The following is a 57,671-nucleotide window of genomic DNA, read 5'->3' on the forward strand; positions in this document are numbered from 1 at the left end:
GGGGCCTATTTCGAACTAGGCAAGGAACGGATCAAGGTGCAGGCCGCCGAAGTGACGGACCAGTCCGGCCCGGTGGGTGAAATCCTTGATGATGCGCTTACCATCGGGTGTGGCAGCGGGGCCCTGCGCCCGACCCGTATTCAGCGCCCGGGCAAGGCGGCGATGGATACCGATGCGGTGCTGCGCGGTTATGACAAGCTGGCCAAGGGCGTGGTTCTGGGCTGATGGGGCGCGATGTCGCAAAGCCGCAAGGCGGACAATCAGCAGCCAGCGATTTGACGATTCGCCCAGCCTTTAACAGTGACGGTGACGCGATTGGCACCCTGATCGAGGGGGTGTTTGCGGAATATCCCGGCTGTGTCTATGACCGTGCGCGTGAATTCCCGGAACTTGATGCGATTGCCGATGATTTCAAATCCTCGGACGGGCGTATCTGGGTTGCGGTTGATCCCGACAACCGGGTTCTTGGCTGTTTCGGGATCAAATATGACGCGCAGGCAAAAGAAGCCGAACTTCACAAGGTCTATCTGCATCGTGACACCCGCGGTCGGGGCATGGCGCAAAAACTGATGGCCAAGGCGCTGGCGTGGCTGGGCCAGACCCATCCTGATTGCGCGACCGTGATGCTCTGGACCGATACACGGTTTGAAGCCGGGCATCGGTTCTATGAAAAATGCGGCTTTGCGCGCACAGGCGAAAGCCGCATTCTTGATGATCTGAGTGCGTCTTCGGAATATCAGTTCCGGTTCGACTTTGGCGCCTATCAGAAGGCGCTGTCGTTTTAGGGGGATATCCCCGACATGCGCATTGCGGTTACTGATCAGCGGATTCGGTCGGGCGGTTGTCGGCGGTGCTGTCTGAGGCATCCGGGCTGCGTCGCACCGAACGGGCATCGCGATAGCCAAGCTCCCACGGCGGGACAGGCGTGAATTTTTCAGCCAGGAAATCGACAAAGGCGCGGACCTTGGGCGACAGGTGGCGTTTGTGCGGATACACCGCGGAAATCCAGGCCTGATCATGCACATATTCGGTCAGAACCGGCGTCAGGCGACCGGCCCGGATATCTTCGTGAACCAGATATTCGGCCAGACGCGCCATGCCAAGACCGGCAAGGACTGCTTCATGGAGCACGTCACCGTCATTGGCCGAAAATGATCCCTGTGCGCGGAAGGCCACGTGACCATCAGGTGTTTCAAAGTGCCAGTCGTTGAAGCTTTCGCGCGATGACAGATGCAGACAGTTATGGTTTTCGAGATCCTGGGGTTTGCGCGGGATACCGTTCTTTTCGAGATATTCCGGGCTGGCAACAATCATGCGGCGGTTGACCGCATATTTGCGCGCGATCAGGGATGAATCTTCCAGCGCGGACAGGCGAATGGCCAGATCATAGCCATCGTTGACCAGATCGGTGAATTTGTCATCAAGGGTCAGCTCGATCCGCACATCGGGATAGCGGGCCAGAAATTCCGGGATCAGGGGCACCACCTGCATCTTGGTAAAGGCCACCGATGCGTTAATGCGAAGCGTCCCGCGCGGGGCAGCATAAAGCTGGGTAACGACTTCTTCGGCTTCTTCGATTTCATTAAGGATGGTGCGCGCCCGTTCATAAAAGGCCCGGCCTTCCTCGGTCAGGCTGAGCTGACGGGTGGTGCGCATCAACAGACGTGCGCCCAGCCGGTCTTCCAGACGGGAAATGTATTTCGACACGGCTGATGGTGACAGACGCATTGTCCTTGCTGCTGCTGAGAAGCTGCCTTCTTCAACTGCATGGACAAAAATTTCCATTTCCGCGGCACGATCCATATCTCGGACTTCCTATTTATGACGATCATTCACAAGTAATGTGCATATTGAGCTAATTCTCTTTCCCAGTAAAGAAAATTAGATTGAGTTCATCGAGAGCGACACGGCGTCGCAACGAACGAAATATTTAGGAGGTCAAGATGGCCACTTACGAAGAAATCACCACCCGTTACATCTCCACCACCGAAATCGAAGCAGGTGTACGTAAAGGTCAGCAGCTGCGCGCTGAGTTCGTAGGTTCCTTCTTCCGCAACCTGTTCAAAGGTTCGGACAAGGCATCCGACATCAAGCATCCGGCTGGTACCGTTGGCGGTGCTGCCTAATCTGACGAGATACAAACGGTCGAGCGCCGATTGAGTTTCCTCCCCAAGAGGTGCTCCCGTTTGTTGGACTACCGATTTCTATCTAGCGTCTTCCTCCCTATTTGACGCTGTTTTCCCGACTGGCCCGGTCACCTTTGTGATCCGGGCCATTTTTTTGGCCAAACGGCATCCGACCGATTTGTGCCCGGCCGTGCGAAATGGCGATGATCAAACGATCTTGTCCGTTTTTTTTGGGGCCGGTTTTGGTCTGGTTGGCGTGGTCCGGGCCGTCAGCATCGGTCGTTTTGTGGTTTCAGGTGTGCGGGATCAGGGGGTGCTGCAGCAGGATCTCGGTACCGGAGCCTCAGTATCAAAAGTCTTGGTATCAAAGGCTCGGGATCACAGGCTTGGGATCACGGGCCCGGTATGAGAAGTCGTGGGATCAAGATCGCGGCGCCGGTAAATGCGCGATCAGGCGTTGTGGTGCCAGAATCGTCGTACCGGCAAGCGCAGTACCGGTAAACAAGGTGCCAAAGCCGTGCTAGCAGCGCATGTGGCATCAGCAGCCGGATATCTGGTTACGGGCGATCCTTTTGATGTTGACGGATCCGGTAGCCCGCCACGTTCAACATGGCGTCAAATGCGGTGCCGAATGTGGCATCAAATACAATCCCGATTATGATGCCGATTACGATGCCAAACGCACCCACCGTCACATCGGATGTTTTTTATCAATGCGAGTCCTGTGGACTGATGCCCGGCGGCACGTAAAAGCCCGGACGTTCGGACAGCCATGACAGCACGCTGATCACGGCCATGACGATCAGGGTGGCTGTCAGCATCACTTCGATTGAAATATCGGCGGCAAACATCCAGCCATAGATCGCCGGTCCCATGGCCGAGGCCAGAACCATGACCGCGGTAAGGGTACTGCGTACCGCGCCGATTTCATCAAGCGGCACCAGTTCGGGAATGATGGCGGTGCGCAGGGTGGTGGCAAAGCCGACCGTAATGCCGACAAGCCCCATATAAATCAGAATGACAAAGGGCTGATGGCTGATTGCCAGAACAATGATGCCCGCCATCATCGGGATCAGATGCCATGGAAACAGACGGCGTGCGGAATGTTTGTCAATCAGCGGGCCACTGCCAAAAGCGCCCAGAACCGATGTCACGGCAAAAACGGTAAAGCCCGCGGCAAACCAGCCAAGTTCAATGCCCTTGTGGGTGGAAATAGCACCCTGATGGAAAAACAGGGCGGTCATGATCAATGGTGGTGCGGCGAGCATCGGCATACAGAACCAGACATAAAGCGATCTGAACAGCCGGGGATGTTCGGGGTCAGTTGGCGATGACTGGTCGGGTGTGCTGTCGGTGGTGGCATGGGTGGTGGTATCCGTCGGGCGGGCGGAGTCGGATGCCTGTTTTGCGGCAGTTTTGGAACTGCGGGTCGGAACCGCGCGGAATTTCTGATCGCGCCGGATCAGCAAAAAGGCGACGGGCACCAGAACAATGATGATAAATAGCGCCGACCCGGCATAGGTATAGCGCCAGCCAAAAGCCGCAATCAGGGCAAGCAGGGTGGCAGGCAGGATGGCCTCCGCCAGAGGAAAGCCGAAACTGGCAACCGCAAGCGCCCGGCCGCGATGTTTGGTGAAATAGCGCGCGATGCCGGTCATGCTGACATGGGTCATCAAGCCCTGACCGGCGAGACGCAGGACAAACAGGGCGGCAATCAGCATCCAGACATTGCCGGCAAGCGAGATCATCACACAGCCAAGTGCAAGCAGCGCCATGGTCGCAAGGCTGTAGGAAAGGATGTCGACCTTGTCGATCCAGCGCCCGACAACCGGCAAACAGAGCGCACTGCCAATCGTGATCCCGGCATAGATATTGGCAAATTCGGTTTCGTTCAGGCCAAGACTGCCCGAAATGAACGGAACGAAAAGGGCCACCAGAAAGGTCTGACCGAAAGATGAGCCGAAACTGTGCAATGCGCCAAAGGCAAGCTGCCTTGGGGCCTGGCGCAGCAGAAGGATGAACTGCATGGAAGGCGGGTGTCCGGAGTTACAGGGGCGTTCAGGAACCGATTTATTTGTATGAGTATTACTGTATCGATTCAATCTACCCGGGTCTACTGCCCGGTCGGGTAGGGTGGATATGCCAAAAGAAAAGCCCGCAACAAGATGTTGCGGGCTTTTCTGTAGTGTTTTGGATCAGGCCGGATCAGCTGGCCGCGACGCTTGGTGTCGGGCCGTTCTTTTTGCTTTTCCACCAGTTCAGGCCAAGGACGATCAGAAGCACGACGGTGCCGGCAATCTCGGCCTTGAGATCGGGATAGAAGACACCGACGGTGGCCGGAACGATCAGGATGCGTGAAATGACATCCATATGATCGAACAGGTATCCTTCAAGAGCCGCGGCAAAGGCCACCAGACACAGGATGGCGGTAAAGCCGGTCCACAGAACGATCTGGATCGAGCCCCCTTCGATGATTTCCGGATTGAAGACCATGAAGGCCGGGATCAGATAGAGACCCTTGGCGAATTTCCATGCCTGGATGCTGGTTTCCATGGGATTGGCGTTGGCAATCGCCGCCCCCGCAAACCCGGCCAGCGCAATGGGCGGTGTAACGTTACTGTCCTGCGAGTACCAGAAGACCACGAGATGGGCGATCAGCAGCGGAATGCCGAACTCGTTCGAAAGTGCCGGGCCAACCAGAACGATCAGAACGATATAGGACGCCGTTACCGGCAGGCCCATCCCGAGGATCAGGCTGGCAATCAGAACCAGAACCAGTGCCAGAACGATGTTGCCGCCCGAAAACGCGATCATCATCGAGGAGAATTTCAGGCCAAGGCCGGTCAGACCGACAACCCCGACAATGATGCCGGCAACCGCACAGGCCATCGAAACGGCAACGGCGTTTTTGGCACCGAGTTCAAGGGCGGCAATGGTGATTGCGATGCCTTTTTTGATTGCCTGTTTCAGGCCATCGTGACTTGGCTTCACCCCGTTTTGCGGAGCGACAAAGAGGTACCACAGCACATAGCGCAGGGCGGCAACCGCCATGACTGACAGAATGGCCCAGAAGCCCACCCGCATCGGCGAGATATTGAGCACGAGCAGATAAATCAGGATGCCCAGCGGCAGAATGAACTGCCAGCCTTCCTTAAGGACCTGACGCCAGTCGGGCAGTTCGGATGCCGGCATGCCGCGCATGCCGTTTTTCAGCGCAACGATGTGCACGAACAGATAGACGGTGCCAAGATACAGGATCGCCGGGAAGATCGAGATCATGACGATATCGAGATAGGGCACCTGGGTATATTCGGAAATCAGGAACGCACCGGCACCCATCAGCGGCGGGGTAATCTGACCGCCTGTGGATGCCGCGGCTTCGACGCCGCCGGCCTGTGCCGGGCGATAGCCAAGGCGCTTCATCAGCGGAATGGTAAAGGCACCGGTGGTGACCACGTTGGCAATTGCCGATCCGCTGATCGATCCCATGCCGGCCGATGCCAGAACAGCGGCCTTTGCCGGGCCACCGGCCTTTTTGCCAGTCGCGGCATAGGCCATATCGATAAAGAATTTGCCCGCACCGGTGACTTCAAGGAAGGCACCGAACAGAACGAACATGAAGATATAGGTCGCCGCAACCCCCATCGGCAGGCCATAGATGCCTTCCTGACCGAGATAGAGCTGACCGACAAGACGATCAATATCCGCACCGCGATGGGACAGGATGCCGGGTAGCCATTCGCCAAGCCACGGCAGCGCACCGCGCGGACCCGACAGGGCATAGACGATGGCGACAATCCCGATGATCGTCATGCCAAGACCAACAGCGCGGCGGCTTGCTTCGAGGACCGTGATGGTGGCGATCACGCCAATGATCAGGTCCGAGCTGCTCCAGAAACCGGCGCGGTTGATGATTTCGTCCAGATAGAAGGAAAGATAGAAGCCTGTGGTGAAGGCACCGGCCAGAAAGGCAAGATCAATCGCCCAACCAAGCACGCCGCGCTTCTTGTTGCTGCCGAAAACCGGGAACATCAGGAAGGCCAGGAACATGACGAAGGCAAGATGGATGCTGCGTTGGTAGAACAAACCAAGCGGCTCGATCCCTGCGCCATACATCTGGAACAAGGAGAGTGCGACTGCAACAATCGAAATTGCCAGCACAACCAGTTTGGGCTGTGGCAGTTTGTCCGTCATGGACGGAAGCGGTGCCGGTTCAGACATTAAACTTATTCCCCGGAATCAAGGCGGATGGTGACACGTGTATGTTCAGCCATCTTTGAAAGATAGATTTCGTCACCATCGGTTGTGACGATACGATGGTTAACCGCAAGCGACCCGACGCGCAGCACATAGGCATTGCCAGGCACGGGTTCGTCAATATCTTCGATCCAGTATCCCCCGCCTTCGGCGCTGGTCAGAATGCCGCGACCGGGAAAATGTCCCAGTCCCGCTGCGAAGTCGGGTTGATAGGCGCGATGAAGAACCATCTTGCCAAGATCGTCTACGTAACAGTCGATCACGCCATCACCGGTAACAGAATGGTTCCAGTAAAGGCACCATCCGGTTTGACGTGCAATATCGGTCCGCGCAAGAACCGATCCGTCGGCACCGATGACTTCAAGATGGTCGACGGTTGTGCCGGGTTTGACTTCCTGATGGCTGGCGGGACCAGCACAGGCCGTGATCGAGAGAAGAAGGGCGGCCAGTAAAGGCCGCCCGAACTTTTTGGAAATCATGGATAGAGCTGCGGCGGAATCGGGTTGCCGGTCTCTTCGTAGTAACGCAGTGCGCCCGGATGCATCGGAATCGGAGTCGAGTTCAGAGCAAAGTCAACGGTGGTGTCGTTGGCAGCCGGGTGAATGGCGATCAGTTCGTCGACCTTTTCAAACAGGGTCTTGGTGATCTGATAAGCCAGTTCTTCATCCATATCGGCATTCACGAACAGAACGTTCGGGGTCGAGATGGTGTTGACCGGTGCGGTGACGCCTTCGTAAACGCCGGTACGCAGGGCGTACGGTGCAAAGGTCGGTTCTGCGTCAAGAGCAGCGAGGATTTCCTCGTCGGTCAGAGCGATCAGCTTGATGTCGCGGGTGGTTGCGAGGTTCAGGATCGAACTGGTGGGCGGGCCGACGCTCCAGAAACCGGCATCGATGTCGCCATCACGAAGGGCGTCAGCGGTTTCGTTGAAGTTCAGGCGCTGTTCTTCGATGTCATCATAGGTGATGCCATTGGCTTCGAGCAGGGTTTTGGCCGAAACTTCGGTACCCGAACCCGGTGCGCCAACAGAAACGCGTTTGCCTTTAAGATCGGCAAGACCGTTGATGCCGCTGTCAGCCATGGTGACGATCTGAACCGCGTTCGGATAGATCGATGCCAGAGCACGAACGTTATCAAGGGTACGGCCTTCGAATTTGCCGGTGCCGGTGTAGCCCGCATAAACGGTGTCGGCCAGACCGATGGCGATATCACTGTCACCACGGGCGATCAGACCCATGTTTTCAACAGATGCGCCGGTAACTTCGGCAACAGCACTGGTGCCGTCGATGTATTTGGTGATCAGTTCTGCGAGACCACCGCCATACGGATAATAGGTGCCGCCGGTACCACCGGTTGCAATTGAAAGCTGCTGTGCTGAAGCAGGAATAGCGGTCAGCATCATGGCTGCGGCTGCTGCTGAAAGCAGAGTACGTAGCTTCATGGTAGTCCTCCCTAGGGTTAACACTCTTTACGTCCAATTAATCAAAGATCGCTTTAGAAATCGGTTCTTCACGTTCTTGACCGGCCAATTGTCATGGCCTGTTATTCTTGGATTTCGCGAACTGGCCGGACAAAAATCCGTCGGGCAGATTCCCGATCGGGTTCCGGTTTCCGTCAACGCCACCTGCGGGCAGGGCGTTTGATGCGGGCCGCTGAAATCGTCCAAGAGAGTTGATTTGAAAACAACCATTCCGTCACCCCGGACGGGGCTGGTTGTGTGGTCTCCTCCCTGTATTTCGATCATTTTATCATTTTGGTACTCGAATGTGCAATGAGTATGCCAAAACAGAAATAAAAAATACTATTTAAAATCAAATGCTTATTTTGCAGTTTTTTGACAAATCGGCATAATCTTGCCGATATGCCGGAATCAATCGGCGGATTCTTGCCGATGGACCGGAGGCTCAGATCGGCTTTTCGCGGCGGATATTGAGCTTTTTCATCTTCTCGTTCAGGGTCCGGCGCGGGATGTCGAGTTCTTCCATCACCGACTTGATATTGCCGTCATGGCGATCAAGGGCATCGCGGATAACGCGTTCTTCGAAATCACGCAGCTGATCGGCCAGGGCAAGGTCACCGGGCAATCGTGATGTTTTCTCAAATCCGGCCTTGAACAGGCGCTTGAACCTTTCCTCAGGGCTTCCGACCAGAAGGACATAGCGTTCGGCCATGTTTTTCAATTCGCGGACATTGCCCGACCAGTCATGGGATTTAAGTTGCCCGATCAGGACCGGCCCCAGACGTTCATAGGGGCGTTCAAACCGTTCGGCGGCGCGTTCGGCAAAGATATCAAACAGCAGGGCCACGTCATCCTTGCGATCGCGCAAGGGGGCGATGGCCAGTTCAAAAGTATTGATGCGAAACAGCAGATCTTCGCGGAATTTCCGTGCTGAGACGGCTTCGACCAGATCTTCGTTGGTGGCACAGATCAGCCGGAAATCGACCTTTACCGGGGCGTTTGAGCCGACGCGAACGACTTCGCGCTGTTCGATCACGCGCAGCAATTTGGCCTGAAGGGCAAGTGGCATGCTTGATATTTCATCAAGGAAAAGCGTGCCGCCGATTGCATGTTCGATCCAGCCGACCCGCTGACTGACCGCCCCGGTAAAGGCACCCTTTTCGTGGCCGAAAAGTTCGCTTTCAGCAGTGCTTTCGGGAATGGCGGCACAGTTTACTGCGACGAATTTTTCGTCGCGCCGGTCACTCAGATCATGGATGGCGCGCGCAACCAGTTCCTTGCCGGTGCCGGTTTCGCCGGAAATCAGGACCGGGACTTCGGTCGGTGCGATATTAGCAATTTCGTCCTTAAGGGCGCGCATCGGCAAAGAGTTGCCGATCAGGCGACTGTCCAGACTGCCGCGCTGGGCGATCTGTTGGCGCAGCTTGCGGTTTTCCAGAACCAGCCGACGCTTTTCGATGGCACGTTCGAGGCTTTCGACAATGTCTTTGGGTTCGAACGGTTTCTCGACAAAGTCATAGGCGCCGCTTTTCATGGCCTCGACCGCCATGGGGACATCGCCATGGCCTGTCATCAGGATGACGGGAATATCGGAATCGGCTGACAGCACCGATCGGGTAAAGGTGATGCCATCGAGTTTGGGCATCTTCACATCGGTCAGGATGACCCCGGCAAAATCCGGGCGGATATCGCGCAGGGCTTCGCGGGCGTCCTCATAGACGGTGACATCGAAATCAGACAGTTCCAGCCATTGCGACAGCGCCATGCGCATGGCGGCATCATCATCGACAATGATGATGTGCGGTTTTGCGAATTGATCCTGGGTCTGATCTGATGACGTCACGTTTTCTTGTCCCTGAGCAACGGCAATCGAACTTCAAAACAGGCACCGCCGGTGGTGGTGTTATAGGCTTTGATGGTGCCGCCAAAGTCCCGCACAATGCCATAAGTTACCGAAAGTCCCAATCCCACACCTTGGCCCGGGTCCTTGGTGGTGAAGAACGGATCAAAAAGCAGCGACAGCGTTTCGTCATTCATGCCCGGTCCGGTATCGGTAATGCGCATGACGACATCGCTGCGGTTGCTGGTCAGATCGATGCGGATGCGTTTGACCGAACTGTTTTCCATGGCATCGAGCGCATTGCGGATGATGTTGACGCAAATCTGTTCGATACGGACCAGATCGGCATGGACAAAAAGCGGTGTTTCGGGTTCGTGGCGTTCGAGCGTGCAGTTCTCAGAATCGAGTTGCGGGCTGAGAAGTTGCAAGGCGTTGTTCAGCGCGATCTTGAGATCGACGGCCTCCAGCACGCCGGTTGATTTGCGCGAGAATGTCTTGAGCTGTCCGGTGATCGCCCCCATGCGTTCGGTCAGTGATGAAATCTGGCCGATATTCTGATCAAGCTGATCGGTCTTGCCGCGTTCGATCATCAGTTTGGCACTGGCGCAGAATGTCCGGATGGCGGCAATCGGCTGATTGATTTCATGGGCGATGGCCGCCGACATCTGACCCAGGGCGGCCAGTTTTCCGGCCTGAACCAGTTCATTCTGGGTGCCGCGCAGTTCTTCTTCGGTCCTGCGGCGTTCGTTGATTTCTTCTTCCAGCCGGGTGTTGAGTGCCTGAATGCGTTCGAATTCGCGGGCTTCGCGCTGGGATGCCAGTTTCAGTTCGCGTTCGCGCAAGAACAGGATGACCAGCACAATCATCCCCCCGCCGATAATGGCAATCAGCATGACGGCGGCCTGACGGTCGGTGACCTGATCCATCGAGGTCAGATAATAGATGCGCCAGTCACTGCCGCGGATCGGTTTGCTGTCAAACAGGAAACGCTGGGAACTGATGGTGACAATGCCCGAACCCTTGGCAAGTTGCTGTCCGACATTAAGCGATGTCAGATCACGGCCGGAATATTGGCGGTTGCGCACGATGCGCGCGCGATCGGCATCCGAAAGGGGCGACAGGGTCCGGTATTTCCAGTCGCCACGACTGGTCAGGGTGATGACGCCATCGGCATCGGCAACGAAGACGGTTTCGCCGCCTTCCTGCCAGTTCATTTCAAGTTCATCGAGTTCGAGTTTGACGACAACAACCCCGATAACCGCGCCATTCTGGCGAATGGAATTGGAAATGAACAGGCCGGCCCGCCCGGTGGTGACCCCGATGCCAAAAAAGAATCCCTCGTTGCCGGCGATTGCCTGACTGAAATAGGGGCGGAATGAATAATCCTCGCCAACGAAGCTGTCGGGCGTGTTCCAGTTGCTTGAGGCAACGGTCATGCCGGTTTTGTCGAGAACATAAAGGGCCGCCGCCCCGGACCGGTCATTGACCCGTTCAAGATAGAAATTGGCAATCTGGGCTGATTGCGGATCGGAGATCGCATCGATCACCTGATGATGTCGGGCCACGACATAGGGCAGATAACGATACCGGTCGATTGCCGCGCGCAGGGAACTGTCATAAAGGGCAAGGCGCGCCTGTCCTGTGGTTTCAAGTTCGCGGATCGTCAGATTGCCGGTCGAACTGACGGCAAGCCACACCACCAGGGCCGAAATCACCGTGCCTGCGAAGGTCAGGCTTGCGCGGCTGAAATTGCGTAACCAGTAAAAAATTGCGGCCTCCGACAGCATCAGGGATCAAATTTCCGTGTCGCGCGTTTCCGATGGATTGGCGAATTGACCCCGGGATGGTGATTGTTATTGGGCGGGTTGGCGTAAAGTCAACAAATACAGGTAAATCGCGGTGATTGCTGTGCGTGTATTCGATAGGCCTTAATTATGCCGCAAGCGGTTATTTTTTCGCCACATTGGAATGTAAATTGTATAGTCGCAAAACTGAATTGGGTTTCGGCCCGCAAATTGTATCTGTCCAGATGACGAGGTCCAGGTGAGTAAGATCGCACTTGTTGATGACGACCGTAATATCCTGACGTCTGTTTCCATGGCCCTGGAAGAAGAGGGTTATGAGGTTCTGACATATTCGGATGGTTCGGAGGCGCTGCATGCCCTGACCAAGGAAGAACCGGATCTTGCCGTGCTTGATATCAAGATGCCGCGCATGGACGGATTGGAGCTTCTGACCCATCTGCGCAAGAAGACCGAAATGCCGGTCATTTTCCTGACATCGAAAGATGACGAGGTTGATGAACTGACCGGTCTTCGCATGGGGGCAGACGATTATATCAAGAAGCCGTTTTCCCAGCGTCTGCTGATTGAACGTATCCGCACATTGTTGCGCCGTTCGGAAATCATGCGCGCAGGCGGTGTACGCCCGAACGGGTCGGATGATGTGTTGCAGCGTGGGGATCTGGTTCTTGATCCGTCGCGTCACATGTGCAGCTGGAAAGGCCAGCATGTGAACCTGACCGTGACCGAGTTCCTGTTGATCCAGGCACTTGCGAAACATCCGGGCCATGTGAAAAACCGTGACCAGCTGATCGATGCGGCCTATGGCGAGCATATCTATGTTGATGACCGCACGATTGACAGCCACATCAAGCGCCTGCGCAAGAAGTTCCGCGAAACCGACAAGGAATTCAAGGAAATCGAAACGCTGTATGGCGTCGGGTACCGGTATCGCGACTCTGCCACTGTTGCAGGTTGATCAGACGAATTATGGTGCCGGGACAAATATGTTCCGGCATCTGTCATTTTTGCCGGCCCGACCATGACGGGCCAGTTACGCAGGTTTGAATGAGAGATCAAAGCGCTGGCGATCAGGACCAGACGACAAGCCAGTCCGAAACACGGACGGCACGCATAGAGGAACGCCACGGGCTGTTTTCCCCGTTGACCTGGCGCATTCTTGCCGTGAATGCGCTGGCGCTGTTTGTCTTGGTGGCGGGGATTTTGTATCTCGGCCGCTACAAGCAGGAACTCATTCATTCCGAGCTTGAAGCGATGGCCGTACAGGCCGAAATGTATGCTGCTGCGCTTTCGACATCGGCCGTCAGTTCCGAAGATGATGCAACCAACCGGGTGAAACTTGAAGTCGCACGCGAAATGGTGCGCCGTCTGGTCGGGATTACCGGCGCGCGGACGCGGCTTTTTGCCACCAACGGCAAATTGATGGCCGATAGCCGCAATATCCAGTCCTTTGGCGCGGGCACCATTCAGGCCGAAGAATTGCCCGCACCGGGCGATGAAGATGCCTTTGCCGAAATCATGCGCAAACTGACAGACGGTCTTTTGACCCTGTTTGAAGGCGAGCAACCCTTGCCGCTTTATGTTGATCCGCCGGTTGCCAGTGCGGCCGATTATCCGGAAGTGCGTGCTGCCCTTGCCGGCTATTCGCGCGGCGTGGTCCGGGTTGACAGCCAGGGGCGGCGCATTTTGTCCGTATCGGTGCCGGTGGCACGGTTCAAGCAGGTGCTGGCATCGGTGATGCTGACCAAAAGCGGCGAGCAGATCGAAAGTGCCCTGCATGCGGTGCGGCTTGATATCCTGAAAATCTTTGTGTTTGCCTTTGGCATCACGGTGTTGCTGTCGATTTATCTGGCCGGGGTGATTACCCGTCCGCTTAATCGTCTGGCGCGCGCCGCCGAACGGGTCCGGCGCAGCAAAAACCGCCAGTTCACCATCCCCGATCTTTCGGACCGGCGCGATGAAATCGGTGATCTTTCGACCACCCTTCGTGATATGACCGAAACGCTTTGGGATCGTATGGATGCGATTGAACGGTTTGCCGCCGATGTCGCGCATGAAATCAAAAACCCGCTGACGTCGCTGCGCAGTGCGGTGGAAACGGCCACCCGGCTTAAAGATCCGGAACGCCAACGCCGTCTGATGGAAATCATTGCCGAAGACGTGCAGCGTCTTGACCGACTTATCAGTGATATTTCCGACTATTCGCGCATGGATGCCGAATTGTCGCGTGCCGAAAGCGAAGAGGTTGATCTTCGGGTTCTGTTGCAGACGCTGGGTGAACTTTACAATGCCGATCCGAGCGGCCCGCGCATTCGGGTATCTGTGCCCGAAGATCTGAATGTTCCCGCCCTTGAAAGCCGGTTGACCCAGGTGTTCAGAAACCTGATTTCAAACGCCATCACCTTCAGCCCCGAAGGCGGCGAAGTCCGTGTGCGGGCATGGCGTGACAAGGATTGGGCGGTAATCACGATCGAAGATGACGGGCCGGGCATTCCGCCGGGCAAGGAAGAGGCGATCTTTGACCGCTTCTATACCGAGCGGCCATCGACCGAGAAATTCGGGCAGCATTCGGGGCTTGGTCTTTCGATTTCCAAGCGGATCATTTCCGCCCATAACGGCGAACTGAGCGCACAGAATCGGGTGGTTGATGATGCGGTCAAGGGCGCGATATTCACCATTCGCCTGCCGCTGGAATAAGATTTTTCCGGTCAGAAACCGCCAAACGCTTATGCGGAAGGTCAGGTTGCACCCGATCCGCTTGTTTGGTGTTTGACAACAAACGCCCGGCCCCGCATCGTTTTCCCATTATGTCCCAACTTCATGCAAACTGTGTCCAGATCGGTGCCCATGCGCTGTTATTGCGCGGGCCGTCCGGTTCGGGAAAATCCAGTATTTCCTTGCGCCTGATTGATGCGGGGGGCTGTCTGATTTCGGATGATCGGACGGACCTTGTTGCGCGTGACGGACGTTTGATCGCAACAGCGCCATCAACGATTGCCGGGTTGTGCGAAGTGCGCGGCATCGGCATTGTACGCGGATTGCCGATTGCCGCCGAAGGCGATGTCAGGGTTCTGATTGATCTGGTGGCGGACGCAACCCAGGTTGAAAGAATGCCGCACTGCACTGCCGAAGAGATTTGTGGCATAACTGTCCCGCGTTGGACATTATGTGCAACCGATCGGGCACTTGATGCCAAGATCAGGGTCGCGCTGGCAGTTGCGACCGGTGAAATGCGACTTGAAGCTTAAGGACTCTGTTTTGCAGAAAACGCCTGTCAAATCGTCTGATGACCTGCAAACCGCGCTTGGCAGTTTTGATGGCAAAAGCGGTCTTGTTCTGGTCACCGGTGTATCGGGGGCCGGTCGGACGACCACCCTTAAGATTCTTGAAGATTTCGGGTTTGATGCGGTCGATAACCTGCCGCTTCGGATGTTGTCGGCACTGGTGCCAAGCGATTGCCGCCCCGACCGCCCGATTGCCATCGGGCTGGATATCCGTACCCGTGATTTCGGCGTCGACCAGTTTGTCGACATTGTCGGACGTTTGCGCAAACAGACCAGCATGGAACCGTTGATGATCTATGTCGATGCCGAGACATCGGTATTGCAGCGCCGCTTCACCGAGACGCGGCGTCCCCATCCGTTAAGCCACGACCGGCCGCTGGTGGATGCGATCGAGCATGAAAAACGCCTGATGGCGCCGATTGCGGCGACGGCGGACATGCGGATCGACACATCCAGAATGAAATCGGCCGAACTTCGCAAGATCCTTCAGGACCAGTTCGACATTGGCGAAAACGAAGGCATGGCGATTTTTGTCAAAAGCTTTTCGTTCCGTCAGGGCGTGCCGGCAGAAGCCGATCTGGTTTTTGACGTTCGCTTTCTGCGCAACCCGCATTATGATCCCGAGCTTCGCCTTTTGACCGGGATGAATGACCGGGTGGGCAAATATATTGAAGAAGACCCGGACTTCGCAGGGTTCATCACCCGTTTGAAGGCAATGCTGGAGCCGATTTTGCCGCGCTATGCGCAAGAAGGGAAAAGCTATCTGACCATTGCGATCGGATGTACGGGTGGACAACATCGTTCGGTTTATATCGCGCGGATACTCAATGACTGGATTGCCGATCTGGGATATGACACACATCTCGGACATCGAGACAAGCCAGATGAACCGACATCGGGGGAGTGACTAAAATGGAGAAAACTGCATGATCGGGATGGTGCTGGTCACCCATGGCGATCTCGCGAAAGAGTTCGTATCTGCCTTGCAGCACGTCGTTGGCGAGCAGGAAAATGTCGAAGCGGTCTGTATCGGACCCGATGACGACATGGAACAACGCCGTTCGGACATTCTTGCCAGCGTCGAAAAGGTCGATAGCGGCAAGGGGGTTGTCCTTTTGACTGACATGTTTGGCGGGACTCCGTCCAATCTGGCGATTTCCATCATGGAACAGGCAAATGTCGAAGTTATCGCAGGGGTAAATTTACCTTTGTTGATCAAACTGGCATCTGTTCGCATCGACGGGACACTGGCCGAGACGGTAAATGCGGCCCAGGATGCCGGACGCAAATATATCAACGTCGCGTCGCGTCTGCTAAGCGGCGAGGAATAAGTCAGCAACAAAAATAAGAAGGTCGGATGTATCGCGATCAAGCATCCGGCTGGCGGGGACATAGATGGCGCAAAAGGAAAAACGAATCCTTACGATCAGCAACCAGCGCGGATTGCACGCGCGGGCGGCGGCGAAATTTGTTAAACTGGCTGGTGAATTTGAATCCAGCATCATGGTCCGCAATCGCGGCACCGAAGTTTCGGGCGTATCGATCATGGGGCTTATGATGCTTGCGGCATCGATCGGCACCGAGATCGAAGTCGAAGCCACCGGACCGGACGCCGCCAAGGCGATCGAGGCCCTGAACGAACTGGTCGATGCAAAGTTCGACGAAGAATAAGCCGACCGGCAATACCCAAGATTTCTGAAACCAAGACTTCTGACTTTCGGGAAAACAACAAGAACAGGTTCTGACCCCAGGTTTGCAAGTTCCGCCAAAAGACACAACCATCACCGACGATCACGCAACCGGCGCACGCCGCGTCATTACCGGGCTGGGCGCATCGGGCGGAATTGTGATTGGTCGGGCATTTGTTCTGGACCGGCAATATATCCAGATCAGCCGCAAACCGGTCGCCGAAGACGCCATTCAGGCCGAATGCAAACGTCTGCATGACGGTGTTGGCGAAAGTATCGATCAGCTGAAACGGCTGAAATCCCAATCATCGACCGCCGACAGTGCCGCCTCCGAGGAGCTCGGCTTCCTTCTGGATGCCTATATCCACATGCTGACCCAGTCGCGTCTGGTGCGCGGGGCAGAAGAACTGATTGTGTCGCGCCGCCTTAATGCGGTGCATGCGGTCAGCGAAGTGATCGACGCCATCGCGACCCAGTTTTCGGGCATGGATGATCGCTACATCGCCGCACGCGCCACCGATATCCGCGAGGTAGGCCTGCGTCTGATGCGCTGTCTGATGGGGGAAACCGACCGGGCGGTGGACAAGGCACCCAAGGGGGCGATCCTGATTGCAGAAGATGTCAGCCCGGCCGATATGGCACGGTTTGAACCCGGACAAATGACCGCCTTTGTCACGGCCCTTGGTGGGGCCGAGGGGCATACCGCGATCATGGCGCGATCCCTTGGTATTCCGGCGGTTCTCGGGGCGGCTGATATCATTCGTGGGGTATCTGGCGGGGATCAGATCATTGTCGATGGCGGGCGCGGCGAAGTCATTCTGTCGCCGACGGACGCCGATATCGAACATTACAGTCAGCGTCGTGCTGACTGGCTGGCGGCACGTGACAAGCTTGCTGCCCTTCGTGATGTGCCATCGGCGACCCGTGACGGGGTGGATATTGATCTTCATGCCAATATCGAATTGCCGATCGAACTTTCGGCCGCCCTTGAAAACGGGGCCACGGGCATCGGGCTTTTGCGCAGTGAATTCATGTTCATGAACAAGGATTATCTGCCCGACGAGGATGAGCAATACGAAGAACTGGCCGATATCGTAAAGCGGATGGACGGCAAGCCGGTGACGATCCGCACCCTTGATATCGGGGGGGAAAAGCTGGCCGTCGCCTTGCAGTCGGAAATCGCATCGGGGCCAAATCCGGCCCTTGGTTTGCGCGGTATCCGGTTGTCGCTTCGGAAATCGGAACTTCTTGAAGTGCAGTTTGCCGCCATCTTGCGGGCGTCGCTGCATGGACCGGTGCGGGTTCTGATCCCGATGGTGGTTGGGGTGCATGAAATGACCCGGGCGCGCCAGATATATGAATCCGTGGCCAAACGCCTGCGCAAGGAGGGGCATGCCATCCCCGAAGCCTTGCCACCGCTGGGCGCAATGATCGAAATTCCGGCCGCGGCGATCGCCATTGATACCCTGTCGCGGGAATGCGATTTCTTTGCGATCGGGACCAATGACTTGACGCAATATACCCTTGCGATCGATCGGACCGATGATCAGGTCGCGGGTCTTTACGATCCGCTTAATCCGGCTGTGCTGCGCCTGATCCGGGATGTGATCCGGGTGGCAGGCGAACGCGACATTCCGGTCAGTGTTTGTGGGGAAATGGCCGGTGATCCGCGCTATGTCCCGCTTTTCATCGGGTTCGGGTTGCGCAATCTTTCGATGTCGCCGGTCAATCTGTTGCCGGTCAAACAGCGGCTGCGCCGGCTTGATACCCGAAATTCCCACCATCAGGCCAATCGGGTCATGGAACAATGGGATTCGGCGCGGATCGCCATGATGCTTGACGATTTTAACGATCTGGCCTGATTGCACGGCCGGCCGGTCTTGCCCAAACAGACAATCATCCCGACATAGTGGACACCCAAGTCAATTTGCACGGCAATCCGGCGGATTTCGGCGGCGCGTTGCCGTTTGCGCGATGCATGTTGCGTGTTTGGGCAAAAAAAGACTTGAAAACGATATAAAGAAATCTTTATATGTGACCCATCGCGGTCAGGGAAGTGATCGCAACAGAATTTCTCGGCGTATCGGCAAGACCAGAAGTCTTTGGCGGATGCGCCATTCCTGTTTGATTGGAGACGACATGTCGAACTTTACCGATTACAAGGTCGCGGACATTTCGCTGGCCTCGTGGGGCCGCAAGGAAATCGCGATTGCCGAAACCGAAATGCCGGGCCTGATGGCGCTGCGCGAAGAGTATGGCAATGCAAAACCGCTTGCTGGCGCACGCATCGTCGGCTGCCTGCACATGACCATCCAGACCGCAGTTCTGATCGAGACGCTGACGGCACTTGGTGCTGAAGTTCGCTGGTCGTCGTGCAACATCTTCTCGACCCAGGATCAGGCTGCTGCGGCGATTGCGGCTGCTGAAATTCCGGTCTTCGCATGGAAAGGCGAAACCGAGGAAGAATTCTGGTGGTGCATCGAGCAGACCATTTCCGGTCCGAACGGCTGGAAGCCGAACCTTATTCTTGATGATGGTGGCGACGTTACCCAGCTGATCCATGACAAGTATCCGGAACTTCTCGAAGACATCAAAGGTCTGTCGGAAGAAACCACCACCGGTGTGCATCGCCTGTATGAAATGGCGAAAAAAGGCACGCTCAAGGTTCCGGCGATCAACGTCAATGACTCGGTCACCAAGTCGAAGTTCGACAACCTTTATGGCTGCCGTGAGTCGCTTGTTGATGGCATCAAGCGCGCAACCGACGTGATGGTTGCGGGCAAGATCGCGGTTGTTGCCGGCTTTGGCGATGTGGGCAAAGGTTCTGCTGCTTCTATGCGCAGCCAGGGTGCCCGCGTTCTGGTAACCGAAATCGATCCGATCTGCGCGCTTCAGGCCGCGATGGAAGGTTACGAAGTCACCACCATGGAAGACGCAGCCCCGGTTGGCGATATCTTTGTTACCACCACCGGTAACATCGACATCATCACCCTTGACCACATGCGTGCGATGAAAGACCGCGCAATTGTCTGCAACATCGGTCACTTCGATTCCGAAATCCAGATCGGTTCGCTGCGCAATTACAAGTGGGACAACGTCAAGCCGCAGGTCGACGAAGTCGAATTCCCGGATGGCAAACGTCTGATCGTTCTGGCCGAAGGTCGTCTGGTCAACCTTGGTTGCGCAACCGGTCACCCGAGCTTTGTGATGTCGGCATCCTTCACCAACCAGGTGCTGGCACAGATCGAGCTGTGGAAAAACCACGCGAACTACGAAAACAAGGTTTATGTCCTGCCCAAACACCTTGATGAGAAAGTTGCAGCCCTGCATCTTGACCGTCTTGGCGTGAAACTGACCAAACTGTCCCAGGAACAGGCTGATTATATCGGCGTTCCGCAGGCTGGTCCGTTCAAGCCGGATCATTACCGCTACTAATCGGTTATCACCGATCTGCATCAAAGCCGGTCTGTTCGTTCAGACCGGCTTTTTTGTGTTTGATGCCCATGGGATCGACGCCTGATCGGGCAGAAACAAAATCGATGCACAGCAAATTGAAAAGGTTCTAGGATCGGGTGTGACTTATATGATTGTATGGGAAGCTGAACTGATGTGAGCCGGTTCTTTCCGGCTTGTCAGCGCCATTCCGCCACCACAGAGAAATCGATCCATGCCCCAGCTTGAAATCGAATATTCCGCCAAACTGCCGATTGCCGACGAGTTGTCCAAGCTTGCGGTTGATCTTCATTATGTTGTCGCGCGCGAAGCCGATGCGGATCTTGGGTCTTTCAAAACCCGGATAACACCGCTTGAAAATGTGGTGATTGCCGATGGCAGTGACCGGCATGCCATGGTTCATCTTGATATCCGCTTATTGTCGGGGCGCAGTGAACGGGCGAAATTTGCCACCGGCGAAGCGGCCCTTGCGGCCTTGCGCGACCGGCTGGAATGGCTGGTTGGGGATTATGCGGTGCAATTTACCGTCGAGGTCCATGACCTTGACCGGGCCAATTACCACAAACATGTCACCGGTGTTGCACAGGTGCCCGGCTGATTACATCAGAAGGGCTTCGTGGATCGGGTGATCTGGCCCGTATCGGTCATTGAGAAGCTTGATCAGTTCGCGCGAGAATTCCTTGCCGGCATCAAGCAACGACCGTAATTCCGCATCATTGCGATCATGCGGGCCGACCCCGTCCAGACGCGCGCGCACATCGGGATCGGACAATTCGCGCAGGAACCGGTCATAAAGTTCAAGCGCAGGCAGGCTTTTTTCACCAAACACGGTTTGCAGGCGCGTAATAGGCGGAAGTTGTAAAAGTTCCGACAGTTTTTCACGTTTCCCCGCATAATCACGACCCGCAGTTTCAGCAGCCGCAATAATACCGCCGAAATAAAGCATTTTTCGTGAAAAGACGAGTTTCAGGCGCCGTGGTGCCCAGGCCTTGCTGGCGTCGCCTTCGCGGGTTTTGATTTCAAAATCGACACTGATGGTCCGGTAATAGCGGATCACATCATTGACCAGAAATCGCGCAATCGAGTCCCGGGTGACTGATGTGGTGACGTAATTGGCGATCAGATCGTCAAAGAATTTGCGTTTGCCGGCTTCGTTATAAAGCCATTCGCATTCCAGCAGGAACAGCAGCCGCCGGGTTGTGATCGAGTTGGTATCGCCATCCAGACCGATGCGATTTACCAGTTCCTCGGCGGTGACATAGGATGAAAACGGGCCGTTTACGGCCGGTTTTCGGGTCACCATTTTGCCAAGGATATCGGCGACATCCTGATGGGGGGCCTGATCACGTTCGGCTTCGCGGCCAATGATGAAGTAATCAAGATCGGATTGATCGGATGCCTCGTGCCGGCCATAGGAACCGGTTACCACAACACAAAAATTATCACCCGTCAGGCGGTTGCCCAACGCATCTCGCATCTCTGCCAGGCGACGGGCAGAGTAATCCTGATTGGTGGCGATGGTTGCGGGTAACAAGATCGGGACAGCCTCTTGGTGCGACTCGTTGATTACCAACTATCTGCGTAAAGGTTAAAGATTAATACCGCGTTTAACTTATATGGGGTGTGCGGGATTAAGATGATTGACGGGCCGGTTAAAAAGCCCAAACTTGGCGCCCGGGTTCCGGCACCGGGAACCGCGCCCCACAGATTTTTAGAAAAGATTCCCGCCATGGACATCGCCAATTTGCCATTCGGCACGACCGACTGGTCAAGTGTTGAAGCCACCAGACATCCCGGCGAGACCGGATTTGCCACCTGGCGCACCCGACAATTCGGTCCGATCCGGGTTCGAATGGTGCAATATTCACCGGGCTATCTTGCCGATCACTGGTGTTCGAAGGGGCATATCCTGCTGTGCCTTGAAGGCGAACTTGTGACCGAACTTGACGATGGCCGGACCTTCATTCTCAAACCCGGTATGAGCTACCAGGTGGCCGACAATGCCGAAGCCCACCGTTCATCAACCAAAAGCGGTGCGACCTTGTTTGTGGTCGACTAGGATTCCGGATTTAGTCAAACAGGCTTGCTGCTGCGGCCTGTTGGGCCGGGTCGGTCAGGCTGCCGACGCGTCTGAGGAAGGAATGTTTTTCCTCGTAATAGCGCTTTGACAGATCGGCAAAGCAGCGGACTTCGACATCCTTGTTGATGTGAAACTCGCGGCGCGGGACTTTGGCCTCGTTCAGGTCAAAGGTGCTGGCCGATGCGCTGATCTGGTGGTCAACCGCGTCGGCGACGCCATCAAGCTCGATCCGGTTTTTCAGGCTGTGCAGGAATTTCTTGAAGGCCGGGTGGCTGTTCAGGAACGCCTTTTCGGTCAGAAGGAAGTCATCGGCGGCAAAGTCCGGCGCATTTTTAACGACAAATTCGCGGCACAGATGGTCGGTGGCAAAGCACATCGGACCAAAAATGAAATTGCGATAGATGTCTTCCTTGAGCTGCCAGAATTTGTCCAGGCGTTTGAGCGAGTCCGCATCAAGTTTGACGGCAGCTTCGAGCAGCAGGCGCGGGTGACAATGGACGTGATTGGGATGCACATAGGTTTTCGTGCGGCTGATCCCTTCGAGCGTGTCGATATTGACCGGGCCGGAAAACAGGCTGGCATGCGGGTGGTTTGATTTCTTCGACAGAAGCGCGATCACTTCATCAGGATCAACATTGTGTTTGACCAGCAGATGATTGACCGACAGATCAAGTTCGACTTCGCCGGTGATGATTTTTTCGGTCAACTGATGGTGGTTCAGGTTGAACCGCCGGGCAAATTCCGGTTCCAGCGTATGGGAAAACGGGCCATGGCCGATATCATGCAAAAGTGCCGCAGCACCGAGCAAATCACAATCGGCATCCGATAACCCCATCAGGCGGCAATAGCGTTGCGACAGAAGGGCAACGCCGATGGTGTGGTCATAGCGCGAATGACGGATATTGGCCGGGCGTCCATTGGGATGGAACAGATAGTCGATCGCGCCCAAAAACGAGATTTCACGCAGCCGTTCAAAGGCGTGCGATGCGATCAGCTTTTTATGCAGCGGCCGGTCAAAGGCCGAGGCGATCTGGGCGCGTTTGAAATGGTAGTTATATTGCGGGACATCACGAAACAGCAGTTCCCATTCGGCAATGTCATCGGCGTTGAAATTGCTGTCAAATAGATCGCCGATTTCAGGGCCGGTATTTTGCGCGGCCTTCAGCGCGGCAGAGTCCTTTTGTGGTGCGGCCGGCTTGGCCGCCGCACGTGGAGCAAAAAGATCTAGCTGCGGTTTGGGACTCATCTGAGATTATAGATACACTTGATCTGTTACGAATGTCGGTCCCGCAGACATAAACGGATTCAGTGCCCATGTCATTGCGGTTTTTCCACAGGCGAACCCCGTGAAACACGGCTTTGCACAAGGCTGTTGCCGAGATGATGCGAAACGGTGGTAAAAGCACCCTGTTTTCACCATAATAATAGCTCATAAACACAAACGGTTAACAACACGTGACACGGAACGCATCCGAGCAAGCTTCCAAACTGAGCGGGGGAAGGAAACAGGTGAGGGCATTTTTGCGCAACTTGCCCAGATGTCGGCTGTCTGCCCTTCTTGCGGGCGGAACGGCGATCGCATCGATGCTGTTTCCTGCTGCAAGCCTTGTTGCCCAGGAAAAATTTCGCCTGAACGCGCCGGCGCAAACCGCCGCGCCCGAAGGAATCGGTGCGACAATTTTCGGAAGCCTTGCCGGACTAAGCGACCGTGACTGGCTGGTGGTTGCACTTGCCGCTGTTGGCGGGGCGGCGATTGCCGGCTGGATCGGCTGGCGGATGTCGCTTCGGATGCGCCGCCATCTTGAAGAAGTTGAAGATCACGAACATGAGCTGGCCGGTGAGAGCGAGCTTTTCACCCATCTTTTGTTTGCCGGGCCCGATCCGGTTTATTACTGGAGCCAGCAGGGCTTTGCCGAAGGCGCAAGCCCGTCTTTGCGCCGGGCGTTTCAACTGGGCACGGATGGCCGGTTCCCCGATTTGCTTGATCTGTTGCGCGACGAGGATGCCAAGGCCCTGAAGGAGCGTGTGCGCAACCTTAAGGCCGGGCATGACCGGTTTGAATTGTGGATCACGACCCTTGATGAGCGCAAATTCCACGTTACCGGCATGGCCGCACGCAAGGACCGGTCAAGCGAGGTTCTGGCCCATGGATTGTGGTTCCGCGATGAAACCCGCCATACGCGAGAACGTGAAAGCCAGTTTGGTGATTTTCAGGCCCTGAAGCACGAGGTATCGGGCCTTCGGGTGTTGCTGGACAGTTTGCCGTTCCCGGTATGGCGGCGCGATAGCGAATTGCGTCTGATTGATTGCAATGCGGCCTATGCCGATGCGGTCGAACAGCCAGGCATCGAGGATGCGCTGGCCAATCAGGCCGAAATCGGTGCGGGGATCATTCCCGATCACGGGCGGTCGCTTGCCGCATCGGTTCAGCGCAATGGCGAAAGCCTGACACGGGATTATCATGTGGTGATCCGGGGCGACCGCAAATTGCTGCGCATTACCGAATCCCCGTCCACCGATGCCAATGGATCCGACGGGCTGATCGGGTTTGCGATTGATTGCACCCCGGTCGAGGAATTGCAGTCCGATCTGTCGCGCCATATTCGCGCCCATGCCGAAGTTCTGGAAAATCTGGGAACGGCAATTGCAGTTTATGGCGGGGACAAGGGGCTTATTTTCTTTAATACCGCCTTTACCAAGCTTTGGGATCTGGATGACGAATGGCTGTGGTCGGAGCCGACCCATGACGATGTTTTGCGCCGCCTGCGCGATGAACGCAAATTGCCCGAAGTCACCGACTTTACTCAGTTCCGCAATGCCGAAAATCAGCGATTTACGGACCTTCTGAAGCCTGAAGAAGATTTGATGCATCTGCCAAATGGCATGACCTTGCGCCGGTTCATATCGCCCCACCCGTTTGGCGGTTTGATGTTTGTCTATGAGGATGTGACCGACAAGCTGGTGCTTGAAAGTTCCTATAACACCCTGATTGCGGTTCAGCGCGAGACGCTTGAAAGTCTGCATGAAGCGGTTGGCGTGATCAGTGGTGATGGGCGGTTGCGCCTGTATAACCATGGCTTTGCTGATCTGTGGGGACTTGATCCGGCCTTCCTTGATGCGGCGCCGCATCTGGCCGAGGTCGTTGAAAAATCCCGGGACTACTGGCGCGAACGCGAAGACTGGGAAAAGTTCAAAAGCCGGATGGTGGCACGTATCACCAATCACGAGCCGATGAATGGACGACTTGAACGAGCCGATAACACCATCATTGATTTCGCCATTGTGCCGCTGCCTGACGGGGCGGTGATGATGTCCTATATTGATGTGACCGATACCATCAGGGTCGAACGTGCGCTTCGTGAACGTAACGAGGCGCTGCGCACCGCCGATCAGATGAAGTCGGATTTCATTTCCACGGTATCGCGCGAACTGACCAAGCCGCTTGATCATATCAATGGCGAATCGGATCGTTTGATCCCGCATCTGACCGGCAATGTCGCACGATCGGTTGAAACCATCCGGGCCGAAGCACAAAGCATGCTGGCCCTTGTTGATGATATGCGTGATCTGGCGACATTGGGGTCGGGGCAGGTCGCACTTGAACTTGATACGGTGGATCCGCGTCGCCTGTTACGGTCGCTGGAGGCCCTGACGCGGGCCCGTCTGGCGGAACTTAATGTGTCGCTGCGTCTTTATTGTTCGCGCAATATCGGCTGGATGGTGGCCGATGAACGCCGCCTGAAACAGGCCTTGTTCATTCTGGTGACCAATGTGCTGCGCACCGCCCCCGAAGGCAGCGAGGTCTCCGTGGTGGCACGCCGCCGTGGCGAGGATATCGAAATTTCGATATCGCTTTCCGATGAAGCCCCGCAACCGATGCTGTTTGAAGGGTTGCGTGATGGCGAATCCCCGTCCGCCCGCCGTGCGCTTGGCATGGCGATGGTCCGTGCGGTGGTCGAAATCCATGGCGGTCGCGTCAAGATCAGCCGCGATGGCCGCGAGATCGCCTGTATCCTGCCTGCTGGCGAGGAAAGCGATCTGGGATAGGTGCGATAGGGCCGCCAGACAGCAAACAGGTTCGTGAAATGGAAAAGGCGCTGTTACCAGCGCCTTTTCCTGTTTCGGGTTCGGGGATACCGATCAGACCGAATAAGGGACTTCCTTGCCAGCGACAAAGGCGTCGATGTTATCAAGCGCACGGAAGCCCATGGCGTTGCGGGTTTCAACCGTGGCTGATCCCAGATGCGGCAAAAGGAACGTGTTTTTAAGATCGCGATAGGCCGGTTCGATGTTTGGTTCACCTGCAAAGACATCAAGGCCGGCCGCAGTGAGTTTGCCCGATTTCAGGGCCGCAATCAGGTCACCATCATTGACCACATCACCACGTGCGGTATTCACGATGATCGCGCCATCGGGCAGCTTGGCGATGAAGTCGGAATTGACCATGCCGCGGGTTTCCGGGGTTGACGGGCAATGCAGTGACAGAAAATCACAATGGGGCAGCAAGCCATCAATGCTGTCGTGATAGGTAGCACCGAGTTCCTGATCAGCGGGCAGGCGGCGGCGATTGTAATAATGGATTTCCATATCAAAGCCGCGCGCGCGTTTGGCAACGGCCTGACCGATGCGGCCCATACCAACAATGCCAAGACGTTTGCCGGTGACCTGGGTGCCCATCAGATGGGTCGGACGCCAGCTTGACCAGGTGGCGTTGCGGACTTCGGCCTCGCCTTCGCTGGCACGGCGGGCTGCACCAAGTATCAGAAGCCATGCGATATCCGCCGTCGCGTCGGTCAGAACGCCCGGTGTGTTGCCGATAATCACGCCCTTTTTCCGGGCTGCAGCCAGATCGATATGATCGGTCCCGACCGAGAAGGTGGCGACGATTTTGACACTGTCGGGCAGTTCTTCAAAAAAGGTCGCATCAATCGGATCGCCGACGGAAACAAGGGCCGCGTCTGCGCCGTGGCACAGGGCCAGGATTTCATTGCGCGACAGCGGGTCGTCCCCTTCCTGTGTGCGGATGTCATAGCTTTGGGCGGCGCGTTTGGCGACGGCTTCGGGCAATTGACGGGTGACGGCAAGGACGGGTTTCATTTTTGTGTTTCTCCCTGATGAAGGTGATTTTTCAAATCGTTATAAAGTCAGAATAACTGCCCGACGGCCAAACGGATACCGATTGATGTGATGACAATCGATAACAGGAACTCGGCAATGACAATCGCACTGGCAGTGGGAATTGGTACAGACAGGGTCAGGCGGGTGATAAAGATGCTGTAAACCAGTGTCGCGATCACCGCAATCATGACAAATCCGCCGGTGCCAACCATCGGAAACAGTACACCGAGTGCCAAAGCCAGCAGATAGACACCCATCTGAAGGACACTTGCCCAGTTATAGACGGTCATAAAGGCGACATAGCGTTCGGCGCGGCCCAGCATCGGGGTGATGTGAAACATCAAAAGCGGAAAGGCGACCCATTTGATGACATAGGCGATGACTTCGGTCGTCATATAGCGCAGGACCGGAAAGTCATCCGGGGCGGAAACAAGATCATGCCAGCGCAGAAACGCAAATGCCGGAAAGATGATCACAGCCGCCAGAAAGGACCGCCAGAATCCTTCGAGCGAGAAATTGAAAAACGCAAGTCCACCCGTATCACCACGGGCGATACGCCATGTGCCATACAAGGCACGCAGAGTTTCGGTTTGTAAGCTCATTGAAGACTGATTTCCGGGCAGTGGGGCAAGTTGAAATGCAATCAGGTCCCAAAGCCTATCAGGCTGCCCAGTACAGTGAAACAGCTTATCGCGGGTTATCCGCCCAGGAGGTGCGATCCTTCACAAAACACCTGTTCGAAACGTCTTTTTGAGGCGCGGTCATCGTGCAGCATGAGGGTTGAACAACAAACTGGCGGGATCAGGATGGGGGACAAATCGGACGAATATGCGTTGCGTTTGTCCTATCTTGAACAGGCAGATGCCAATTCGCTGGCGGTGGCGCGGTTGTATCTGGAAATGGCAAGCGGTCAGCATTATCGCGACCGTGAATATGCCCTGAGCCTTTTTGACAAGGCCGATACGATTTTCGCCAAACATCTTCCGACATCACGCGATGCGGCGATTGCGGGTCTTGCACTTAGTCTGAATAACCGGGCGGCACTTGAACTTGAGGCCGAAGAATGGGACTGGGCGATTGATGCAGCCAGTCAGGCCGTGGCACTCAGGCGCGACAGGCTGCGCAATTGCGTCGGGCGCAAGGATGATACAGAGCGCCTTGATCTTGGTTATTCACTGGCGGCACTTGTTCTGGCCATGCGCGGTGCCGGGCATAACGATCATGCCTGTGATGCCGCGGCCGAAGCAATTCACGTATTGGGCAAGTTTGCCGGGATGCACAATCAGGAAGCGTTTGTTCTTCTGACCAAGCTGATCTGCATTTACGCCGATTTATGCAATGTGATCGGGCGTTTGCCCGATGCCGCATTGCTGTTGCCATTGGCCAAGGCATTCTACAGCACACGAAAAGGCCGCACGTAACCGCCTGGCCAGACAGAAAAACGGCTGCAAAACCATGGGTCTTGCAGCCGTCGGGACGGGTGGGTGGAAAGGGGCCTAGCGGCTGCTTTCGACTGACCAGCTGACCTTGATTTCGGATTTTGCCGGGACCTTGACTGTCCAGGTGATCAAGCCGGGATCCGGGCGGTCATGTTTGTGGCTTTCCTTGGTGACCGTCCAGTCAGACGGTACATTTTCGCGAAGGGTGACGGTTTCTTCGCGGTCGCTGGTGTTACGGATGGTCCAGTTCAGATCTGCCTTGACCGCATCAGGCAGGTTCGGGCGCGCCGTGCGCGAGAAGGCGGTAACTTCCCGGGTGCCTGAAAGTTCACTGGCCTGACCGATCGGCAGGATCGCATCGCGTCCGACCGGGGTCAGCGACATGTAATTTTCCGCAAGGAAGCCGGTGTCACCCGACGGGGCCTTGGCAAAGATGCGGGTGATGCCCGCAGGCCATGGACTGTTTTCATCCGCGCCGCCATCATTGGTCAGTTTCAGTTCAAGATCGGGGCGGACAAAATCGGTCTGGCTGCTTTGGCCCATGCCATAAGGGTTGCTTGATGCCTGGAAAATGGCGCGGCGTTCAACCGGCAAAATCTGGGCATCAATCAATGGCAGGATGACCGTGTCGCCGTTTTTCATCGAAAGATCGTTGAACGGACCATAGACATGCAGATTTTCAAATGTCTCCCGGTCCGGGGCACCGGCACCCGGTGCGGCACTGTCGGCCATGGCGGACATCATCATTTCGGTGCGTGCACCCTTGGCCATCGGTGATGTGCCGACCTGGTTCATGTCGCCGGCAACCAGGCGAAGCTGTGCGCCATCGATGGTGCTGCCCGAATTGTTGGTAACGCGGGCAATGGCCGAGAGTTTGAGCTGGTTTGTCTGACTGTCATAAACCGCAACATAGGATGTGTTCCAGCCAATCCCGCCCAGAAGATAGGCCATCGAGACATGGTCAAGCGGGGCTGTGGTGGCAATGTCGGCATCAATCGACGGACCGGTGGTGAAATCGTCCGGCAGGTCGTTGATGATGATCCGGTCCATTGGCACCTGTTCGATCCCGGCATCGGTCTGAACCAGTGCAAGATGGGTCAGGGCAACAAGTTTGCCTTCGATCAGGTCGTCATCGCCACGGCGAATGGTGACGGTTTTGCCGATCTGATCGCGCAGCAGGCTTTCAAACGCGTTGTAGCCATTGCCGCGATTGCGCAATGACGTCCAGACCAGATCACTGTCGGTCGCAGTACCGATCAGAAATGAATCATCAATCAGGGTGGTGGGAAGCCCGCTGATGCGTAGCGTGCTTTGGCCATCGGGAATGGTGGCTTTGCGCTGTTCGGCGATCAGTGACAGATTGCCCGGATAAACCGTCAGCTGCAACTTGGTGCGCGCATCCGTCGAAAGCGGGATGGCCGGGCCAAGATTGTTGCGTTCCTCGACCGTGCTTTGGGCACTGGCCGCTTCGATATCCTGTCCGAAAAATACCGCCGTGCCCAACATCGCAGCCAGCGCAAAACGGTTACGCAAAGTTCCAGCCATTTCCGGTCCCTTGATTGATTTTAAAGAAGTAATGACTGCTACCATCGCGTGAAAAGATGGCAGGATCAAGGAAAGGGCTGGACGATTTTGAGTGCCGCGTCAAAAGCGGCGGACAAGGCCAAGTCATTGCCGCAAAAATACGTCCTGTCTGACATGGTCGCGACACTAGCGACCATGTCAGACAGGGGCCGGTATCAAACGGCGTCTGAAATGCCAAGAGTCAGGGGACTTGCGTCAGTTCACGACATGGCGGAACGAATAGCCACCCATTTCCGGCAGATGGTGCTGATAGGCCGATTGGCGTGCGGTATCGATGATGATCGGCGCACGCAGATTGACCGACATGCTGATATTGCCGTCTTCTGGTTTGTGCAGGGTCACGATCAGTAACACCGCGCCGTCATTTTTCTTGATGCCGTGAATATTAAAGGCCTGTTCAAGATGCTCGGGGCGGATGGTGTCGCTATCAAGATTGTAGGGGGCGACGATAAAGGCCAGTTCCGGTTCGGTCAGGCATTGCATCAGGATAAAGGCATTGGACCCGTCGCCGGGGAAACTTGCCAGTGCAAAGACGTTATGATCGGGAAAGCCTTTGAGACCGGCCGGGAAATAGATTGCCTTGTCCCAGGCAAATTCCCGTTCACCAAACAGGGTGGTTAGCGTCACGGCAGTCGGAACGGCGTCCGCAGCCGGTGCATTCACGTCAGGCGTCTTGACCATCGTTTCCTCCTGCTGATCAGATCGCGTATCGAACCAATCCTAATGCAAAGCACGTTGGTCCGGTATCCCGGAATTTCAAGGGGTTGCCCGATGCGCCGGAATTTTCCGGTCACCCCTGTTCGGCGGGCCGGAAAAGGACGCCGACCGGTTCGCTGAAACCTTTGACCTGAATGGTTTCGGTCTGACTGTACGGGGCCAGAAGGACGGGCGCACAAACCGGCACTTCGTTGCGGAGTTTGTTGGCGAAATCGGCACTGATGACCATTTCGCTGCCAAGTTCGCGGGTGGCCTGTTCAAGGCGGGCGGCCAGATTGACACTGGCGCCGATCACGGCCGAAGTCATGGCTTCGCGCTGGCCTATATCACCCACAACGGCGGCTCCGAAATTCAGACCGACCCCGATCCTGAGCGGTTCGTCACCGTCGGCGGGATCGGTGGCCTGCCATTCGGCGACCTGATTGATGATGGCCTGGGCCGCGCAAAAAGCATTGGCGGCGGGACGTTCAAGATTGTCAAAGGCAGCGAAACTCGCCATTACGGCATCGCCGATATATTTTTCGACAATCCCGCCATATGCCCCGATCTGGCTGGTGGTGATTTGGTGAAACTGATTGAGAAACCGCATGACTTCCTGTGGGTCGCGTTTTTCGGCAAAGCGCGAAAAGCCCATGATGTCGGCAAACAGAATGACACATTCACGCCGTTCGCCGACCCGGACCGGTTCATCGCGATCGGCAAGCTGATCGGCAAGGGCGGTGGGAAAATAGCGCGCCAGATTGCCATGGGCGCGTTCAGCCGCGGCAAACTGGTTGATCAAAACACGCAGGCGCGAAACCATCACCGCACAGGCCAGCGTAAAGACGATGACGATAATGACCTGTTCGGCCAGTGCCGAGATATCGACGAATTCCGGCAGGTTATAGGTATCGATCAGTTCCTGCTGGGTCGGGTTCCATTCATCGCCGAAATGCTGCGATACAATCACGCCCGGACGGGTGACAAGCCACCAGATCGCTCCGCACCAGGCAACAAACAGCCAGAACCCGAACCATAAAATCAAACGCGGCGAAAAGGTCATGATGACCAGTGCCATCATGATCATCGAAAAGACGACGCCACGGTCACGAACAACAAATCCGTAAAGCCATGCCGGGTGATCAATCAACGGATTTAGCGGATCGGGCACGACCGAAACATAGACGATCAGGGCCGCATCAATTACCGCAAGCAGATAGATCATCCAGTATGTCTTGCCGCCACGAAAGGCGACAAACAGCTGGATAAACACGCCGGGAATGAACCAGCCAAGTACTTCGAGCAGGGTGTAAAGTTTGCCGGTGGGGGAATCGGGTTTGCTGAACAGCAACAGGATAAAGGCCAGCATGCAGATGCGCAAAAACGCGACAAGGATCAGCCCGCGCTTTTCCTCGCGTGCGACAAGGCGGTCAAACAATGAATCCGAAGGTTCAGTTTTTGATGGCATCAGCAAGAAGTTGTTTCAGCCCGTCGCTGTCCTTGATGATCAGTCGGCCGTCACGGCGGGTGATCATCCCCTGTTTTTCAAGTTCACGCAGTTTCTTGTTTACGGCTTCGCGCGTCACGCCAAGCATCAGACCAAGTTCCTGTTGCGACAGCGGAAGTGCTATGCGGATGCCTTCGGGATCGGGTCCGCCATGACGTTCGGCCAGCCACAGAATGCGTTTGATCAGACGTGCGGTCAGATCAAGGAAATTGGCATCTTCAAGAAGATCGCTGACCCAGCGCAGGCGACGGCACAGAAGGGCCGTGATATGGCGCCGCAGCGGTGCTTCGCGGTCAAAGATTTCAAAGAAATCATCACGTGAAATGAACAGGGTCCGGGTCGGGCCGACAGCCCTCGCGGTTGCTGTGCGCGGTTCGCCATCAAGAAGGGCGATCTCGCCAAAGACGGCACCGGGTGCCAGAACGTTCAGGACGATTTCCTTGCCGGTTTCCGAAACAGATGAAATGCGGACCTTGCCGGCCTCGACCGCATAAAGTCCGTCGGCCGGTGCGCCCTTTTCAAACAGCAACTGCCCGTCTTCCAGTCGGCGTACGGTTGCCTGACCGGAAAGTTGTTCGAGCAATTCAGGATCGAGATCCTCAAACAAAAAGCTGCCCGCCAAAATACGCGAAGCGATTTTTGCAAGCTGCGGTGATGTTGGGCCGTTGACACTGTTCACGGAATTCACTTTGGAAATAGCGTTACTTAAAGGGACGAATCGTCACGTTTCTAAGCCAAAGTAGCACAAATAACCCGATTTACAGCAAGCGTTTTCGATTTCTCCGTCCTTGGGGCGAACCGGGGATGATCGTTGGGAAACAGCGCGATGGCGGGGAATATCGGCATGCGCACATTGGCGATTTGCCCACAGCACCCAATGTCTATGTGAACTCGATGACGCAGTCACGGGGCGATAAGGACCCGATGTGGCGGCGGAAATCAGGCGGGGTGGTTTTGATCACGGGGCCGAAAGGCCCGGTAAATGGCGGGTTTCGTCAAAATATAGAATGTTTGACAAAATCTCCTATGTTTTTTAAATTATCCTAATTCCGAATCAGACTGCGCAAGAACAAGATTGTCACAAGCAACCACGGTCTGCGGGATTTCGTTCAATTGGGAGGAAGTAATGAAGATGATTTCCAAGGGTGCCCTGTTTGGCGCCGTTTCCATGGTTGCCGCGTCATTCGGTTATTCCGCGCAGGCAGCTGACGTGACCTTGAACTTTGCCCATGTCGATCCGGCAGAGTGGACCACCTCGAAGAAGGGTGCGGCATCCCAGGTCTTTAAAAATATTGTCGAAGCAGAATCCGGCGGCCGTATTGAGGTCGCACTGTTCCCGGCCGGGGCGCTGGGCGGTGAAACCGATCTGTTGCAGAATACCCAGGACGGTACGCTGGCCATGTCGATGGTATCGGGTCCGTTCTCCAAGGTTTGCCCCGAGGCAGCCGTTCTTGATATTCCCTATATCTTCCCGAATGCCAACGTAGCCTGGAATGTTCTGGATGGTGGTTTTGGCAAGGAACTTGCCGAGCATTGCCTGGAAAAAACCGGTCTGCGGACGCTGGCATATGGTGAAACCGGGTTCCGTAACTTTACCAACTCCAAGCGTGCAGTTGCCGAACCGAAAGATATGGAAGGTTTGAAGATTCGCGTCATGACCGTTCCGTTGTTCGTGGAAATGGTCAAAGCACTTGGCGGTGATCCGACCCCGATTCCGTGGCCGGAAGTTCCGACTGCACTGACCACCGGTACGGTTGACGGTCAGGAAAACCCGATCAGCGTGATCTATGCCAACAAATTCTATGAGATGCAGAAATACCTGACGCTGGACCGTCACGTATATGGCACCGACTTCATCGTGATCAATGAAGCAACCTATCAGGGTCTGTCGGATGCGGATCAGGCGCTTCTGCGTCGTGCTGCGGGAATTGCCGCCAATGTTGGTCGCGCAATCCAGCAGTTCAATTCCGCCGAAGGTGTGGCGAAGCTGGCAGCAGAAGGCATGGAAGTCACCACGCCGACCGCAGAACAGCTTAAGGCATTCCGTGATGCAGCCCAGCCGGCTGTGATCAACTGGCTGTCGGGTCAGATTGACGCCGAGTGGATTGAAAAACTGCAGAAAGCCGTTTCCGAAGCAGAAGCTTCCATGTGATCGGCATTGGCAGACCGGGGGCTCCTCCTTGTTCCTGGTCTGCCCTTTTTTCCCGCCATGGTGCCCCAGGGGCATTTGAATTTTCCGCGACGATCCGGGGGAACCCATGCAACGCGCAGAGAAAGCGTTCAAGCGTTTGCTCGCCGGACTTTCGGGGATCAGTATCCTCGTAGTGTTTGGTGTTGTTTTTGCTGGCAGTGTCAGCCGCTATTTATTTTCTTCCCCGCTGCAATGGAGCGAAGAGGTCGCGAAATACGCGATGATCTATGGTTGCATGTTTGGTGTGGCTTTGGCCTATCTCCAGGGTACCCAGATCACATTCAGCATCGTGATTGATACCGTGCCGGCCCGTTTGCGTCGCAAGCTTGCGATTGTGGTCGATGCCACAACGCTGGTGCTGGGCGGTGTTCTTGCCTATGCGGGATGGATTTTTGCCGCCAAGCGCGGCGGGATTGTCGCATCGGGCATCGGCATTCAGATGTATTGGGCGCAGATCGCAATTACCATTGGCGGGGTTTGCCTTGTCATTGCGGCATTGCTGCGTCTGGCATCGATTTTTGACAAGAATTCGACCGGGGGTGAGGCATGATTACCGGCGTTACCCTTTTGGCCCTGCTGGCGATCGGCGCACCGGTTGCCTTTGCCATCGCACTTGGTCTTGTGGCCTATATCAGTACTGGAACGTTCGGGATTGATTTGCTGCCGCAGCGCATTTTTGCCGGCATGGACAGCTTTACCATTCTGGCAATTCCGCTTTTTGTTCTGGCCGGCGAATTGATGAATGCCAGCGGCATCACGTCGCGCGTTATCAATCTGGCCAATGCGCTGGTCGGCCATGCCAAGGCCGGTCTGGCACAGGTCAATATCTGGTCATCAGTGATTTTTGCCGGACTTTCGGGATCGGCGGTGGCCGATACATCGGCAATCGGGCGCATCTTTATCCCGTCGATGGAAAAGGAAGGCTATCCGCGTGATTTTGCCGCGGCTCTGACTGCTGCTTCGTCGGTGATCGGTCCGATCATTCCGCCAAGCATTCCGGTGATTATCTATGCGCTGATTACCACCAATGTGTCGGTTCCGGCCCTGTTCCTTGCCGGGATTGTGCCGGGCATTCTGCTGGCGATTGCGCTTTCGGTTTATGTGCGGTTCTTTGTCAAGAATTACGCCAAACCATGCGAACGCATGAATATGGGTGAAAAGCTCAAAGCCGTTTGGAGCGGGTTGATCCCGCTTTTCATGCCGGTATTCGTGATCGGTTCGATCCTGGCGGGGATCGTGACCCCGACCGAGGCGGCAAGCTTTGCGGTGTTTTATGCGCTGGTGGTTGGCTTGTTTGTGTTTCGCGAACTCAAACCATCGGATTTGCCGGGGATCTTTTCCGGGGCGATGCGTGATTCTTCAAGTATCCTGATCATTATGGCAACGGTTGCCGCGGCCAACTGGTTCATGACATTTGCCGGTATCCCGCAGTCGATCAGCAAGTTTGTTCTGGGCTTTGTCGACAGTCCTGCGACCTTCCTGATTTTGATCAACCTGATGTTGCTGGCGGTTGGTCTTGTACTTGAAGGCATTGCGGCGATGCTGGTGCTGGTGCCGATCCTGCATCCGATCGCGATCAGCCTTGGCATCGATCCGACCCATTTTGGCATCATTGTCATCTTTAACCTGATGATCGGTCTGATCACACCGCCGATGGGGCTTTGCCTGTTTGTCGCCGATGCGATTGCCGGTGTCGGGATGGCCAGGATGATCCGCGCGATCATGCCGTTCTTTATTGTCGAACTTATGGTGCTGATCCTCATCACCTTTGTGCCTGACATCGTCACCTTCTTGCCTAACCTGTTTGGATTTTAGGATACCATTCCATGTTGAAGCTCGGTCTTATCGGTAAAGGCATTTCACGGAGCCAGTCAGCCCGACTGCACGTTTTGCTGGGCCGCATGTGCGGGATGGATGTTACATACGACTATCTTGATAGCGATCAGATCGCCGATTTCGATCTGATCAGACAGCTGACCAAATGTGCACAGACCGGTTATGCGGGGGTCAATGTGACCCATCCCTATAAAACCAGTGCACGCAAACTGATCACCCCGCGCAAGCGCCTTCCCGAAGCCCTGGGATCGGTCAATACCGTGGTGTTTCGTGAAGACGGATGGCGCGGGGACAACACCGATTTCGTCGGTTTCATGCGCGGTTATCGCCAGCAATTTGGCGATGCAAAGCCGGGCACGGTCTTGCAGCTCGGCGCGGGGGGCGTCGGGCTTGCAACCGCATTCGGTTTGCGCGGTCTCGGGGCGGACAAAATCCTGATCCATGACAAGGATGCCGCGCGTGGTGAAGAACTTGTGGCCACCCTTGTTGCCGCCGATGCTGCGGCCGAATTTGTTGGCGAAGCCGATCTTGCCGATATGGTGCGGTCAGCCGACGGGTTGATCAACTGTACCCCGGTCGGGATGAACCAATATCCCGGCTGTCCGTTTGATACGGCCCTGTTTGGGGGGCAGAAATGGGCGTTTGATGCGGTTTATACCCCGGTGCAGACGGCGTTTCTGACCTCGGCGGCGAAATCGGGGATTGAAGTCATGACTGGCTTTGAACTCTTCTTCTTTCAGGGTATTGAAGCATTCGAGGTTTTCAGCGGGGCAGAAATCGATGCCGATGCTGCAAGAACAGAATACTTCAATGCCTATCCCGAGGCATTGACAGGGTAGGGAGCAAGAAATGAGCAGCAGCACCGTTGCCGAGACAGTCTATAACGAAATTCGCGATGACATTCTGTATGGCGAATTGCAGCCGGGCGTGAAGCTTAAGCTTGAGGCGCTGCGCGAACGTTATAGCGTCGGGGTCAACACGCTGCGCGAAGTTCTTAACCGTCTTGTGGCATCGGGCTTTGTCTTTGTCGAAGGCCAGAAGGGTTTTCGTGTTGTCGAAACATCGCCGTCCAATTTCAAGGAATTGACGGCGATGCGGCTTCTGCTTGAACGCGACGGGCTGAGTGCATCGATGAAGGATGGCGATGTTGAATGGGAAGCCCGGGTTGCGGCGGCCCATCACAAGCTTGCTGCCATTGAAAAGAAGATGATGGTCGAAGACAGCCGCGAACTCACCGTTCGCTGGAGCCAGTATGACCGCGAATTTCATCAGGCCCTGATTTCGGCATGCGGTTCGGACCTTCATCTGCGTCTTCACCGCGAGATTTTCGATCAGTTCCGGCGCTATGTCGTGATCGAACTGAAAACCCACGGATTCCGTGGTCAGGAAATTATCGATGAGCATCGGGCTCTTTGCGAACTGGCACTTGCACGTGATGCAGATGCCGCGATCGCACGGCTGACCGATCATATTGAAACCTACCGGCATCGTTCGCAGGACTGACCTGTTTCGGGTGGCGCCTTTGGCTTGCCGCCCGACGCATTTGACCAGACCATTCTGGCAAGTCACAGCAGGTATCCCGACGGGGCCGGAACACTCTTTGCGTAGTCCGGAGGGATAAAATGCTGACCTCAATTGCCACAGTTTCACTGTCTGGCGACCTTCAGGAAAAACTTGATGCCATTGCCGCAGCCGGCTTTGACGGTGTCGAGATTTTTGAAAACGATCTTTTGTCCTTTGACGGATCACCGGCCGATGTCGGCAAGACGATCCGGGACCTTGGCCTTAAGCTTGTTACCTTTCAGCCGTTCCGCGATTTCGAGGGCATGCCCGAACCCCAGCGCACCCGCGCGTTTGAACGGGCAGAACGCAAGTTCGATCTGATGGAGGAACTTGGCACCGATCTTTTGATGGTGTGTTCGAACGTTTCCCCGCAGTCGCTTGGCGGGCTTGACCGCGCAGCAAAGGATTTGGCGGAGCTTGGCGATCGGGCGGCAAAGCGCGGCCTTCGCATCGCGTTCGAAGCCCTTTCGTGGGGCAAGCATATCAGCGATTATCGCGACAGCTGGGAAGTGGTTAGGCGCGCCAATCACCCCAATGTCGGTCTGGTGCTGGATACATTCCACATCATGGCGCGCAAGGTGCCGCTTGATGCGATTTCATCGATCCCCGGTGACAAGATTTTCCTGGTCCAGGTGGCTGATGCCCCGATCCTTGAAATGGATGCCCTGTCCTGGAGCCGCCATTTCCGGTGTTTCCCCGGGCAGGGGGACTTCCCGCTTGATGAATTCATGCGCAATCTGGCGATGACCGGGTATGACGGTCCGCTGTCGCTTGAAATTTTCAATGACCAGTTCCGGTCCAGTTCGACCAAGAACGTGGCTAAGGACGGGTTGCGGTCGCTGATTTATCTTGGCGACGGGGTTGAGGGGGTAAAGGTCGGTGAAAAAGCCAAGACCCTGCCGCCCAAGGCGCATGCCCAGGAAGTCGGGTTTGTTGAATTTGCGGTCGAGGAAGAAACCGCAGACAAGCTTGAAACCCTGTTCGCCGGGCTTGGTTTTGAAAAGCGCGGAAGCCACAAGACCAAGGCGGTGACATGGTGGAAACAGGGTGACATCAACCTTGTGATCAATTGCGACAAGGATGGCTTTGCCCATTCCTATAATATCGTGCACGGCCCGTCGGTCTGTGCGGTCGGTCTTAAGGTTGATGACGCCAAGGCGACCCTTGATCGTGCGCAGGCATTGCTTGCCGCCCCATTCAGTCAGGCAGTCGGCGAAGGCGAGATCGAGATGCCGGCCATCCGTGGTGTTGGCGGAAGCCTTGTTTATTTCCTGGATGATCACAGTGAATTGTCACGGATCTGGGATGTTGAATTCGAGCCGGAAAATGCCGGTAATGCCGGGACGGGCATGGCAAAATTGCGTGCGGTCGATCATGTTTCATACTCGATGCAGTATGAGGAAATGCTGACCTGGCTTTTGTATTTCACATCGATCTTTGATCTCGGCAAGATGCCGACCCTTGATATTCCGGATCCGGGCGGGCTTGTGCAAAGTCAGGTGGTTCAAAGTGATGCGGTGCGTTTGATCCTCAATGGGTCGCAAAGCCCCCATACTCAGCATTCCCAGTTCCTGAACGAGTTTTTCGGAAGCGGCGTGCAGCATCTGGCATTTTCGAGCGACGATATTTTTGCATCTGTCGATTATTGCAAGCAGCACGGGGTGGAGATTCTGCCGATCCCGGAAAACTATTACGATGATATCGAAGCGCGGTTCGGATTGGAGCCGGAACTGCTTGATCGTTTGCGTGCGCGTAATATTCTCTATGATCGTGACGACGAAGGTGAATATTATCAGGCCTATACGCGGACCTTTGCCAATCGTTTCTTCTTTGAACTGGTGGAGCGACGCGCGTATCGTGGGTTTGGCGCAGCCAATGCACCGATCCGTCTGGCATCACAGACGCGCATGAACCGTCGCAGCGAAGCAGCGAAATAAACAGGCCCCGGGGGATTCCGCCAGAATACGGGGCATAAAGGTGGGAATATTGAAATGAGCGTGCAGGAAATTCTTGTCATTAATGGACCGAACCTGAACCTGCTGGGGCAGCGTCAGCCGGAAATCTATGGCTATGACACGCTGCAATCGATCGAGGCAAAATGTGCTGAACTGGCGGGTGAGTTGGGTGTTGCCGTTCGGTTCGGCCAGTCCAACCATGAAGGCGCGATCATTGATCTGATTCACGAGGCCCGCGAGAAATCAGCGGCCATCATTATCAATGCCGGGGCTTATACCCATACCTCGATCGCGATCTATGACGCGCTGAAGACTTTTGATGGCTATATCATCGAGTTGCACATTTCCAACCCGCATGCCCGCGAGGAATTCCGCCATAAAAGCTGGATCAGTCCGGTGGCCGATGCGGTGATGGCCGGGGCGGGTGCATATGGTTATGAGCTGGCAACGCGTCTGGCCGCGGAAAAAATAAAGTCGGCATAAATCGCGATAAAATAAGTCAGTCACATTTGACTTTTTGCCCAGTATTTCAATTCAAAACAATTTGAAAAATTGCGACATACGCAACGTTCACAGGGCAGCTTTGGCTGCCCTTTTGAATGTTTGATAGTTGTTTTTTTGATGGGCTGGCGGACATCCCGGTGTCAGACGGAGCTGCGTGATCGCAGAGCAGCAGCCAGGGTTCCGTCATCAAGATAATCAAGTTCGCCGCCGACCGGGACGCCGTGGGCGAGGCGGGTGACCTTGACCCCGGTTTCGATCAGCCGTTCGGTGATGTAATGCGCGGTGGTCTGGCCATCGACGGTGGCATTGGTGGCAAGGATGACTTCGGCGACATTGCCGTTGCGCACCCGGTTGACCAGCTGATCGATTTTAAGGTCGTCGGGACCGACCCCATCAAGTGGTGACAGCGTGCCGCCCAGAACATGATATTGCCCCTTAAACGCTGCGCCACGTTCAAGCGCCCAAAGATCCTGGACTTCTTCGACCACACAGATCATGTCCGTACCACGATTGGTGTCAGCACAGATATGGCAGGGATCGGTAACATCGATATTGCCACAATTGGTGCAGGTGGTCATGGCCTCGGCCGTTTCATGCAGCGCATCGGCCAGCGGGATCATCAGGGTTTCGGGTTTCTTGAGCATCTGCAACACTGCGCGCCGTGCAGAACGCGGACCAAGGCCCGGCAGGCGCGACAGCAATTTGATCAGATTTTCGATTTCCCGTCCGGTCATGGTGATCCCGTTTATGGTGTGTCCTGATGGTCAGGGTCAGACCCCTAGCTTGTATCAAAAACAAAGGGCGGCGCAATGCCACCCTTTGTCTGGCACTTCGAAAGTGCAAATCAAATTGTCATCCGGTCCGGATCAGAACGGCAGTTTGAAACCTTCGGGAAGGTTCATGCCACCGGTGACGTCTTTCATCTTTTCCTGAACGGCGGCCTCAACCTTGACCTTGGCGTCGTTATAGGCGGCGACGATCAGGTCTTCGAGGACTTCGGTGTCGTTCGGGTCAACGATGCTTTTATCAAGCGAAAGACCACGCATTTCGCCTTTGCCATTGAGCATCACCTTGACCATGCCGGCACCGGACTGGCCTTCGATTTGGAGTTCCACCAGACTTTCCTGCATTTCCTGCATTTTGGTCTGCATTTGCTGGGCCTGTTTCAGCATCCCTGCAAGGTTCTTCATAGCTCGTCGTCTCCTTCGAGATAAAATGCGTCGTCATATACGGAACCGCTTTCGTCCTCTTCACCTTCGGACAGTTCCTGTCCGGGTGGCAGATGAACGGCCACGATTTTTGCGTTTGGCAAACCATCAAGGATGGCTTTGACCACCGGGTCCTGCGAAGCGTCAGCCTTGCGCTGTTCCAGTGCTTCGAGTTCCTGTTCTTTGAGGGTCGGTGCCCCTTCTTCGCGCTCTGACACACTGACCAGCCAGCGATGGCCTGTCAGGTTGTTAAGCGCCTTGATCAATTGGGTCGACAGGTCCGAACGTGCACCGCGTGCCGGGCGAAATTCGATCCGTCCCGGTTCATATTTCACCAGATGCATATAGTTTTTGACCTGCATCGCGATACCGGTGGTTTCGCGTTCCTTGCCCAGAAGTTCGGCAACCTCGGCAAAGCTTTCGGGCATTTTGGCATAGGCGACCTGTTCGACCTGTTCGGGTTCGCCGAGCGGGTCGGGGCGGCGCTGTGCCACGGCCGCGGCACCACCGCCGCCATTGACCACCTGCATCCGCGGTCCGGGGCCGCCATTGCCGCCGCCACCACCTTGTGGTCCGGCACCGCTTGCCGCGTTGGCCATGTCCTGGCGCAGTTTTTTGATCAGATCGCCGGGCGGCGGCATTTCTGCTGCATAGGCCAGACGGATCAAAATCATTTCAGCGGCCTGAATGGGGGATGGCGCAATGCGCGTTTCTTCAAGCCCCTTAAGCAGCATCTGCCAGGCGCGGGTCAATTGCGGCATCGCCAGCTTGGCGGCAATTTCCTTGCCGCGTTCACGTTCGATCTGTGACACGCCCGGGTCATTGGCGGCATCGGGTGACAATTTCACACGGGTCAGCCAATGGGTCAGATCCAGCATATCCTGCAACATCACGGCGGGATCGCCACCCAGTGCATATTGCGCAGACAACAGTTCAAGCGCTTCGTTGATTTCGCCCTTCATGGTGAAATCAAACAGATCGAAAATGCGCGACCGGTCCGAAAGACCCAGCATGTCACGGACTTGCTGGGTGGTGACTTTACCAGCACCATGGGAAATCGCCTGATCGAGCAAACTCATGCCGTCACGGACAGATCCGTCGGCAGCACGGGCGATCAGGGTGACGGCTTCTTCTTCGATTTCGGCATTTTCCAGCCCGGCGATGCGGGTGTAATGGGCTGCCAGTTCTTCGGTCTGAACGCGGCGAAGGTCAAAGCGCTGACAACGCGACAGAACCGTGATCGGAATTTTGCGGATTTCGGTGGTCGCGAAGATGAATTTCACATGTTCCGGCGGCTCTTCAAGCGTTTTGAGAAGCGCGTTGAACGCACTTTTGGAAAGCATGTGCACTTCGTCGATGATGTAGATCTTGTAGCGGGCCGAGGTCGGGCGATAACGCACGCCTTCGATCAGTTCGCGAATGTCATCCACACCGGTACGGGACGCAGCATCCATTTCCAGAACATCGACATGGCGGTCTTCGGCGATCGCTCGGCAATGTTCGCAGACGCCACACGGTTCAATGGTCGCCCCGCCTTTGCCATCCGTACCGATGCAGTTCAGCGCACGTGCAATGATACGGGCCGTTGTGGTTTTACCAATACCGCGCACCCCGGTCAGAACAAAGGCATGGGCCAGACGCCCGCTTTCAAGGGCATTTGACAGGGTCTTGACCATCGGGCCATGACCAATCAGCTCTTCGAAGGTTTTCGGACGGTATTTTCGCGCAAGAACCTGATATTCGCTTTTGGGTGCGGTGTTGCTGTCTGCGGCGGCCGGCGCAGCGCTGCTTGATTGGGGTGCAGCGGCTTGTTCGGGCGCAGGTGCGTCACTTTCGGGCATATCTTGGCTGGCGGTCTCGATCTGATCGCTCATTCATCCGGTCCGGCATGTTGAAAGTCAGTTTGGTTTTAGCAGCTTCCATCGGGGATGGGAAAGGCCAAGTGGGAAATTTCCCATACAAAAAACCACAGGCCCGAAGATGTAAGGCACATGACAAAAAACAAGGGGATGTTTGGGGAATGATAAGGGTGAGAGACTGAACAGCGACCCGGAAAAACTCGTTACGGCTGCTACCTTCCGGTCCTGACCGGGTTGGCGAGCGGTCCGTCCACTGCCAGCCTCTCGCCCCCTATATCGCCCAACAGCTGCCAAAACGCAAGGGTTGGCTTGGATTTTTTTGAAATGACGCAATCGTGGCTTTTGGCACGGGAATGTCCGCGTTAATGTCGTTGCCAATCCCCACGGAAAAACCGGGAACCTCAAGAAGTTGACTGCCCGTGATCCCGCAATAAGCATTCAAGGAAACGCACCACCATGAACAGGCAGTTCTATGAATCCACTGATCTTGATCGCGATGCCGTATTGCGCAAAACCGCGGACTGGCAGCAGATTCTTCTGGCCGAGGAGTCGTTGCGGATTCTGATTTGTCATGCCGGTGATCCGCTTTTCGCCTGGCCCGAGGATATGGATGCCCATGAACTGGTGGTGCTTGGTGGTCCGGCGATCCCGCATCTGGATGTGGATTTGAATGGCGGGCACTGGATTTATATCGGTCGGGATCAAAACGGGCCGGTCATTGCCGTGGATATTGCCCCGGTGGTTGCCGACCGGGATGAAGCGGTAAGGGCATTGGGGGGCGGGTTTGGTGATATGCGGACCCGCATGGCGGCACTTTCCAGTGACGAGGCGGCATTGGCCGCCCAGGCGCGTGCCATTTTCAATTGGCATCGGGGGCATCGTTTTTGCGGCAATTGCGGACATCCCAACCGGATCGAGGAAGCCGGTTACCGGTTGCAATGTACCAACCCCGATTGCGGCAAGGCCCATTTTCCAAGAACAGACCCGGCTGTGATCATGCTGATCCATCATCAGGATCATGTTTTGCTGGCAAGATCGCCGCAATTTCTGCCCGGGATGGTGTCGGTTCTGGCGGGGTTTGTGGAGCCGGGCGAAACGCTTGAACAGGCGGTGGCCCGCGAAGTTTATGAAGAAGTCGGCGTGCGGATCAATCGCCCGCAATATGTGGCGTCCCAGCCATGGCCGTTTCCCGGCTCATTGATGCTGGGTTTCATTGCCGAAGCAGAAACCACCGAACTTTTCCCCGATCAGGAAGAAATCGAATTCGCCATGTGGGTTCATCGCGATGACGTTCCGGGACTGCCGGAAAAGGGCATAAATCTTCCGCGTCCGATTTCTATTGCACGCTACCTTCTGGAAAACTGGTGCGCCCGACTCATATAAAAGGTGTCGTCGACGGCAAAACATGCCGCGACCGGCTTTGACACTTTTTGGGTTGGCAGCGATAGCACGTTTTATCGGTGGCAATAAAAGTTCGGGAAAGAGATCGTGCGAAAGCATCATTCACATCATCACGTGGTTCGGGCCGTTTTGGCGCTGGGTGCGTTTTTGTTGTGGGTCTGGGCAGTTCCGGCCAAGGCCGGCGACCCTGTTCCCGTCAAGGTCGGGGCGTATGAATATGGCGTGGTATATTATTTTGAGGACGGATCACCGCGCGGCATCGTCCCGATGCTGATTGATCGGCTCAACGGGTTACAGGACACCTATCGGTTCGAGCTGGCCGAAACGTCATCAAGACGACGATATCAGGCATTGATGAATGGCGAGCTTGATCTGATTTTGCTTGAAAGTGCCCAATGGGACTGGCCGGCGTTTGACGTGCTTTATTCCGATCCGATTGTCCGGGAAAAGGACATCTATCTGACTTTGGCAAGCCAGAGAGACGCCAAAAGCCTGTTTGCTAATGTTTCGGCCCGTCCCATGCTTTGTGTTCTGGGCTTTCATTACGGTTTTGCCGATTTCAATGCCGATCCGGATTATTTACGCGAAAACTTCAATGTGGAGCTTCGCTATAACGAAAGCGAAGTTCTGAACGGGCTTCTGGCCGGAGAAGCGCCGATCGGCATCGTGTCGGCCGGATTTTTAGCCCGTCGTTTTGCAAGTGACCCCAGATTGCATGAACGCCTGATCATCGGGGACAAACCCGATGCGACCTATGATCTGGTGTCGGTACTGACCAGGGAATCCGCCATTCCGCTTGATGAGTTCAACGCACTGGTGGCCAGGTTGCTGGCCGGTGGCGACGTTGAAGAATTATGGCGTCAATTGCATGCCGGTGTATCTGGCTGACGCCCGGATATCGGTCAAATTATCCCGTTAATCGAGTGGCGGAATGCGCGCAATCACATTGCGCCGTAATGTTTCCGGACGTTCGCGCCAGGCAACAATACCATTTTCACTGTCGGCATATCGGGTGGCAAGATCCCGCAGATCATCAAGCATGGTGTCGGGATCGACATTGCCATAAACATATCCCCACTTGCCCGCACCATTCAGCGCAACAGAGCAGCCCGATTTGCAATTGGTCAGGCATTCCGCCGGATGCAGGTCAAATGGCAGGTCGTGGTCGGCGCAAAGTGCGGCCATGCGATCAAACAATTGCTTACCGTCACGCGGATCGGACGGGGCATCGGCATTCGATGCGGTACATGTAATGCAAATATTCAGGCGTGGTTTGGACGTCATCGGATCAACTTTGGTTGGCGTTTTTGGTCAGGTCGTTTGTCGCGGGCGCGCATCCAATCAGTTTGCACCGGCCATGGTCAAGCTTTCTTGACGATCAGCCGGGGTGTCATCAAGGTTCTGACTGACATAATCCTGAATCACACCAGCCAGTTTGCGGCTGACCAGCGGGTGGGAATCTTCTGCCAGCATGATGGCAACCCCGACAGCAGGCAGCGGCGGGAAACCATCGCGACTGTCCAGGATCTGGAATTCATCGGTGACACTTGCCGCAGCAAGGGCGGCAACGCCCAACCCGTCGCGCACCAGATGCAAAAGCGATGCGGCCTGTCTTGTGGTGGCAAACAGGTTAAAGGGGCGGCCGGATTTCGAAATGGCATCAATTGCCCAAGCATGGAATTTGCAGTCTTCGGCCGGAAGAACCAGCGGAAGCGGATCAATTTCATGTTGGCGATGGATCGGGGATGTTACCCAGACACCCGGTTCGTGACGCAAAAAATATCCTTCTTCACCCATGGCCGAACGGCTGACCAGCGAGATATCAAGTTCCCCCTGATCAAGCATGCGTTGCAAAAGAATGGTCGGATTGATCGAAATGAAGAATGTCACATCGGGAAGGATGCTGCGGATCGCACGCAGGACGACGGGCAGAATTTTCTGGGCATAGTCATCGGGGCAGCCGATCCGGATCGGGCGTGCCGCATCCTGATTGCGCAACTTGCCCATGGCTTCGTCCTGAAGGGACAGGATGCGCCGGGCATAGCCGACAAAGGTGATGCCATCATTGGTCAAAAGCACATTGCGGCCGTCCCGTTCAAACAGCTTGTTATCGACCAGTTCCTCAAGTCGTTTCATCTGCATGGAAAAGGCCGATGGTGTACGCCCGATCCGGTCGGCCGCGCGGTTGAAACTGCCACATTCGGCAAAGGCGACGAAACTGCGCAACAGGTCGGAATCCATGGCCCATCCTTTTGATCAGAATTTATGATCAATTAATTTGAACAATTGGGTCAAAACTATTCGATTGTGTGAAAATCATCCAGCGGCAAATATCGGAGCTGGCCGGCCAATGCTTTGACGCGAATGCTTTTAACGCATGTGCCACAGGGAATTTCACAATGATATTAAACGACTATCTGATGTCGGGTAACGGCTATAAGGTCCGTTTGCTGCTGTCCATGTTGGGGCAATCCTTTGAATATGTCGAACGCGACATCATGAAGGGGGAAACCCGCACACCGGAATATCTTGAAAAGATCAATCCGAACGGCAAGATTCCGGCCCTTGTTCTTGATGACGGTCGGGTTCTGGCAGAAAGCAACGCCATTCTCGGCTATCTGGCAGAGGACACCGACTTTATCCCCAAAGACCGCTTTGAACGGGCTGAGATGATGGGCTGGCTGTTCTTTGAACAGTATGATCATGAACCGAACGTGGCGGTTCTGATTTCCTGGTACGAGATCAAGGGGCTTCCAGCCAATGCCGACATCCTTGAACCGATGAAGCAGGCCGGTGCCAAGCGTGCGCTTGATCTGATGGAAAAACGTCTGTCTGCGCATGACTGGCTGGTGGGTGAAACGGTCACGATTGCCGATATTTCGCTTTATGCCTATACGCACCGGGCCGAGCTTGGGAAAATCAGTCTTGCGCCCTATCCGGGGGTGCGTGCCTGGCTGGAACGGATTGAAATGCTTCGCGGCTATGTCCCGATCACCTGGACGCCCTGACGGCTTTACAAAAAAGAGACCACCACAGACAGGAAACCCGCCATTCCGGGGGAAGGGGGAGGAAGACGCCCCCGTCTGTGGTGGCCAAAGACCCCGACAGGATTAAGGGAACCATCGGGGCCGGGCAACCGCTGTTATCAGGCCGATTTCAGAATTTGTTCAGGCAGAAGCGGGTCGGTTTGGGCCGCAGAACCGCGGGCCTTGAACCGATCGTAAGCGGCCCTGACATTGGGGACATCTGCCAGCATTTCCGGACCGCCGGGCATTGCATTAAGGTAATGCAGCATTGGCATGATCATCATGTCGGGAAGCGTGAAACGATCTTCGAACAACCAGCCATCGGCATAGGCATCATCAAGAACGGCCAGATCGCGACGGATCACGTCGGCAAGCTGGTTCATGTGGATGGCAAAGCCCGGATCGTGGCGCTTTTTATGATCAGCAAAGACCATCGGGATCACAAAGTTGCGGATGATGTTTTGATCAAGCCGTGTCATGGCAACACTGATCCACTGGTTCATGCGCGCCACTTTGTCGGCGCGGACCGGGCGCAATAGCGGACCGGCAAAATTATCATCGATATAGCGGCAAATTGCCGCAGTCTCAAAAAGCGTGAAGGTGCCGTGGATCAGAACCGGGACCGTGCCAAACGGATTGCGTTCCAACAAGGCATTGGTGGGCGGGAGGCCTGGTGTCTGAACATCGCGGCTGGTGAAATCAAAGCTGATTTCCTTTTCAAGGCAAGCAATGCGAACACTGCGCGTCAGGTTGCTGCGCGGCATTCCGACGATAATGAGTTCTGACATGGCAGGTTCCTTTGCTGCATGACGTGCGGTTTTGCCAACCGATCGGGGATCGGTGATGCGGTGCCTTGCAGACAGGATTGCCTTCCACATAATATGTTCAAGAACATATTATTGTTATGTGTCATCGTGCGACTGGATGAAAATCAGGATCGCAAGACGGAGGTCGCCATGCCCTATAGCGCTGCGCACAAGCCAAAGACCCGTATTCGCATTTTGAATGCGGCAACAGCCCAGTTCAAAAAGCACGGGTTTGAAAATGTGACGATTGATCAGGTCATGGCAGCAGCCGGACTGACGCGGGGCGGGTTTTACGCCCATTTCAAAAACAAGGAAGATCTGTTTGTGGCCTGTGTGGAAAACGGCATGTCACTTTTGTCATCGCCGGTACTGGCCAAATTGCGCAAGGCGGAAATGAGGGGGCATGACTGGGTAACCGCATTTGCCGAACTTTACCTGTCGCGGCTTCATATTGAAAACCCCGATATGGGATGTGCCTTGCCGACCTTGTCGACCGAAGTTTCGCGATCTGGTGACAAGGCACGCGCCGCATTTTCAAAACTGATCAATCAGGCGACAGAGAAACTGGCCTGGAAGCTGGCAAAAGAAGACGACGTGCCGGGCATCGACCAGCACATCAATATCGATTCCGACAAACAGGTCCGTAACCTGCCGCCCGAATATCAGCAGGAATCGACCACCATGCTGGCGATGATGGTGGGTGCGGTGGTTTTAAGCCGCGCGGTTGATGATCAGACAGCCGATCGTATTCTGGCCGACACGCGCGACAGCATTCTGACATCGCGCGGCAAAATCCCGGCCGGGGAAACCAAACAGGCCGGATAATCAGTCGAAAAAGCCGCTGAGAACTTCGGCATAGATCGTGACAAGGTTTTCGATGTCATCGACCATGGCATGTTCATCGACCTTGTGCATGGATTGGCCGACCAGACCGAATTCCGCGACTTCGGTGTATTTCTGAATGAAGCGGGCATCGGATGTGCCGCCCGTGGTGCTCATTTCCGGGCGTTTGCCTGTGACTTTTTCAGAAGCATCGGCAATCAGGGTTGCGAGCTTGCCGGGATTGGACAGGAATGCCTCGCCCGATATTTTGACCTTAAGTTCGTGCGCGCCGGCATGTTCGGCACAGGTATCTTCGATCCATTTTTTTAGATCGGCACCGGTATGCTGATCATTAAAGCGGACGTTAAATGCCGCACTGACTTTGGCCGGAACCACGTTGGTGGCGGCATTTCCCGCATCGACGGTGGTGATTTCAAGATTGCTGGGCTGGAAATGGTCCGTGCCCTGATCCAGTTCGCGGGAATTAAGGGCATCCAGTGTTCTGATCATGCGCGGCACCGGGTTATCGGCGAGATGCGGATAGGCAACGTGGCCTTGTGCGCCAAATACCGTCAGCCAACCGGTCACAGAGCCGCGGCGACCGACTTTCATCATTTCGCCCAGATATTTCGGGTTGGTCGGTTCACCCACCAGACAGCAATCGAATTTTTCGCCCTGGCCATCGCACCATTCAACCAGCTTGACGGTGCCGTTGATGGCATCGGCCTCTTCGTCGCCGGTGATCAGGAAGGAAATCGATTCATCAAAATCCGGACGGGCCGCCAGAAAGGCATCAACAGCACCAACAAAGCAGGCAATACCGGTTTTCATATCAACAGCACCCCGCCCGAACAAGCGTCCGTCGATGACCTCGCCGCCAAACGGATCAACGGTCCAGGCGCTGGTGTCGCCTGCCGGCACGACGTCGGTGTGCCCGGCAAAACAGAAATTGCGGCCCTTGGTGCCCAGCCGGGCATAAAGATTGTCGATCGCATCGCTGTCATCGCCGTCAAAGACCGTGCGCGTGCAATCAAATCCGCGCGCCTCAAGCGCCTTTTGCAGGACATCAAGGGCCCCGGCATCAGCCGGAGTAACGGATGGGCAACGGATCAGGGACTGGGCAAGTTCAAGGGCGGCAGACATCGGGCAATCTCTTGTTGGTGTGATGCCGGTGGTTTGGTTGCCGGCATGCATGTGTGAGAAAGGGCAAAACGGACTGGCCGTTTTGCCCCTTATAAATCATCCATCCTGCGCGGGACAGAAATCAGTCGCGCAGCAATTCGTTGATCGAGGTTTTCGAACGGGTTTTTTCATCAACACGTTTGATGATGACCGCGCAATACAGGCTCGGCCCCGGGGTGCCATCGGCAAGCGGCTTGCCCGGAATGCTGCCCGGAACGACAACAGAATATGCCGGAACGCGACCGACAAAGGTTTCGCCGGTGGTGCGGTCAATGATCTTGGTCGATGCACCGATGAAGACACCCATGGAAATCACGGCACCTTCTTCGACAATCACGCCTTCGACGATTTCCGAACGTGCACCGATGAATGCGTTGTCTTCGATGATGACCGGACCGGCCTGAAGCGGTTCAAGAACGCCACCGATGCCCGCACCACCCGAAAGGTGAACGTTTTTACCGATCTGTGCGCAGGAACCGACAGTCGCCCAGGTATCAACCATAACGCCGGTATCAACATAGGCACCCAGGTTCACGAAGCTCGGCATCAGGACTGTGCCCGGTGCGACATAAGCCGAACGGCGCACGATGCTGCCCGGAACGGCACGGAAACCGGCTTCTTTGAATTCTGCTTCGCCCCAGCCTTCGAACTTGGACGGAACCTTGTCCCACCAGTTGGTGTTTTCGCCCGGGCCACCGGCAATCGTGGCCATGTCATTAAGACGGAAAGACAGCAAAACCGCCTTTTTGGCCCACTGATTGACAACCCACTTGCCATTGGTTTTTTCGGCAACGCGCAGTTCGCCGCGATCCATGGCATGAAGTGCCTGCTCAACAGCTTTGCGGATTTCACCCTGGGTGGCGGAGCTGATCTCGTCGCGGTTTTCCCAAGCGACGTTGATCACGCCTTCAAGTTCAGTTCTGTTCATTTTACGAAGGTCCTTGCGGTCAGCCTAAATCTGTCGGGCGGAGAATGGTCAATGCAGTCCATGAAGTCAACTCCGCCAGTTTGCGTAGAAACGCCCTTTTTCGGGCAATTCTCCGTTCCTGATCCCTTTGGTCGATAGACATAGCGGATCACGCCGCGAAGCTCAATCTTAGAACCGTGACAAATCGGCCGCCCGGCGACAAAACCGGGCACAGGTGGGTGAACAGGTGGGTGAACAGGTGGATGATAAGCAGGGCGGCAACAGGCGCGCGTGATCCGATCGCGATCAGGAAGTGGTGGCAAGGTTGCGCAGGAAATCAACGATATCCGTGGTGTGATGATCAATGCGCGGATCGTCGCTGCCGTTCTGGGCCCATTCGATGTCGGTATTTACCCAAACCGTGGTCATGCCCATATCCTTGGCCGGCAAAAGGTTTTTGGCCATGTCTTCGAAATAGATCGCACGTGTCGGGTCAACACCATCGCGTGCCAGCAAGCGGTCATAGGGTTGCTGTTGTGGCTTGGGGATATAGTCGGCATCGACGATATCGAAAATGGTTTCGAACCGGTCAGCAATCCCCAGACGACCCATCACCCGTTCGGCGTGCCCGCGTGACGCATTGGTGAAAATCAGTTTGCGACCGGGCAGATCATCAAGTGCCTGTGCAAGATCGGGTGCCGGATCGACAACCGACAGATCAATGTCATGGACCTTGGCAAGGTAATCGGCCGGGTCAATGTCATGTTCGGTCATCAGGCCGCGCAGCGTGGTGCCATAGCGATGGAAATAGTCCTTTTGCACCCGATAGGCGGCATCCGGTTCGAGCTTAAGGGTGTCACGCACATACTGCCCGATCAGATCGGAGACCTGTGAAAACAGATCGCACGCGGCCGGATAAAGCGTGTTGTCGAGATCAAAAATCAGGACAGAGTCAGAAGTCAAACGCGGCAAACTGGCGGTGCGGGATGCTGAATTGGTCATTGTCAGGCGGCCTTGATGCGTGAATGGGGCATGTTCAGTAAATCTGCCCTTGTTGTATGGGGTTTCCGGCGGATTTCAAGTCACCGGATATGGTTTCTGCGCATTTGATCGTAATTTCAATCGCATGCATAACAAGACAGGTGGTCAATCATACCCGTCAACTCGGGCGGGTAATCCGGCCAAGCCGGACTGCGTATGTGCGTATTTACCACAATAGCAAAAGTTGTGGTTGTAAAACCCTTGTTAAGCATAGGCGGTTGATCATGGCGAAAAGCCGGAATGGCAAAGGAGATGTTTTTCGAGTTCGGGGGAAGTGAAAAACATCGGGAGTGACGAGCAGCGTGAGAGGGCGCATTGGACAAACTTATAAAAGCTCGAACAACCGAATTACGGAAGGAACGCAACCGTTTTGCGGCTTTGGCCTTTGTGTGGGGCGATCTTCTTCTGGAACTGGATGGCGATTTTCGGATTGTATTTGCCTCCGGCGCGTCGGACGGCATTTTGGGGCGCCGTCCACAGGATCTTGCAGGTAAACTCTTTACGGGTTTGCTGGCCAAACAGTTCAGGCCGCTGGTTACGGAAATGCTGCATGTGGCCCGCAGACGCGGCCGCATGGACAATATTCAGGTCCGGTTTGCCCAGCGTAACGAATTGTTGAGCCCCCCTGTTTCCATGAGCGGTTATTTCCTGCCTGATCTTGGGGATCATTTCTTTGTCGCGTTGCGTGTGGCGATCAATGCCCTGCCGCCCGAGGTGGTCGGATCCATTAAGCGCGATAATTCAACCGGGCTTCTTGATGAGGAAAGCCTGTCCAAGGTTGTGACCGAACGGCTGGTCGCCCAGCGCGAAACCGGAACGGAACATAAATTCACCCTGATGACGCTGAATGCCTTTGATCCGTTGTGCAAGCGCATGGAACAGATCGAACGCAACGAATTGATGGCAAGTGTCGGGGCATTTTTACGGGCGCATTCAGTTGCCGGTGATACGGCCGGGCGTCTTGGGGCCGAACAATTTGGCATGTTGCACCGCCCGGATGTACCGATTGGCGATCTGGAAAAGCGGATCGAGGAATGTGTGCGCGATGCCGATCCCAAGGGGATTGGCGTTGAAGTCAGTTCGACTGTCACCGATTTTACCACCGACGTCATTCCGCCAGGGGATTTGGCGCGTGGCGTCTTATATTCGATCCGGCGTTTCTGTGACCATCAGGAGCATGGATTTACCTTTTCACGCCTGATGGGGCAGACAGGTAATCTGGTCAACAGTACCTTTTCGGCGATGCAGGATTTCGGCAAGCGGGTCGATCGACTGAAATTTGATGTTGTGTATCAACCGATCGTGCGGCTTCCGAACGGGGAAATTCACCATTTCGAAGCCTTGGTCAGATTCCATGACGATGATGGAAAACTGATCCCGACGCAGGAACTGATCGCCTTTGCCGAACAGGTCAACATGATCCATCGGCTTGATCTTGCGATGTTGCGCCGAAGCCTGAAATGGATCAAATCGCAACTTGAAACCGGAATAACTGTTCGGGTGGCCGTGAATATTTCCGGGCATTCATTAAGTAATCCGGATTTTTGTCGGTCAGCTGTCGCGTTGTTCGAACGAAATCACGAAACGTTGCAGCAATTGATGATCGAGATCACGGAAACTTCGGAAATCCGGGATATCGACAATGCTGCCAGATGGATTGCCCGGTTCCGGGAATTTGGCATTGAAATCTGTCTGGATGATTTCGGGACCGGGGCGTCGAACTTCCGGTATCTGAGTGCGATGGATGTCGATTATGTAAAGGTCGACGGGGAATCTATCCGGCAATCAATTAAGACCATCAAAGGGCAGGCTTTCATGCGCTCGCTTGTCGAGCTGTGCCACGATATTGATGTCGAGGTGGTCGGTGAAATGATTGAAACCGATCAGATGCGCGATCTGATTACCAAGGCCGGTTTTGATTTTGCCCAAGGCTATCTGTTTGGCAAACCCGAGGCCGATATCAGTCTTTACTGGCGTGATCGGGCAGAACGGCGTTCGTAATCACCAAAGGCGGTCCGGTCGAGCCACACCAAGACGGGATGCCAAAGGGATCATAAAGTTGATGTTGAACAGGGCTGCTTTCGGGCGGCGCTGTTGCATTTGAGGGTACTGGTATGCGTGCCCGAACCCGATGCACATCCAGTGATGAAACCGGATCATTTGGCGGTCGTTGGAAAAAAGACCAAAAAACTGCGCCAGTTTTCCATGTGGTGATGCGTGTGCACCTGTATCGGCCCTTATGCGGGCCTTTTGGCAGGTAGGCCAAACGACACATCCATATAGGAGAGTTAGAAATGGCAAGCATCAATACAAACATGTCGGCCACCCTTGCGGTGTCGAACCTCAACAAGACCACTGACGAGATGACATCGGTTCTGACCGCGATGTCGAGCGGCAAGGCGATCAACTCGGCATCCGATGATGCGGCGGGTCTTGCGGTTTACACTGCGATGTCGGTTGACTATGCCGCTTGGGAACAGGCCGGTGACAATGCCGAGGTCGCAACAGCAATTCTTGAAACCGCTGATGGTGGTTTGTCGGAAATTGCCGATATTCTGGAACGGATGTACGAACTTGCATCCCAGGCATCGTCCGGTTCGGTGACCGATACCGAACGTGCCTATCTGGATGACGAATATAGTGAATTGATGGAACAGATTGATTCCATCGTTGAATCAACGACCTATTTCGATACGTCGCTTCTTGATGGCAATTACGATGAAAGCTTCACCGTGTCCGCGGATGCGGGTGCAACACCGATTTCGGTGACGCTTGATACCAACTATGCCACCACCGAAGACGTTGTTTATGTTGTTGGCAGTGGTACGACTGCCACCACTGCGACTGCGGCGTTCAATACGTCTTCTATATCGTCGGCGGCAAACGCAACCACGGCGCTGGCGATGATTGAAGCACAGATCGAAACCGTTTCGGCCGGTCGTGCATCGGTTGGTGCGATGATGTCGCGGTTCGACTATGCCGCAGGCAATATCGAAACCGCCCAGACCAACCTTGAATCCGCAATGAGTGTCTATATGGATGCCGACATTGCGCAACTAAGTGCGGATCAGACCGAACTTGGTGTGAAAATGGACTCAGCCATTCAGGCGCTGTCTGTTTCCAACGAAAACCTTGAAAAGCTTTCCAAGCTTCTGAGCTAAGGCACGGGCCTGTTCCATTTTGATTGGAACGGGTCAGGATTAACAACACCCCCGACACTCTCTGAAGGCAGCTTTTCATGGCTGCCTTTTTCTTTTTTGTGCGCGATTTCCCCAGGGTTCTGGCGGCTTGGCGGGTGTTTGAAAAATAAATCAAAAAAATCGCCATTTGGCGCGCCAGTTTTTTCGCGCCGCTGCGTGGACACCTATATCGGCCCGAAGTGGGTCGCGTTGGCAGGTAGGCCAAAACACATCCAAATAGGAGAAGCGCAATGGCGAGTATTAACACGAACATGTCGGCCACCCTTGCGGTGTCGAACCTGAACAAGACCACCGACGAGATGACTTCTGTTCTGACAGCAATGTCGAGCGGCAAGGCAATCAACTCGGCATCTGATGATGCAGCAGGTCTTGCTGTGTATACCGCAATGTCGGTTGATTATGCGGCCTGGGAACAGGCCGGTGACAATGCCGAGGTTGCAACAGCCATTCTTGAAACTGCAGATGGCGGCCTTTCTGAAATCGCCGACATCCTTGAACGTATGTATGAACTGGCATCCCAGGCATCGTCCGGTTCGGTGACCGATACCGAACGTGCATATCTGGATGATGAATTCCAGGAACTGATCAGCCAGGTTGATTCCATTGTTGAATCAACGACCTATTTTGATACCTCGCTGCTTGACGGGACGTATGACGAAAACTTCACGGTTTCCGCAGACGCGTCAGCAACGGCCATTTCGGTCACGATCGGCACCGATTATGACTCAACCGGTCTTGGTATTGCCGCGGCTGATGTCACGACTTCGACCACTGCTGCTGCTGCTTTGACCCTGATCGAGACGGCAATTGAAACCGTTTCGGCAGGCCGTGCATCCGTCGGTGCGATGATGTCGCGTTTCGATTATGCCGCAGGCAACATCGAAACCGCGAAAACCAACCTTGAATCAGCAATGAGCGTCTATATGGACGCCGATATCGCGCAGCTCAGTGCGGATCAGACCGAACTGGGCGTGAAGATGGATTCTGCCATTCAGGCCTTGTCAGTTTCCAATGAGAATCTCGAGAAGCTCTCGCGACTGCTGAGCTAACTCGTGACAGGGCCATCCGGTGTTTGAGAGCCCCCGGATGGCCCTGAATTTTTTAACGGATGAGAAAGGGAGGAGCACATGTCGACCATCAATTCTGCATCGTCGTCGAGTTATGCCTCTTCATCCTATGTTTCAGGCCTGACCGATCTTGATACTGCCGAGCTGGTTCAGGATGCCTATGACGCCAAGATGGAAGTCGCCGACAATGTCGAGGCCGAAATCGATGAAGTCGAACTTGAGATTGCCGCCTTTGAAGATCTTCAGACCTTGCTTGAGGCGCTTGAAGATGCAGCCGAGGATCTGACAGCGGCAACCGAACTTGACAGTTCGCGTGATGATGTCTGGGTCGGAAAGTCGGCCTATCTTTCATCGTCGGATGCCAATACCGATGCATCCGATGTTGTCGGTGTGCTGGTTGACGATACGGCAGAGACCGGCACCTATACACTTGAAATCACACAACTTGCCACTGCGCACAAACTGGGCGGGGATACGACAACCGACAGTACGACGGCGATGTCGCTTACCGGGACAATCAGTCTTGTCGCCGGTGACGATTACGAGGCGGTCGATATCGAAATTACCGCCGATATGTCGCTTGATGATATTGCCGATGCCATCAATGACCAGAAATCGACAACCGGTGTCAGTGCAAGCGTTCTGCAGATTTCCGATGATGAATTCATGCTGGTTCTGTCAGCTGTTGATACCGGGCAGGAAATCACATTTGACAGCGATGGTGCCGATACAGCCATGGCGCAGTCGCTTGGGCTTTTGGCGGCGGACGG

Annotated in this window: 54 protein-coding genes and 1 other RNA gene (2 of these 55 only partly in view); 30 read left to right on the forward strand and 25 right to left on the reverse strand. The window is 55.3% G+C overall.

Annotated elements, in window-relative coordinates; genetic code table 11:
- Both fmt and WA429_RS14795 read left to right on the forward strand, forming a co-directional pair.
- Nucleotides 1–225: the final stretch of a methionyl-tRNA formyltransferase gene (fmt, locus tag WA429_RS14790; RefSeq protein WP_170310208.1), read on the forward strand. Its footprint begins 702 nt before the window's first position; only the last 225 of its 927 coding nucleotides appear in the window; the start codon falls outside the window, past its left edge; the stop codon is at nt 223–225.
- Nucleotides 226–275: 50 nt separating this feature from the next.
- Nucleotides 276–785: a GNAT family N-acetyltransferase gene (locus WA429_RS14795; RefSeq protein ID WP_287464730.1), complete on the forward strand. Its 510-nt coding sequence runs from the start codon at nt 276–278 to the stop codon at nt 783–785.
- Nucleotides 786–813: 28 nt separating this feature from the next.
- Here WA429_RS14795 and WA429_RS14800 read toward each other — a convergent pair whose 3' ends face one another.
- Nucleotides 814–1,803, reverse strand: coding sequence for a LysR family transcriptional regulator (locus tag WA429_RS14800; RefSeq protein WP_114112277.1), 990 nt, complete (start codon nt 1,801–1,803; stop codon nt 814–816).
- A 140-nt stretch (nt 1,804–1,943) separates the two neighbouring features.
- Here WA429_RS14800 and WA429_RS14805 point away from each other — a divergent pair, with 140 nt between their 5' ends.
- Nucleotides 1,944–2,126 (forward strand): hypothetical protein, encoded by a 183-nt coding sequence (locus WA429_RS14805; protein WP_101246910.1) that lies wholly within the window; start codon nt 1,944–1,946, stop codon nt 2,124–2,126.
- A 710-nt stretch (nt 2,127–2,836) separates the two neighbouring features.
- Here the strand turns inward: WA429_RS14805 and WA429_RS14810 are convergent.
- The 6 genes from WA429_RS14810 to WA429_RS14835 all read right to left on the reverse strand — a co-directional run bounded on the left by WA429_RS14810 (nt 2,837) and on the right by WA429_RS14835 (nt 11,469).
- A complete protein-coding gene (locus WA429_RS14810) occupies nt 2,837–4,153 on the reverse strand; it encodes an MFS transporter (RefSeq protein WP_287464731.1) in 1,317 nt (438 codons plus the stop codon).
- 178 nt (nt 4,154–4,331) lie between these two features.
- The gene (locus WA429_RS14815) at nt 4,332–6,347 is read right to left on the reverse strand and encodes a TRAP transporter permease (RefSeq protein WP_287464732.1); all 2,016 of its coding nucleotides are present in this window, start codon (nt 6,345–6,347) and stop codon (nt 4,332–4,334) included.
- A gap of 5 nt (nt 6,348–6,352) precedes the next feature.
- Entirely contained in the window at nt 6,353–6,862 is a 510-nt protein-coding gene (locus WA429_RS14820; RefSeq protein WP_101246914.1) for a DUF1850 domain-containing protein, read from the reverse strand.
- Nucleotides 6,859–7,824, reverse strand: a complete 966-nt coding sequence (locus WA429_RS14825; RefSeq protein WP_101246915.1) for a TAXI family TRAP transporter solute-binding subunit — start codon at nt 7,822–7,824, stop codon at nt 6,859–6,861. The genes WA429_RS14820 and WA429_RS14825 overlap by 4 nt, the downstream gene beginning before the upstream one ends.
- Before the next feature lie 463 nt (nt 7,825–8,287).
- Nucleotides 8,288–9,685, reverse strand: a complete 1,398-nt coding sequence (locus tag WA429_RS14830; RefSeq protein WP_287464735.1) for a sigma-54-dependent transcriptional regulator — start codon at nt 9,683–9,685, stop codon at nt 8,288–8,290.
- Nucleotides 9,682–11,469, reverse strand: coding sequence for a sensor histidine kinase (locus WA429_RS14835; RefSeq protein ID WP_287464736.1), 1,788 nt, complete (start codon nt 11,467–11,469; stop codon nt 9,682–9,684). The genes WA429_RS14830 and WA429_RS14835 overlap by 4 nt, the downstream gene beginning before the upstream one ends.
- A 256-nt stretch (nt 11,470–11,725) precedes the next feature.
- Between WA429_RS14835 and WA429_RS14840 the strand changes: the two genes are divergently transcribed.
- The 9 genes from WA429_RS14840 to WA429_RS14880 all read left to right on the forward strand — a co-directional run bounded on the left by WA429_RS14840 (nt 11,726) and on the right by WA429_RS14880 (nt 20,507).
- Nucleotides 11,726–12,442 carry a response regulator transcription factor gene (locus WA429_RS14840; protein ID WP_101246917.1) on the forward strand — a complete coding sequence of 239 codons (717 nt, stop codon included), beginning with the start codon at nt 11,726–11,728 and terminating at the stop codon, nt 12,440–12,442.
- Between the two features lie 89 nt (nt 12,443–12,531).
- Entirely contained in the window at nt 12,532–14,181 is a 1,650-nt protein-coding gene (locus WA429_RS14845) for a sensor histidine kinase (protein ID WP_258548124.1), read from the forward strand.
- A 110-nt stretch (nt 14,182–14,291) separates the two neighbouring features.
- A complete protein-coding gene (locus tag WA429_RS14850) occupies nt 14,292–14,732 on the forward strand; it encodes an HPr kinase/phosphorylase (RefSeq protein WP_101247053.1) in 441 nt (146 codons plus the stop codon).
- Between the two features lie 10 nt (nt 14,733–14,742).
- Complete coding sequence (gene rapZ, locus WA429_RS14855; protein WP_287464738.1) at nt 14,743–15,675, forward strand: RNase adapter RapZ; 933 nt, start codon at nt 14,743–14,745, stop codon at nt 15,673–15,675.
- Between the two features lie 19 nt (nt 15,676–15,694).
- Nucleotides 15,695–16,099 (forward strand): PTS sugar transporter subunit IIA, encoded by a 405-nt coding sequence (locus WA429_RS14860; RefSeq protein ID WP_101246919.1) that lies wholly within the window; start codon nt 15,695–15,697, stop codon nt 16,097–16,099.
- A 64-nt stretch (nt 16,100–16,163) separates the two neighbouring features.
- The gene (locus tag WA429_RS14865; RefSeq protein WP_287464739.1) at nt 16,164–16,439 is read left to right on the forward strand and encodes an HPr family phosphocarrier protein; all 276 of its coding nucleotides are present in this window, start codon (nt 16,164–16,166) and stop codon (nt 16,437–16,439) included.
- A gap of 82 nt (nt 16,440–16,521) precedes the next feature.
- Complete coding sequence (gene ptsP / locus WA429_RS14870) at nt 16,522–18,318, forward strand: phosphoenolpyruvate--protein phosphotransferase (RefSeq protein ID WP_228195040.1); 1,797 nt, start codon at nt 16,522–16,524, stop codon at nt 18,316–18,318.
- A 277-nt stretch (nt 18,319–18,595) separates the two neighbouring features.
- Nucleotides 18,596–19,891, forward strand: coding sequence for an adenosylhomocysteinase (ahcY, locus tag WA429_RS14875; protein WP_101247055.1), 1,296 nt, complete (start codon nt 18,596–18,598; stop codon nt 19,889–19,891).
- 232 nt (nt 19,892–20,123) lie between these two features.
- Nucleotides 20,124–20,507, forward strand: coding sequence for a 5-carboxymethyl-2-hydroxymuconate Delta-isomerase (locus WA429_RS14880; RefSeq protein ID WP_101246921.1), 384 nt, complete (start codon nt 20,124–20,126; stop codon nt 20,505–20,507).
- On the opposite strand, the gene WA429_RS14885 is transcribed toward WA429_RS14880, so the two are convergent.
- Nucleotides 20,508–21,443: a DUF294 nucleotidyltransferase-like domain-containing protein gene (locus tag WA429_RS14885; RefSeq protein ID WP_114112390.1), complete on the reverse strand. Its 936-nt coding sequence runs from the start codon at nt 21,441–21,443 to the stop codon at nt 20,508–20,510.
- A gap of 195 nt (nt 21,444–21,638) precedes the next feature.
- Here WA429_RS14885 and WA429_RS14890 point away from each other — a divergent pair, with 195 nt between their 5' ends.
- Nucleotides 21,639–21,968, forward strand: a complete 330-nt coding sequence (locus WA429_RS14890) for a DHCW motif cupin fold protein (RefSeq protein ID WP_101247057.1) — start codon at nt 21,639–21,641, stop codon at nt 21,966–21,968.
- Between the two features lie 10 nt (nt 21,969–21,978).
- Here WA429_RS14890 and WA429_RS14895 read toward each other — a convergent pair whose 3' ends face one another.
- Nucleotides 21,979–23,235 carry an HD domain-containing protein gene (locus tag WA429_RS14895; protein ID WP_101246926.1) on the reverse strand — a complete coding sequence of 419 codons (1,257 nt, stop codon included), beginning with the start codon at nt 23,233–23,235 and terminating at the stop codon, nt 21,979–21,981.
- Between the two features lie 263 nt (nt 23,236–23,498).
- Between WA429_RS14895 and WA429_RS14900 the strand changes: the two genes are divergently transcribed.
- Nucleotides 23,499–26,036: a sensor histidine kinase gene (locus WA429_RS14900; protein WP_287464741.1), complete on the forward strand. Its 2,538-nt coding sequence runs from the start codon at nt 23,499–23,501 to the stop codon at nt 26,034–26,036.
- Nucleotides 26,037–26,129: 93 nt separating this feature from the next.
- On the opposite strand, the gene WA429_RS14905 is transcribed toward WA429_RS14900, so the two are convergent.
- Nucleotides 26,130–27,086 (reverse strand): 2-hydroxyacid dehydrogenase, encoded by a 957-nt coding sequence (locus WA429_RS14905; RefSeq protein ID WP_101246928.1) that lies wholly within the window; start codon nt 27,084–27,086, stop codon nt 26,130–26,132.
- Nucleotides 27,087–27,133: 47 nt separating this feature from the next.
- On the reverse strand, nt 27,134–27,709 hold the full coding sequence (locus tag WA429_RS14910; protein ID WP_287464742.1) for a hypothetical protein: 576 nt from the start codon (nt 27,707–27,709) through the stop codon (nt 27,134–27,136).
- Nucleotides 27,710–27,913: 204 nt separating this feature from the next.
- On the opposite strand from WA429_RS14910, the gene WA429_RS14915 reads away from it, so the two are divergent.
- Nucleotides 27,914–28,528 carry a hypothetical protein gene (locus tag WA429_RS14915; RefSeq protein WP_101246930.1) on the forward strand — a complete coding sequence of 205 codons (615 nt, stop codon included), beginning with the start codon at nt 27,914–27,916 and terminating at the stop codon, nt 28,526–28,528.
- 75 nt (nt 28,529–28,603) lie between these two features.
- Here the strand turns inward: WA429_RS14915 and WA429_RS14920 are convergent, their stop codons facing one another.
- The 4 genes from WA429_RS14920 to WA429_RS14935 form a co-directional block, all read right to left on the reverse strand.
- On the reverse strand, nt 28,604–30,091 hold the full coding sequence (locus WA429_RS14920; RefSeq protein ID WP_287464743.1) for a DUF4139 domain-containing protein: 1,488 nt from the start codon (nt 30,089–30,091) through the stop codon (nt 28,604–28,606).
- Between the two features lie 234 nt (nt 30,092–30,325).
- Nucleotides 30,326–30,811, reverse strand: a complete 486-nt coding sequence (gene fliW, locus WA429_RS14925) for a flagellar assembly protein FliW (RefSeq protein ID WP_287464745.1) — start codon at nt 30,809–30,811, stop codon at nt 30,326–30,328.
- Nucleotides 30,812–30,920: 109 nt separating this feature from the next.
- Complete coding sequence (locus WA429_RS14930; protein ID WP_101246933.1) at nt 30,921–32,294, reverse strand: adenylate/guanylate cyclase domain-containing protein; 1,374 nt, start codon at nt 32,292–32,294, stop codon at nt 30,921–30,923.
- Nucleotides 32,278–33,012, reverse strand: a complete 735-nt coding sequence (locus WA429_RS14935) for a Crp/Fnr family transcriptional regulator (protein ID WP_101246934.1) — start codon at nt 33,010–33,012, stop codon at nt 32,278–32,280. Before WA429_RS14935 ends, WA429_RS14930 begins: the two co-directional genes overlap by 17 nt.
- 447 nt (nt 33,013–33,459) lie before the next feature.
- Between WA429_RS14935 and WA429_RS14940 the strand changes: the two genes are divergently transcribed.
- From WA429_RS14940 to aroQ, 7 genes are all read left to right on the forward strand, one after another.
- Nucleotides 33,460–34,485 (forward strand): DctP family TRAP transporter solute-binding subunit, encoded by a 1,026-nt coding sequence (locus tag WA429_RS14940; protein WP_101246936.1) that lies wholly within the window; start codon nt 33,460–33,462, stop codon nt 34,483–34,485.
- 106 nt (nt 34,486–34,591) lie between these two features.
- Nucleotides 34,592–35,074, forward strand: coding sequence for a TRAP transporter small permease (locus WA429_RS14945; RefSeq protein ID WP_101246937.1), 483 nt, complete (start codon nt 34,592–34,594; stop codon nt 35,072–35,074).
- Nucleotides 35,071–36,339, forward strand: coding sequence for a TRAP transporter large permease (locus WA429_RS14950; protein ID WP_287464749.1), 1,269 nt, complete (start codon nt 35,071–35,073; stop codon nt 36,337–36,339). Before WA429_RS14945 ends, WA429_RS14950 begins: the two co-directional genes overlap by 4 nt.
- 11 nt (nt 36,340–36,350) lie before the next feature.
- Complete coding sequence (locus WA429_RS14955) at nt 36,351–37,199, forward strand: shikimate dehydrogenase family protein (protein ID WP_287464750.1); 849 nt, start codon at nt 36,351–36,353, stop codon at nt 37,197–37,199.
- Between the two features lie 10 nt (nt 37,200–37,209).
- A complete protein-coding gene (locus WA429_RS14960) occupies nt 37,210–37,863 on the forward strand; it encodes a GntR family transcriptional regulator (protein ID WP_101246940.1) in 654 nt (217 codons plus the stop codon).
- 119 nt (nt 37,864–37,982) lie between these two features.
- Nucleotides 37,983–39,860 carry a bifunctional sugar phosphate isomerase/epimerase/4-hydroxyphenylpyruvate dioxygenase family protein gene (locus tag WA429_RS14965; RefSeq protein ID WP_101246941.1) on the forward strand — a complete coding sequence of 626 codons (1,878 nt, stop codon included), beginning with the start codon at nt 37,983–37,985 and terminating at the stop codon, nt 39,858–39,860.
- Nucleotides 39,861–39,914: 54 nt separating this feature from the next.
- Nucleotides 39,915–40,361 (forward strand): type II 3-dehydroquinate dehydratase, encoded by a 447-nt coding sequence (aroQ, locus tag WA429_RS14970; RefSeq protein WP_114112296.1) that lies wholly within the window; start codon nt 39,915–39,917, stop codon nt 40,359–40,361.
- 161 nt (nt 40,362–40,522) lie between these two features.
- Here the strand turns inward: aroQ and recR are convergent, their stop codons facing one another.
- The 4 genes from recR to ffs form a co-directional block, all read right to left on the reverse strand.
- On the reverse strand, nt 40,523–41,116 hold the full coding sequence (gene recR, locus WA429_RS14975) for a recombination mediator RecR (protein WP_101246943.1): 594 nt from the start codon (nt 41,114–41,116) through the stop codon (nt 40,523–40,525).
- A 132-nt stretch (nt 41,117–41,248) separates the two neighbouring features.
- Entirely contained in the window at nt 41,249–41,572 is a 324-nt protein-coding gene (locus WA429_RS14980) for a YbaB/EbfC family nucleoid-associated protein (RefSeq protein WP_101246944.1), read from the reverse strand.
- A complete protein-coding gene (locus WA429_RS14985; RefSeq protein ID WP_287464753.1) occupies nt 41,569–43,464 on the reverse strand; it encodes a DNA polymerase III subunit gamma/tau in 1,896 nt (631 codons plus the stop codon). The genes WA429_RS14980 and WA429_RS14985 overlap by 4 nt, the downstream gene beginning before the upstream one ends.
- 155 nt (nt 43,465–43,619) lie before the next feature.
- Nucleotides 43,620–43,714, reverse strand: an RNA gene (gene ffs / locus WA429_RS14990) — signal recognition particle sRNA small type.
- A gap of 191 nt (nt 43,715–43,905) precedes the next feature.
- On the opposite strand from ffs, the gene nudC reads away from it, so the two are divergent.
- Together nudC and WA429_RS15000 are read left to right on the forward strand one after the other, a co-directional pair.
- Nucleotides 43,906–44,832, forward strand: a complete 927-nt coding sequence (nudC, locus tag WA429_RS14995; protein ID WP_287464755.1) for an NAD(+) diphosphatase — start codon at nt 43,906–43,908, stop codon at nt 44,830–44,832.
- A 105-nt stretch (nt 44,833–44,937) separates the two neighbouring features.
- Complete coding sequence (locus WA429_RS15000; protein ID WP_336107575.1) at nt 44,938–45,738, forward strand: hypothetical protein; 801 nt, start codon at nt 44,938–44,940, stop codon at nt 45,736–45,738.
- Between the two features lie 27 nt (nt 45,739–45,765).
- On the opposite strand, the gene WA429_RS15005 is transcribed toward WA429_RS15000, so the two are convergent.
- Together WA429_RS15005 and WA429_RS15010 are read right to left on the reverse strand one after the other, a co-directional pair.
- The gene (locus WA429_RS15005) at nt 45,766–46,134 is read right to left on the reverse strand and encodes a DUF1636 family protein (protein ID WP_068517837.1); all 369 of its coding nucleotides are present in this window, start codon (nt 46,132–46,134) and stop codon (nt 45,766–45,768) included.
- Between the two features lie 57 nt (nt 46,135–46,191).
- Nucleotides 46,192–47,091, reverse strand: coding sequence for a LysR family transcriptional regulator (locus tag WA429_RS15010; RefSeq protein WP_068517835.1), 900 nt, complete (start codon nt 47,089–47,091; stop codon nt 46,192–46,194).
- A gap of 158 nt (nt 47,092–47,249) precedes the next feature.
- Between WA429_RS15010 and WA429_RS15015 the strand changes: the two genes are divergently transcribed.
- Entirely contained in the window at nt 47,250–47,858 is a 609-nt protein-coding gene (locus tag WA429_RS15015; protein ID WP_206926316.1) for a glutathione S-transferase family protein, read from the forward strand.
- 137 nt (nt 47,859–47,995) lie between these two features.
- Here WA429_RS15015 and WA429_RS15020 read toward each other — a convergent pair whose 3' ends face one another.
- Complete coding sequence (locus WA429_RS15020; protein WP_287464757.1) at nt 47,996–48,664, reverse strand: glutathione S-transferase family protein; 669 nt, start codon at nt 48,662–48,664, stop codon at nt 47,996–47,998.
- A gap of 168 nt (nt 48,665–48,832) precedes the next feature.
- On the opposite strand from WA429_RS15020, the gene WA429_RS15025 reads away from it, so the two are divergent.
- Complete coding sequence (locus tag WA429_RS15025) at nt 48,833–49,507, forward strand: TetR/AcrR family transcriptional regulator (RefSeq protein WP_206926314.1); 675 nt, start codon at nt 48,833–48,835, stop codon at nt 49,505–49,507.
- Here WA429_RS15025 and dapE read toward each other — a convergent pair whose 3' ends face one another.
- The 3 genes from dapE to WA429_RS15040 all read right to left on the reverse strand — a co-directional run bounded on the left by dapE (nt 49,508) and on the right by WA429_RS15040 (nt 52,595).
- Nucleotides 49,508–50,647 (reverse strand): succinyl-diaminopimelate desuccinylase, encoded by a 1,140-nt coding sequence (gene dapE, locus WA429_RS15030; RefSeq protein WP_287464758.1) that lies wholly within the window; start codon nt 50,645–50,647, stop codon nt 49,508–49,510.
- A gap of 121 nt (nt 50,648–50,768) precedes the next feature.
- Nucleotides 50,769–51,614, reverse strand: coding sequence for a 2,3,4,5-tetrahydropyridine-2,6-dicarboxylate N-succinyltransferase (dapD, locus tag WA429_RS15035; protein ID WP_101246949.1), 846 nt, complete (start codon nt 51,612–51,614; stop codon nt 50,769–50,771).
- A gap of 285 nt (nt 51,615–51,899) precedes the next feature.
- Entirely contained in the window at nt 51,900–52,595 is a 696-nt protein-coding gene (locus WA429_RS15040; protein ID WP_101246950.1) for a pyrimidine 5'-nucleotidase, read from the reverse strand.
- A gap of 354 nt (nt 52,596–52,949) precedes the next feature.
- Between WA429_RS15040 and WA429_RS15045 the strand changes: the two genes are divergently transcribed.
- The 4 genes from WA429_RS15045 to fliD form a co-directional block, all read left to right on the forward strand.
- Nucleotides 52,950–54,635 (forward strand): EAL domain-containing protein, encoded by a 1,686-nt coding sequence (locus WA429_RS15045; RefSeq protein WP_287464760.1) that lies wholly within the window; start codon nt 52,950–52,952, stop codon nt 54,633–54,635.
- Nucleotides 54,636–54,928: 293 nt separating this feature from the next.
- Nucleotides 54,929–55,795, forward strand: coding sequence for a flagellin (locus WA429_RS15050; protein ID WP_068517826.1), 867 nt, complete (start codon nt 54,929–54,931; stop codon nt 55,793–55,795).
- Between the two features lie 269 nt (nt 55,796–56,064).
- The gene (locus WA429_RS15055; RefSeq protein ID WP_101246952.1) at nt 56,065–56,883 is read left to right on the forward strand and encodes a flagellin; all 819 of its coding nucleotides are present in this window, start codon (nt 56,065–56,067) and stop codon (nt 56,881–56,883) included.
- Between the two features lie 78 nt (nt 56,884–56,961).
- Nucleotides 56,962–57,671 carry the start of a flagellar filament capping protein FliD gene (fliD, locus tag WA429_RS15060; protein WP_101246953.1) on the forward strand. It continues 979 nt past the right edge of the window, so the window shows 710 of its 1,689 coding nt (coding positions 1–710); the start codon lies at nt 56,962–56,964; the stop codon falls past the right edge of the window.

Origin of the sequence: Thalassospira sp. CH_XMU1420-2 (genome assembly GCF_037029325.1) — a bacterium.
Lineage (GTDB): Bacteria > Pseudomonadota > Alphaproteobacteria > Rhodospirillales > Thalassospiraceae > Thalassospira > Thalassospira povalilytica.

Coding starts and splice junctions, on each gene's coding strand:
- WA429_RS15050 (WP_068517826.1), top strand. CDS start 54,929: ATGGCAAGCATCAATACAAACATGTCGGCCACCCTTGCGGTGTCGAAC.
- WA429_RS14835 (WP_287464736.1), bottom strand. CDS start 11,469: ATGCTGTCGGAGGCCGCAATTTTTTACTGGTTACGCAATTTCAGCCGC.
- WA429_RS14850 (WP_101247053.1), top strand. CDS start 14,292: ATGTCCCAACTTCATGCAAACTGTGTCCAGATCGGTGCCCATGCGCTG.
- WA429_RS14915 (WP_101246930.1), top strand. CDS start 27,914: ATGGGGGACAAATCGGACGAATATGCGTTGCGTTTGTCCTATCTTGAA.
- WA429_RS15020 (WP_287464757.1), bottom strand. CDS start 48,664: ATGTCAGAACTCATTATCGTCGGAATGCCGCGCAGCAACCTGACGCGC.
- WA429_RS14950 (WP_287464749.1), top strand. CDS start 35,071: ATGATTACCGGCGTTACCCTTTTGGCCCTGCTGGCGATCGGCGCACCG.
- WA429_RS14845 (WP_258548124.1), top strand. CDS start 12,532: ATGAGAGATCAAAGCGCTGGCGATCAGGACCAGACGACAAGCCAGTCC.
- WA429_RS14815 (WP_287464732.1), bottom strand. CDS start 6,347: ATGTCTGAACCGGCACCGCTTCCGTCCATGACGGACAAACTGCCACAG.
- WA429_RS14910 (WP_287464742.1), bottom strand. CDS start 27,709: ATGAGCTTACAAACCGAAACTCTGCGTGCCTTGTATGGCACATGGCGT.
- dapE (WP_287464758.1), bottom strand. CDS start 50,647: ATGTCTGCCGCCCTTGAACTTGCCCAGTCCCTGATCCGTTGCCCATCC.
- fliW (WP_287464745.1), bottom strand. CDS start 30,811: ATGGTCAAGACGCCTGACGTGAATGCACCGGCTGCGGACGCCGTTCCG.
- WA429_RS15055 (WP_101246952.1), top strand. CDS start 56,065: ATGGCGAGTATTAACACGAACATGTCGGCCACCCTTGCGGTGTCGAAC.
- WA429_RS14805 (WP_101246910.1), top strand. CDS start 1,944: ATGGCCACTTACGAAGAAATCACCACCCGTTACATCTCCACCACCGAA.
- WA429_RS14880 (WP_101246921.1), top strand. CDS start 20,124: ATGCCCCAGCTTGAAATCGAATATTCCGCCAAACTGCCGATTGCCGAC.
- nudC (WP_287464755.1), top strand. CDS start 43,906: ATGAACAGGCAGTTCTATGAATCCACTGATCTTGATCGCGATGCCGTA.
- WA429_RS15005 (WP_068517837.1), bottom strand. CDS start 46,134: ATGACGTCCAAACCACGCCTGAATATTTGCATTACATGTACCGCATCG.
- WA429_RS14930 (WP_101246933.1), bottom strand. CDS start 32,294: ATGCCATCAAAAACTGAACCTTCGGATTCATTGTTTGACCGCCTTGTC.
- WA429_RS14895 (WP_101246926.1), bottom strand. CDS start 23,235: ATGAGTCCCAAACCGCAGCTAGATCTTTTTGCTCCACGTGCGGCGGCC.
- WA429_RS14825 (WP_101246915.1), bottom strand. CDS start 7,824: ATGAAGCTACGTACTCTGCTTTCAGCAGCAGCCGCAGCCATGATGCTG.
- dapD (WP_101246949.1), bottom strand. CDS start 51,614: ATGAACAGAACTGAACTTGAAGGCGTGATCAACGTCGCTTGGGAAAAC.
- WA429_RS14955 (WP_287464750.1), top strand. CDS start 36,351: ATGTTGAAGCTCGGTCTTATCGGTAAAGGCATTTCACGGAGCCAGTCA.
- WA429_RS14920 (WP_287464743.1), bottom strand. CDS start 30,091: ATGGCTGGAACTTTGCGTAACCGTTTTGCGCTGGCTGCGATGTTGGGC.
- WA429_RS14890 (WP_101247057.1), top strand. CDS start 21,639: ATGGACATCGCCAATTTGCCATTCGGCACGACCGACTGGTCAAGTGTT.
- WA429_RS14965 (WP_101246941.1), top strand. CDS start 37,983: ATGCTGACCTCAATTGCCACAGTTTCACTGTCTGGCGACCTTCAGGAA.
- WA429_RS14905 (WP_101246928.1), bottom strand. CDS start 27,086: ATGAAACCCGTCCTTGCCGTCACCCGTCAATTGCCCGAAGCCGTCGCC.
- WA429_RS14945 (WP_101246937.1), top strand. CDS start 34,592: ATGCAACGCGCAGAGAAAGCGTTCAAGCGTTTGCTCGCCGGACTTTCG.
- WA429_RS14810 (WP_287464731.1), bottom strand. CDS start 4,153: ATGCAGTTCATCCTTCTGCTGCGCCAGGCCCCAAGGCAGCTTGCCTTT.
- ahcY (WP_101247055.1), top strand. CDS start 18,596: ATGTCGAACTTTACCGATTACAAGGTCGCGGACATTTCGCTGGCCTCG.
- WA429_RS14800 (WP_114112277.1), bottom strand. CDS start 1,803: ATGGATCGTGCCGCGGAAATGGAAATTTTTGTCCATGCAGTTGAAGAA.
- WA429_RS14980 (WP_101246944.1), bottom strand. CDS start 41,572: ATGAAGAACCTTGCAGGGATGCTGAAACAGGCCCAGCAAATGCAGACC.
- WA429_RS14865 (WP_287464739.1), top strand. CDS start 16,164: ATGGCGCAAAAGGAAAAACGAATCCTTACGATCAGCAACCAGCGCGGA.
- recR (WP_101246943.1), bottom strand. CDS start 41,116: ATGACCGGACGGGAAATCGAAAATCTGATCAAATTGCTGTCGCGCCTG.
- aroQ (WP_114112296.1), top strand. CDS start 39,915: ATGAGCGTGCAGGAAATTCTTGTCATTAATGGACCGAACCTGAACCTG.
- WA429_RS14820 (WP_101246914.1), bottom strand. CDS start 6,862: ATGATTTCCAAAAAGTTCGGGCGGCCTTTACTGGCCGCCCTTCTTCTC.
- WA429_RS15010 (WP_068517835.1), bottom strand. CDS start 47,091: ATGGATTCCGACCTGTTGCGCAGTTTCGTCGCCTTTGCCGAATGTGGC.
- WA429_RS15025 (WP_206926314.1), top strand. CDS start 48,833: ATGCCCTATAGCGCTGCGCACAAGCCAAAGACCCGTATTCGCATTTTG.
- WA429_RS14860 (WP_101246919.1), top strand. CDS start 15,695: ATGATCGGGATGGTGCTGGTCACCCATGGCGATCTCGCGAAAGAGTTC.
- WA429_RS14940 (WP_101246936.1), top strand. CDS start 33,460: ATGAAGATGATTTCCAAGGGTGCCCTGTTTGGCGCCGTTTCCATGGTT.
- WA429_RS14960 (WP_101246940.1), top strand. CDS start 37,210: ATGAGCAGCAGCACCGTTGCCGAGACAGTCTATAACGAAATTCGCGAT.
- WA429_RS14985 (WP_287464753.1), bottom strand. CDS start 43,464: ATGAGCGATCAGATCGAGACCGCCAGCCAAGATATGCCCGAAAGTGAC.
- WA429_RS15040 (WP_101246950.1), bottom strand. CDS start 52,595: ATGACCAATTCAGCATCCCGCACCGCCAGTTTGCCGCGTTTGACTTCT.
- WA429_RS15015 (WP_206926316.1), top strand. CDS start 47,250: ATGATATTAAACGACTATCTGATGTCGGGTAACGGCTATAAGGTCCGT.